Consider the following 57671-nt stretch of genomic DNA (forward strand, 5'->3'; position numbering starts at 1 on the left):
CAAATACGTTGGTAAAAGATCAGCGAGATTTCTTGTCCTCTTTTGCCCAACAGGAACCAAGTGGACTTATTGGACCCATTCAGTTGAATAGGCCTGATGTTTCCTAGAGACGTCGGAACGTCTGTTGTAATCTAAAACCACACCAATACCAAGATCCACAGACAACAGATGTTTAATATTTCGGCTGAAGGCAATCAGGTAGCGAAGGACATTAAAAGGGATGACACCAAGCTAAGATAGGAATAAACCTCAAATAGAAAACAATGCCCGAAATAGGAGAGAGCCGATAACCGCATAATTGGGTTGTTGGCTCTGTGTCTGTACGGCTAGTTCTTAGACATGCATTTATAGCAGCCTCTCGGGTATGTCACTTGCTGCTGGTCTTCTTGACCAAGTCCACGCCAACGTATGCCAGACTTTCCACACTTGCTGCCTTCTGTAGTATGTAATGATCAAAAAAGTTCTTCGTATAGTCTGTTACAAGACTTCGCATTTCCATAGCATCCCGTTCGCCTCTGAGTTCCTCATTAACATTGGTAAACACGATGTCACAGTAATCTAAATGAGCAGCACCATCAACAGAGAAATAATAGGTTTCCATGCTATTGTTTGTGCCAATTATCGCATTCATATTATAGTTAGGTTCACTAAATAGTAGCAAGAAGGGTTTCTTAAGGTCGCTGCCCTGAAGTCCGAACGCACCGCTATCCAAGCCAATCCCGCAGGCGAACCGTTCGTCGTCCCGGCAAACAATCGCCGCCGTAGGCCCTCCATAAGAATGTCCGACTATGCCCATGCCGATGTTAAGCCATAATCTGCTCTTAAAGATGGAATTCAGTTCTCCAGAGTCCAGTTTGAAAAGATAATCGGCTACATACCTTATATCTTCTGTCTGTAATTCGCTATGCTCTGTTAACTTGGCAAGTATCGGCAGTGTAAGCACGTTTTGGCACATCTCAATGGCAGTTTCTTCGTCAGGCCGCATCTCCATCTTACCAGCCAGCTTTAACATTTCCGGATCTTCAGAAAACGCCATAATAACATCCGAAAAATCCTTTGATACATTAAACAGGCGTCCATCTTTACACTTATACATGGTGCTATTCTGGTGGCCGACGCTTACCACTACATATCCCATGCTTGCCAAGTCTGTACAGATGACGGTACCCCATTCTGGAGAACCTCCCCCGCCGCAAACATAGAATAATACCGGATAGCGCTTTTCCTTCCCGGAGAGAGCAAGGTCGTCGTAACACTGGGTCTTGATATCGATAGAGTAAGCATCCTTCAACGCAGTGAGAAGTGGCTGCTCATTCAACATCTCGTATACTTCAGGAAACATGTACGTTGATGTCGTCTTCCCTTCGTTACTGTCGGACGGATAGTACACAAACGCCGTCAGTTCTCTTTTTGAGTGGTCTGATGCCGTGTACTCAAAATCCATCTGGGTTCGACCGACCGTATAGCCGCCAATGGGTTCTGGAAATGCGTCATACGTTTTCATTTTCATATCCCCCCTATATTCATTTGAATCGAATCTACTCCTTGGCTTTCTTGAGATCGCTAACCATTTCAGAATATTTATGATCTTCGAGCAGCCCGTGACCCATAAAGTCAGCAAAGTACTTGCTAATCTTAAGTTGCAGCTTAGAGTCCTTGATATCGAATTCTCGAAAAAACATGACAAGATTAAACTGCATGGACTCAAACATAAAAGAAATCAGGTCGTCATCAATATCAGGTCGGAGAGATCCATCAACCCTCATTCGGCGTAAAATGTTCTTGATTATGGGGAATGACTCCCCCTTTAGCACATCCAGATAGATTTTAAGTAAAATGTCCTCAGGAATGTATAGTACTGTTTCAGTAAGTTTGATTTCCAACTCATTCAATGGCTCGGTCATCATGCCATTAACATTACCAAATAAGCCAGTAAGGAAAAACCGGTAAAGGGAATCTTCATTCGTGTTATTAAAATACGAAGCTCTTTTCTTGGTCACATTACGTATTAAGTGACAATAAAGGTCATCTTTGTCTTCAAAATACCGATAAAATGTTCCAGGGTGCATGGACAAACAATCCAAAACCATCTTCATCGATATATCCTCATAAAGATTATTAACAAAAAGATGCATAGCGTTATTAGATATTTCCTCGCGCCTTGCTTCATCTAAACGAAAGAAAGTTTTTTTTGGCATAGATTACTCCTTAATATGAAGTGTGAACTCATTCACACCATATCGATAATTGATTCACATGTCAAGTAGTACTGAAATACTAAATATCAATAATGTAGGCAGGCAAATCAAAAGGCACCCGCCTATAGGCAGGTGCCTTCTCTATAGAGATCAAGTATAGATTATCTGTGGGGAAGTTCATTTTGCGAGTTCTTGTTCCTCCAGTAATCGTTTCAGTTTTTGGCGCTGCCGTTTTTCCTTCTGACGGCGTTCTCTGTCCTCAGCCTGCAGAGCTTTAAGTAGGGAGACACACATGCCGATAAGGACAACAGCGAACGGCAGTGCCGCCACAATGGAGGCTGTCTGGAGGCCGTTCAATCCCCCGCTGATCAGCAGTACTACCGCGATGGCGGACTGCAAGATTCCCCAGGTTAATTTTACTCTTGTACTCGGGTCCAACTTGCCATCTGACGTCAGCATGCCCAGCACAAAGGTAGCCGAATCCGCCGACGTAATAAAGAAGATCATGATCAGAAGAGTAGCAACGAATGCTGTAATCGTGCCTAGAGGCAGCTGCTCCAGCATAAGGAATAAAGCGGTTGTTGTATCTTCTTTGACGGCTTCCGCCAGATGAGCGCCATTGAACAATTCCAACTGAAGTCCTGTTCCCCCAAAGACGGAGAACCAGATAAATCCGAAAAGGCTTGGAATAACCATGACGTAAATTACAAATTCCTTAATGGTTCTTCCTTTGGATACCCTTGCGATAAACGTGCCAACAAAAGGAGCCCACGAGATCCACCATGCCCAGTAAAATAACGTCCAGGTTCCAATCCAGGTTTCTCTAGAAAACGGCGTCAGTCTCAAACTCATGTTAATAATATTCTGCAGGTAACTTCCCAAGGTGGTCGTGAATGTGTCAAATATAAAAGAAGTCGGCCCAGTCACCAAAACAAACAACATTAATAGCACAGCTATAACGAGGTTGGTGTTGCTCAAAATCTTTATCCCTTTATCCAGACCGGAGGTTGCCGAGATTAAAAACAATACAGTTACAATGGCGATGATGACAACCTGGGACAGCGTTGAGTTGGGAATACCGAATAGGTAATTCAGCCCCCCACCGATCTGAAGTGCACCCAATCCAAGCGAGGTCGCAACTCCGAAGATGGTGGAAATGACGGCAAGAATATCAATGACCTTGCCAAGCCAGCCTGCAGCAAGACGTTCACCGATCAAAGGAATAAAGGTGGAACTGATCAGCCCCTTGTGGCCTTTCCGAAACTGGAAATAAGCAAGCGCTAAGCCGATAACGGTGTAGATGGCCCAAGGATGCAGACCCCAGTGGAAAAAGGAATAACGCATTGAAAGTCTTGCGGCTTGCGTAGTTTCGGGTACCGCTCCCTCCGGTGCAGATAAATAGTGGGACAGCGGTTCTGCAACTCCCCAGAAAACCAGACCTATTCCCATACCAGCGCTAAACAGCATGGACAGCCAGGAAACCGTAGAATATTCAGGTTCATCATCGTCATCCCCCAGCCTGATACCGCCAAATCGACTGAATGCCAGATAGAAAGCGAAGATCAGGAAGAACAGTGTTGCTAGCAAATAAAACCAGCCAAAATTCTGAATAGAGAAGTTGTAGGCTACGTCAGCCGCATCAGCCAGCTGATCAGGAGCGACAGCTCCCCATATTGCAAATAGTGCAACGATGATAATTGTGATTGTAAATACCATGAAGAGAACCCCCGTTATGTAAGCTTCATCCAACTTTTCCTTAGTATGTACTAGTCCAGCGTGTAATATTTCGGAAAGCCAGCTGTTGATAAAATAAAACAAACCGCCTTGTATTGAAACACCCGTCGGTTTGTTTTGATCTCTCCAGAATAGTAAATTATCTATAATCGCCTGTTAAACTGAGATGGTGGATTGAGAATTTCGGATTTTAGTTATATAGAAATAACTTGAAAAATCTAAGAGGGAATCATCACTTTTAGGAGCAGCATTTGAAAGTATAGTGTATTTTTAATGATAAGAGATTCTGAAGAAAGAAATGAAAGGGTGAGAAGGATGAGAAGACTCGAGTCTGGTATATCAATAGACAACGAATTATTTTCTGATATTGTCAGGTATGAGCACATAACGATAAGCGGAACGACTATAAAAAACTCGAATGTTGGTTCACCTATATTTTGGAACTGTAATCTGAATCAACTTGAGTTTGATACCTGCGATCTTACCAATGCGAGATTTTTTGCCGATAGTACGATTGATCATTGTACATTTATCCGTTCCGACTTGCGCTCAGTTGGCATTGCCAAGGGTGAAGCTGTTTTACCAATTGTGAGTTTACTTCCTGCGATATGAGAGGCATGACATTGGAGAATGCAACCTTCATCGATTGTACTTTTGTTAAATGCAGATTCAATGACCGGATTTTACAAGCGGCGAATATCGTTAATTGTTCCTTTACCGGCAAGCTGGTTGATATTACGTTTGAGGGAAATGGCAAACAAAAGCTAATCGCCAATTTTGAAAACTGCATCCTTGAAGGTGTTCGTTTTGTGAACTGTGACCTGACGCAATGTATCCCGCCAAAATCCAAAAATCATCTGTATGTTGAACAGGTATCCTCACGTGTGAAAAATGCGATGACGAAGATTGACCATGATCCTAATCTATCTGACGATGAACGGAAAGTACTGGTACGCAGTCTGCGCAGGCTTGAGCAAATGGATCAATATATTTTTAACACAGTACATATGAAGAAAATATATGGTGATGTTTTTGTTGAACGATTTTTCAGTAGTCTGGACGTTCAGTGAGAATCATCCTAGCTCGGGACTGTTATGAAAAAGACGCATCGAAGTTTCAAACCAAGGATTGTCCCAGTAGTTGTTCGTTGAAGGTTCTAGATACAGCCTCCGAATATGACATGCTGTCATATTGAGTACCTAGCCATGCATATATATCCCCGAGAATGTAGGTATAGGGGGCGGAACAATGGACGGTAACAATGCTAATAATCAGGGAAACAGTCGAAGCAGGAAGGGAGGCAATGTGCAATCCGAGTGGCATGCCAAGCAGTCGCCAGAACACCATTCACAGACAGTAGGGGAACGGGGGCCGATTCTGGAGCAGGACAGCATGCTGCATGAAACACTCGAAACCTTTGTCCACGAAAAAATTTTAGAGCGCCCGGTCCACGTAAAGGGATTCGGAGCATTGGGTTATTTTGAAACCCTACACTCGATGGCCGCTTATACGAACCTGTGCTTCTTGCAAAAACCAGGACAACAGGTTGCTGTTACCGTTCGTTTCTCACTTGCGGTCAGCAACAAAGGAACACCCGATACATCCCGCAACGTTCGTGGATTTTCGACGAAATTTTATACCGAGCAAGGCGTTTTCGACCTGCTTTGTAATCATATCCCCGTGTTTCTCGTACGAGACCCGATCCGGTTTCCTGAGTCAATTCATGCTTTCCTGCCATCACCCGTTAACAATCTCATTGATCCGAATCGATTCTGGGGGTTCATTGCTAGAGCACCAGAGGCAACTCATTTCGTTGTACGACTGTACTCGGACGAAGGGACGATCAAGAGCCTCCGCCATACGCCAGGACACAGTGTTAACACCTATGTTTGGAAAAATGCAAAGAACGAACGCTTCTACGTCAAATATCGCTGGATTCCATTAGCTGGAGAGCAATATATCGATGCGGAAGAAGCAGCCCGTTTGGCTAGCGAGAACCCCGATTATTCGGGTAAAGATTTATATGACACGATTGCACAAGGTACACCTGTCCAGTATGGGCTGTATGTGCAGTTGATGAACCCACAGGATGAGGCAATGCTGGCGTTCGATCCGTTGGATGACACGAAAGTGTGGGATGTGCGTCAATTCCCGCTTCTGCCCGTTGGTCGACTCGTCTTGGATAAGAACCCTACGAATTATCAGGAGCAGATCGAGAAGCTGGCATTCTCCCCGTCCAATCTTCTGGATGGTGCTGAGCTGTCCGATGATAAAATGCTGCAAGGCCGCAGTAATATTTATTGGGATTCACAGCGCCATCGCCTTGGATCGGACTTTCGCAAAATTCCGATTAACCATCAAGCCAACTGGTCACCGACGGATCAGGTAACGAGCGGAGAAGGGCGTTATGTAGCTGGCCGGCTCGTTCGATCCGATATTCCGAAGGCTGATAATTTCACCCAAGCGGGACAATTCTACCAGTCGCTAACAGGAGTTCAACAGGATCATCTTGTTCAGAACCTCGCTGATGACTTATCGGCAGTTTCTCAAGAGATACAGACGATTGTGTTAGGCTATTTTTTCGAGGCTGATGCAACATTAGCCGAAAGGGTAGCACGCCAGATCGATGCACTGAAGAAGGGATAATCCTGTAGAAAAAAAGGACCGTAAGTGTTCATCTTTCATCGATGAATGCTTTCGGTCCTTTTGTGTTTATCCTGTACCTATATGCCGTGGCAGCAACTTAATAAAATTCTAATAAACGACGGTATCGGAGTCCGCCTCTGTTGTTAACGTCTTCGGAAGGCTCCGCCGCGTGCCAGAGCGAAGAAGATGAGCAGGGCAATAATCGAGCCAACGATGGCTGGAATAATATGAAATCCGCCAATCACCGGACCCCTTGGTCCCAGCAATTCTGTTCCTAACCAGGAACCGATAAAACCCGCAATGATATTACCAAGTACACCGCCCGGTACGTCACGCCCAATCAAGTTGCCGCTTAACCAGCCTATAAGTCCACCAACAATGAGTACCCAGAGCAGATCCATTGAATTGTTTCTCCTTTCTTCGGGTTTATTACAAGTTATGTTGGGCTCAGTGGAATATACCTCAGCTTCCAGTTGGTGGAGGAATCTAAAGGGTCTGTGCTAAGATTGGGTTAAATATAATTGAAGCTGGAGAACAAGGCTAGATAGGGGTGTACATTGAAGAAAATCCTAGTCATTGATGATGAAGCTGCCATCAGAGATTTAATCGAGCTCGTACTAAGGAGAGAAAACTACGTTGTTCAAACGGCTGAAAACGGTAAAATAGCCCTGCAGCTGCTGGATGCTTTTGGGCCGGACCTGGTGGTGCTTGACTTGATGCTGCCTGACTGCTCCGGATATGACCTGTGCAAGGAAATCACCGGGAAACGTGCCGTTCCAGTGATCATGCTCTCTGCCAAAAATGAGGTTATCGACAAGGTGCTCGGACTTGAGCTGGGGGCGGAAGATTACATGACCAAGCCCTTTGACAATCGTGAATTGCTTACTCGGATCAAGGTGATTCTGAGAAGAAACGAGAGCAAGGAGGAATCCAGTGAAGGTACTGAGGTGAAATCTACACGCATCATTCATGAAGAGCTGACATTTGATCTGGAAAGCCGAAGGGTGCTGAAGAACGGTGTGCCCGTGTCTTTAACAGCCAAAGAGTTTAAAATTCTGGAAACGTTACTCAGAAGGCCGGACAAAATCTTTACCCGGGATGAGCTGCTGCAGATCGGATGGGGATATGACTTCATGGGAGACAGTCGCAGTGTGGATATGACCATCATGCGATTGCGGAAGAAGCTGGAGGATAACGCGGACGAACCGAAGTATGTCAGGACGATCTATGGATTCGGCTATCAACTTGGAGGTGGCGAGGCCTGAAGTATGCAACCCGGTTACTGCTGAATTATTTATTTTTCTCCGTGCTATCCTTTGGCATCATCATTTTTGCGGTGAATAAAGCCATTGATTACTACAGCTTTATTACCATTGAAAAACAGATGATGGAGAAGGCGGATCTGTCCGAGTTGTCCTTCCGTGAGGTGTTGGCACAGCATAGATCATCGTCAGGAGAGCCGCAGGCACAGGAAATCGTCAGACTTGCTCTGGAGAAGCTGAAAGCTTCAGGGAAGGAAGTACGAATTTATGACAGCTCCAAGCAGCTGCTGGGCCTCGCTGTGGATGGCATCATCATTAATGATGGCAAACCTCTTATTTTTGACAAAAATATTGAGAAAGCCCTGAGCGGCAGTTATGCCTACACCGTAACGGAAGATCATCTGCTTTATTTTGCGACTCCCATTCAGAATCAATTTTACGAGAACGCTTATGTGTATGAGTTCGTGGACGACATTTCGTACTTTTATGTGATGATGGATCAAATCCGTTATATCCTGTTTGCGGGTGCGGGCGGTTTCATTGTACTGATTACGTTAGCCAGTCTGTGGATTGCCCGCAACACAACCAAGCCGATTAAGGTGCTGCTTGACGCAGTGCAAAGTTTCTCTAGACAAGAGTTTCAAAGAGTTCATCTTAACCGGAAGGATGAGCTGGGCATGCTGGCAGATGGGCTGGATTCCATGGGGCGTCAGCTACATGATTACATTCAGTACCAGAAACAATTTGTCTCCAACGTATCTCACGAGTTAAAAACACCCTTGGCAGCGATTCGTGGTTTCTCTCAATACTTGGTTGAAGGGGAGACTGAGAACAAGGAGCTGCAAAAAATCTATGCTCATCTGCTGCAGGAATCGGATCGGCTGACGCGCTTGATTAATGAACTGTTGCTGCTCTCCCGATTCGACAAGGCTGGTTCTAACGAACTGGAAGCCCGGAAAACGGAAATGAACGAACTGATTCAGCAGGTGGCAATGAATATGGAAGCGAAGGCTAAGGATAAAGGGATCAAGATTATGGTTAGTAAAGCACAGGGAGAACCGGATGATGAGGGTACAACAAGAGTTTACGCCAACATCAATCCAATGTTAATGTCCCATGCAATCGCAAATCTTGTGGACAACGCCATCAAATATTCAGGCAATAATTCACAGATTAAGGTAGAGATGGAACATACGCCAAGCGAGATCGTTATTCGGATACGTGATCAAGGTATCGGGATCGCGAGCGATGAACTGGAGAGAGTGCAGGAACGCTTTTACCGGGCAAAAAATGCAAGTACAGCGAACGGTTCAGGTCTTGGACTTTCGATTTGCAAGGAGATTGTAGAGCGCTTTAATGGATATATCGACATGGAAAGTCAGATTGGGGAAGGAACGGGCGTTACGATTGTTTTGCCTCGTGTGTAGACCGCATTCTAAACCCAAGCCTAATTAGGTAACGTTACAAGATTGGTACATTTCTGTTATGAGACTAACAAATGCTTTTTTTATAATCACTTCATAAGAAGAAATCACACATTTATGGAGGGATCATGATGAAGTTAACAAAGAAAGCTGCAAGTTTTATCGTACTAGGTGCTTTACTAGCGGTGGCATTAACGGGCTGTCAGTCCAGTGATGCTACATCTCCAGAAACCGGACAGAGCACAGCGAATGAACAAAGCAAAGGCGAAGGAGCATCGAATTCCACAGCGCCTGCTTCAGAAAATTCGGAAGAAAAGGGTACTGAAGCTATTAAGGAAGGTTCGATGGAGAAGGAAGGCAATGTGGTGCTGAAGGAGCTTGCTTTTGTCTATAATGAGCACACCATTGCGATTTCCGATACAGCGAATGAAGATCAGATGGAACAGATGCTGGGCAAACCGGATAACCTGAAATCTCATACGTACAGTGCCGGCGATGGAACAAACATGGATACATTAATCGGTTTTACAGAAAAAGTGTACACGTATCCTGGTCTGGAGATTAAAACCATCAGTATACCGGAGGGGAAACAAGACTCCATCTTTCATATCGAAATTACAGATCCTAAGTATGCAACAGTACGAAACATTAAAGCAGGAGATAGTCTGGATACACTCAAAAACGCCTACCCTGAGGGGAAACTGCTTGGTGATGGAGCCCCTGATGAGGAGGATGACTTCCGTTACGAGCCGTCCAACTATGTAGATGTGATGTCGTTTCATATTAAGGATGCCAAGGTGGAGAGCATTCAGATCTACAGCCTTCTGGACTAATATATAGTGATCGACGTTGGTAAGCCATTCATACGATTCACCTTTAATACCTGCCCGGAAGAGGGCAGGTATTTTTTCGTTTGTAGACTCGTCAGCAAGTGAAAAAAACATGAACTTCTCTATTCATTGGGTGCTGATCAAGTCATTCATTACAGAAAGGAAAAATTTGAAGAGATTCTAAAAGATATCGATTTAGTATTTGACACGATGGGTGGAGTAGTAGCTGAGAACAGCTATAAAGTACTTAAGCCAAATACCGGAAGACTGATTACCAAATTACCAATAAGTAGGCATTGAAACTTTGGGAGTTTTCATTTCCGCAAGAGGGCAAAAGGGAATGGTGGATAAATGATACCTCAGTACATATTACTGGGGAAAGTAAAATAGATTGAACTAGTTGGTAAACAGTGTTACTCTGAAAGTCTATGTTCAATAATATATTTAATAATAGTCACCATTTAGGTTATAAAGAAAGGTAACACGATGATAAAAGTTGATAACTTATCCTTCTCATTTCCGCAAAAAGAACTATATAACAACATTTCATTTACGTTAGAAGAGGCACAACATTGCGCTTTTATAGGAACAAGTGGCAGTGGGAAAAGTACACTGGTCGATATACTGATAGATCCGGAAAGATATTTGTTCGAGGGCAAGTTAGAGATAGACCCGGAATGCAGAATAGGGTATGTCAGTCAGTTCTCGCAAGTCGACAAAACGAAAGAAACAACCGTATTTGAATATATCGGAGAAGAATTTATTAAGATACAAGATGAAATCACTGCACTGTATGCGGAGATGTCCACCACGTCTGACATGGATTCGCTGATGGAGAAGGTTCAATCGGCTTTGGATGCATTCGAATCGATGGATGGGGATAATTTCGAAAACACCATCAATAAGCAGCTAAACCTGGCCAACCTCATGAAGCTCAAAGATCTTAATATATCCGACGTGAGTGGTGGGGAATTCAAACTTATTCAAGTGATGAAGGAAATGCTCAATCGTCCAGACTTATTGATTATGGATGAACCCGATGTATTTTTGGACTTTGAAAACCTAAATTCGCTTAAAAAATTAATTAATTCCCACAAGGGAATGCTGCTCGTTGTTACGCACAACCGTTATCTATTGAATCATTGTTTCAACAAAATTATTCACCTTGAAAATACGGAAATCCAAGAGTTTGACGGGCGATATATCGAGTACAACTTCTCGCTGCTTCAGACTAAGATCGAGCTGCAAGAAATCGCGGTTGCTGAAGCTGAAGAAATAGAGAGATACGATCACATCATCGACAATCTTAGAGAGATCGCCACGTATAATTCGGAAGCCTCAAGAGGCAGAGCGTTAAAAGCCAGAGTCAAGTTTCAAGAGAGATTGGAAGCACGTCGAATAAAAGAGCCGTTTGTCGATATTAAGCAGCCGAATATCCGTTTTGGTATCGATAAGGAAATCGAAGACACCGTTGTCCTTAAAGTCAATAATTATAGCGTTTCCTTTGACGAGTTGCTTTTGGAAAATGTGAACTTCGAGATCAAATCAACAGATAAAGTAGCCCTGATCGGTCCAAATGGTACCGGGAAAACCACATTACTCCGTGAAATTTATAAAAACAATCAGGCTTCCATTGAAATAAATGATGATGTGAATGTGGCTTATTTATCTCAGCTTCAAGGTGAAATGCTAAATGATTCGAATACTATCCTACATGATTTCATAGATGCTGGGTTTAAAACGTATGATGAGATTAGATCGCATCTTACCGATTATGGATTTGAAGGAGAAATCCTTGATCAAAAGATTAAATCATTATCTGGTGGAGAAAAAAACATGCTTCAACTGGCTAAAGTTTCTGGTAGTCAAGCGGGCGTGTTGCTTCTTGATGAACCGACAAGCCATCTAGACACTTACTCACAAATTGCACTGGAGAAAGCTATTGAAGACTATAAAGGTGCGATTCTCATGATTTCTCATGATTTTTATTCTGTTGTAAATGGTATGGATTATGTTTTAATCATTGACGATAAAACGATTAGCAAAATGAGTATGCAGGAATTTAGACAGATGATTTATGCTAGTCATTTTAATAAAGATTATTTAGAAGCTGAACAACAGAAAAAATCAATTGAAATGAAAATAGAATTGGCTTTAAAAGATACTAATTTTGAACTTGCCAAAGTATTGGTTGATGAGTTAGAAGAGTTAATTAAGTTGCTCTAAAATGGAATTGTGCCCGCTAGTATCGCGAGGAATATCAAAGGAAAACTGGCGAAGGAAAAGGGACGAAACGCTTATTTAAGTTTTGTATAGTGACGCAGCAGAAACAAGGGCGGAGTGTATCCGCCCTTGTTTCATTGCTGGATTATGGACACAGTACACTATGCACTCTGAAGTCTCCGGTAGTGGTTAAGGTGTCAGGACGGAATGTTCATAGCCGTTTGAATGTTTTTCAGATCAAGCTGAATTTGTTCTGAAATATGGTAAGGGTGGTATAAACCTTGCTGTACCATGTAATTTGATATCTTTTCATGAGAGACTATAGCTTCATCGAGCTGTTTCATCAAAATTTGCTTGATTTCGGGGGTGGCACATTCAGTCACAGCCATGGCGTAATTTCTGACTCCGCTCTTGGCGTTTATCAACAAATCCATTGCGATCACGTCATCAGTAAGCGTATGAAGGCCTGACATGTGTTCTAATATTGGGTTCATTATTTTATCTCCTATACAGTCGCTTTAGACAGCACTTCACCGAGTTCCTGAAGCTGCTGCTGTGATAATGTCACATCTTGCTGCAAAATTTGCATGAGTGCCGGATCGGTTACCAGAGCTTGCATGGTCTGGGATTTAGTCAAGCAAACTGTCTTGAATGCAGCTATTTCATGTACCTCAAGCACCTCATGCAATGCGTATTTGGAATTCATTCGGATTGTCCTCCCAAGTATCTATCCATATTTAAGGCTTTAAGATGACTTTAATACAATTGTCTGTTTTTGTATCGAACACTTCATAGCCCCGCTTGGCATCGCTGAGCGGAATGACGTGAGTAACAATGTCGCCGGGGTCCACTTTGCCAGACGTAACCAACTCGTACATATACGGCATATAGTGAATAACTGGAGCTTGTCCGGATCGGATATTCACGTTTCTCTGCATGATGTCACCGAGCGGGAAGCCGTTATAACGACCACCGTATACCCCAGTGACTTGGATGGTGCCGCCTTTGCGGACAGCCTGAGAAGCAATGATAAATGCGCTCATGGTGCCGCCTTGCAGTTTCAAACCGCTGGCTAAATATTCAAGATCACTCATCTTGCCGTCCATTCCTACTGCATCAATGACAACATCCGCGCCGCCTTTGGTCATTTCCTTGAGCGTATTGCCAATGTTCTTATCTTGTTCGAAGTTTACGATTTCGACGTTGTTCGTTCGTTTCGCATGCTGCAAGCGGTAATCGACATAGTCAACGGCTATGACCCGCTTTGCTCCTTTCAGCCAGCAGAATTTCTGGGCCAGGAGTCCGACTGGGCCGCATCCGAGAACGATGACTGTATCTCCATTTTTTACGCCGGCATTATCTACGCTCCAGAATGCCGTGGTCATGGCATCAGCTATCAAGCTTAGCTTTTCGTCCGGTTGTTCACAGTTCTCAGGAATTTTGAAGTGGGTAAAATTGGCAAACGGAACCCGTAAATACTCAGCTTGCCCGCCAGAATATCCGCCGGTCGTTCCCGAGTAGCCGAAATATGCGCCCATATCTCCGTTCTCGTTGGAATTGTCACATTGGCTTTCCAGCTGATTTTTGCAAAAAAAGCATTCTCCGCATGCGATGTTGAAAGGGATGATTACACGGTCGCCTTTTTTTACCTTTGTCACGCCAGGGCCTACTTCTTCTACGATCCCCATCGGCTCATGTCCGATGACATAGTTCTCCTGAAGGTTAGGGATCATCCCGTGAATAAGATGAAGGTCAGAACCGCAAATGGCGGTACTGGTGATCTTTACGATCATATCGTCCGGTTTCTCAATCTTCGCATCCGGAACCTCTTTGACCACGACATTTTTAACCCCTTGATACGTTACCGCCTTCATGCATTATGTCCTCCAATATGTTCATCTGGGGTCCGATCAAACATCCCTTTACGCGACGTATCTCCCGGGAACAGATTCATCTGCCCGATCATTACCGTATTATTGGCCGATAGCTGGTCGAGTTGGTACTGTTCATTCAGCTCGTAAGGATGGAACCACTTTTTGCGAATCATGAGCTCCGAGATTTCCTGGTGCATTGCAATCCCTTGTTTAAGCTGAGTGTGCAGAAGGGCTCTTACATCTGGTGAAGCCGTTTCCGTCAGGGCGATAGACAGATTACGTACACCTTCCTTGGCACGAATAAGGAAGTCCATGGCAAAAGTCATATCTGCCATTTCCGGCATATTTAATGAGTTAATCGGGTCTAAATAATCGGTATTCATTTGAGCTCCCCTTAATGTGTTATAGGTGTCGGACTACTCGGAACAGGTGCTTGGAAAGGAGCTTTCGCGTAGATTGCTTGCAGCTCGGCGATCTGTTGTATGGACTCAGTGACGTCTTTCTGCATTAAAGCTTTTAGCTCTTGGTCAAAGACCAGGCCTTGCATCAGTTTTGACTTAGCGATGCATAGCGTTTTAAAGTTTAAAGCTTCATGCAGTTCCATCGATTCGTGCGGCGCTAGTGTTGGTTTGTTCATGGAGAAATGATCACCTCCTTTTTCATTAGCGTTAGATTTTCCAACGAATCGGATCTTATACTAAAATGGATTGCGGGAGATGGGAGATCCGAATATTCCCATACAGTTGCAGGAATATAAACAAAATCATAATCCGATACTTATTTCTGTTTTAAATGATTTTGAAATAGGGAGGAGGACTCACTGTGCCCAATAAAAACAAAATTGATCTAGCCACCGAAAATGCAAGAAAACCGGCAGAAGGTGCCCTTAACTCGAGTGGAAATACACTGGAGCAGCATGCATCTAATGCGGTTTCTGAGGTGCAGACGGCTTTAAATCAGGCAATAAGCTCGTTAAATGAATCTAATGCAACAAATTCACAAGCGCTGGAAAAAGCCCGGCAGCAATTGACCCGAGCAGATGAATTTTTAGATCAAGCGCAAACTTCCGCAAACGCATTACGTCTCCCGGACCAACAATAAAACGGTGCTGGTACTGATAAGCTTGGCAGCGTTTTTCTTTCTATTCCGTATTTTCTCCGATACTCTCTGCATGGGGATTTACTCTGCGTTGACGATCGGAGGAAGCAAATTTTCCTAGAACACATATAGTTACGGTCAACATGCTTCGGCTTACGCCGAAGTTTTTTGTATTTTTAGATGTATCGGACAATTTCAAAATCACGGTTGATAAAGAATGATTAAGGGCCAGGCATTAGAAAAAGTCTTGAACATAATTATAGGTAATATCTATCCAACTATGTTGAGGAGGACATCATACAGCCTATGTTACCTATGGAAGAATATTTTGGTAAGCTAGAACTCGTTCATTCCTTTTACGGGGCTATGCCTACAGGCGTTAGTGTATCCGAAACCGGGCGAATCTTTATTTGCTTTCCGAAATGGGGAGATGACGTTAGATTTACGGTAGCGGAAATTGTTGAGGGACAGCTGCAGCCTTATCCTAATGTAGAAACGAATTTGATCAACCCATTGAATCTCGCGATGTCCTTCATTAGTGTCCAAAGTGTTGTTGCAGATGGAAGGGGAGCCCTGTGGGTACTGGACACGGCTGCACCAAATTTTTCTGAGCCAATTATAGGAGGGGCAAAATTAGTCGCGGTAGATTTAGAAACAAACACAATAAGAAAAGTTTATACATTTGCAGATGATGTGGTCCTGCCGACAACGTATCTGAATGATGTCCGATTTGACTTTCGTGTAGGTAACGCAGGTTACGCCTATATAACGGATTCTTCTTCCAATGGTCCCGGCGCTATTATCGTCGTAAATCTAGAAAACGGCAATGCGTATAGACGGTTGCATGGAGCAAGCTCAACCTCACCCGATCCGTATTTTGTACCGAAAGTGGAAGGTAAAATTTTGATGAATCGAAACGCGGATGGTTCCACATCTCCCTTTCGCTTGGCCTCTGATGGGATAGCCATTTCCCCTGATGGAAAAATGTTATTCTATTGTCCATTAACCAGTCGCCAGCTATACTCGATCTCAACAGAATCGTTAAGAGACAGAACGATACCGGATTTCAAGTTAAGTGATCTTGTGCAGTATTGGGGAGAGAAGGGTGCATCGGATGGGATGATCACGGACGCAAAAGGAAACGTGTATGCTGGAGATTATGAAAACGATAGTATTCGAAAGATATTGCCGAATGGAATCATGGAAACCATCGCCCATGATCCCCGAATTTTATGGCCAGATACGTTTTCTATTGGACCGGATCAATACTTATATGTAATTGTGAACCAATTACATAGACAGGCAAGATTTCATTATGGAAAAGACCTGCGAATAAAACCGTATAGTTTACTGCGTTTGAAAATTGATGAATTACCCGCACCTACTTTTTGATAAATAGAACCCATTAAAACGAAATGAGGCAGTGTTTCACCATGTTGTGATCTCGAACGGGATGATCATGGTCATAGGAGTACAGCCTTGTCATGGACATACGTGTATAGCACTGCTATAATAGAGGTTATGAACACATATGACAAAATATTAGCAGCTGCTCTTAAGGTACTCGAAGAAGAGGGCGGAGCCCAATTTTCGACGCGAGCTGTCACTTCGATCGCGCAGGTTACGGCACCTACACTCTACCACCATTTCGGTAATGCAGATGGACTCCTGAGTGCAGCTATAGTGGAAGCGTTCAAACAGTTATTCGAAAGCAAAATTGCCGCAGTGGAGTCCCCAATTCCAGAGATGGCGCTTCGTCAGGGGTGGGATGACTATGTCCGCTTCGCGGCAGCCCGTCCTCGGATATATGCGGCAATGATGGGGCGGCTGCTTGAGGGCGCCCATATCGAAGCGGCAGATCAGTCGTACCAAGCACTGGTGCAAAATGTTCAAAGAGTTGCTGCCGCAGGAAAACTGGCTGTTTCAGCCGAAGCTGCGGCAGATCTGGTCTGGGCTTCAGCCAATACGGCCTCTTGGCTGTATGTGACGTCCCAAATACGCAAGGCACCCCCACCCCAGCCTCACGTCGTTGATCTCATTCGAGAAAGCGTGATGCAGATCATCTTGATCCCAATGCCGGACTCCGGTTCAAAATGAGGGATCGATGACAGAGCCTGGAGACTCCAGACAAAGCCCCAATGTGGGCTTTGTTTTGTTTCATGGTAAATGATGAAGGACCACAAATAGAGGCACATAAGAGATCGCCTATCCAAGCAGGATGGCGATCTTTTTCAATTCAGAGGGATTCGATGATCTCTTTCCTCACGCCACGGTATCTCGTAAGCATCGAAGTAACTCACGCTGCGCCCGTCATTAATGATGTTCAGGTCGCAGGAGGATCACAATATAAAAAAAATATATATAGCACCGCTATAGACAGCTCTGTATAGCGGTGCTATAATATCCGTATAACAGTGCTATACAGTGGTTCATAACTTATTAAACTCAGGAGGTTTACAATGCCATATAAAACTCAAGAAATGGTTGTCGTCACAGGTACTTCAAGTGGAATCGGCAGGGCTACCGCGGAGCAGCTCGCCGCTGAAGGATTTCACGTTTTAGCTGGGGTTCGCCGTCAGGAAGATGCCGACAAAATCAAACAAAAAAATATCGAACCGGTGATTCTCGATATTACTGCTATCGACACACTAAGGGCGCTGGCCGAACGAGTGGAGCAAGATCCGCTTGGTCGCCCGCTCTGCGCCGTGGTCAACAATGCCGGCATTGCCGTTAATGCACCTCTTGAGATGGTTCCGCTGGATGAATTACGCCGTCAGATCGAAGTCAGCGTGATCGGGCAAGTTGCGGTTATTCAGGCGCTTACTCCCGCCTTGCTGAAGAGCAGCGGACGCGTAGTGAATATCGGATCCGTTGGCGGCAAAATCTCCATGCCCGGTTTCGGAATTTATTCAGCTGCAAAATACGCGATGGAAGCGATCAATGACAGCCTCCGCAGAGAGATGTCCTCGTTCGGACTCAAAGTTATCATGATTACTCCGGGCGGTGTCAGCACCAGCCTGTCGGAGAAAGGGGTTACGACAGCCAATCGGCTGTCCAAGTTGATGACTCCCGATCAGCACAGACGCCATGATCGTCTTTTTGACGCCGTGAAGGCGCAGGCTGAATCGTGGGCAACGAGCGGTATTCCTACTAAGAAAGTGGCAGAAGTGGTTTCACGAGCCATCCACGCAAGTAATCCGCGCACCCGCTATACGGCTGGCCGAGATTCGGCTCTGCTGACCCGACTGGTTCGTATTCTCCCGGATAAACTTCTCGACCGGATGCTCCGCAGCCAGATGAAGCTGCAGTAACGGGAGTATGACTGATGTCACAACAACCGTTTGAACATGCATTATTAATAACTTAGGAGGAATCAACATGAACGATACCAATAACCGTTACGTTACTGTACTCTGGGAGGCGAGAGCCAAGGCAGGGAGAGAAGCTGAGATGAAGGCGTTTATGACTGCAGCTGTCAACCCGTCACGGAACGACCAGGGTAACATTGACTATGAAGCTCACGAGGTAGAAGGCCTGCCTGGTACATTTATCATCTACGAGCGCTGGGAAAACCGGGATGCTCTCGATCGACACCTGAACGCCCCGCGGATGCAGGAACTGGTGCCTCAGCTCTTAGAACTGATGGAGGGATCCATTGAGGAAGGGATTCGACTCCTGAAACCGTTTCGTCCAGCGCATTAAACTAGAACATTCGGGAGGTCAAACATTGGCAACAATTGATGAGTTTGCAGCACTAGATGTTCGTGTCGGAACGATTAAGGAAGCGGAGTTTTTTGAAGAAGCAAAGATCCCTGCGATTAAGCTTAAGATTGATTTTGGACCGGAGATCGGGATGAAATCCTCAAGTGCACAAATAACGAAGCGTTAGAAGGCTGAGGACGTTATAGGAAGACAAATTGTTGGAATCGTCAATTTTCCTCCTCGGCGCATTGCTGGATTCAAATCGGAGGTATTAGTTTTGGGCGGAGTCCCGGAAAAAGGAGATGTTATTCTATTAACGCCGGATACTGAAATCCCTAACGGTACTCCTATTGCATAAGTTAGACGACGAGAACGTTAACTGAATACAAATAAGAAAGCAAGCTGACCAATGTGTGAACTGCACCCAATTGTTAGACACCATCTAACAGATTGGAGGTGCAGTTTTTTTGTCAAATTGTAATATGGACTCACTCTATTCGTTTAATCTTTGGAGTAATCATGAATTGGTTTATGAAGCAGAAATAAGGTTAGCACTTACGGAGTTCACACATTATAAATAAGATATTATTTTTCCAAAAAGAAAACGATCTTACCATATATTCAGGGTCATTTGCTCTACTCTTATGAAGTAACCGATTACATTATTAACGTTTACCAACGGAGGAGAGCGAATGAATCCTAATTTGAAAGAAATGATCAAGCAAATGACATTAGAAGAAAAAGCAGAACTCTGCTCAGGTAGAGATTTCACGAATACCAATGCCATTGACCGTCTTGGGGTTCCCTCTATTATGATGTCAGATGGGCCTCACGGACTTAGAAAACAAGACGGGACTGCGGACCACCTAGGTATAAACAAAAGTTTACCAGCTACCTGCTTCCCATCCGGAAGTGGAGTTGCCTCATCGTGGAATCGTGAACTCGCCCATACGATGGGGACAGCACTCGGACAAGAAGCACAAGCAGCGGATATTTCGATTATTTTGGGGCCTGCTGTGAATATCAAGCGTTCCCCGCTGTGTGGCCGAAATTTTGAATATTTTTCTGAAGACCCTTATTTATCGGGGACTTTGGCAGCTAGCTATATTTCAGGCGTACAAAGCCAAGGCGTGGGTACTTCTATCAAACATTTTGCTGTAAACAACCAGGAATATAAGCGTATGTCTGTCGATGCAGTGGTGGATGAACGGACTCTACGGGAAATTTATCTTGCAAGCTTTGAACATGCAGTGAAAGAGGCAGAGCCATGGACCGTCATGGCCGCTTATAACAAAGTAAATGGTGAATTTTGTTCCGAAAACAGCCGGTTACTGACTGAAATTCTCCGGGATGAATGGGGATTTTCAGGCGTAGTGGTCTCGGATTGGGGAGCTGTCAATGAACGGGATCAGGGGCTAGCTGCCGGTCTGGAACTGGAAATGCCCTCCAGTCATGGTGCGGGAAGCAAGAAAATTATTGAAGCTGTTCAATCGGGAAAGCTGAGCGAAGAGGTGCTGGATCAGTCTGTTGAGAGATTGTTGTCACTTGTATTCAAAGCTGTAGATAGCCAGCGGAAGTCAGTATCGGTTAATGTAGAGGCACAGCACCAATTGGCCAGAAAAATGGCAAGCGAATGCATGGTCCTGCTCAAGAATGAGGAGAGCATTCTACCTCTAAACACCAAAGATTCCATTGCAGTTATCGGAGCATTTGCGCAGCACCCGCGCTACCAGGGCGGCGGTAGTTCACATGTTATACCAACGAAGCTGGATAACATCTATGAAGAAATCCTTAAAACAGCCACTGACAGTGCAAACATCTCGTATGCGGCCGGTTATACATTGGACGAAGATGTTGTAAACGAAGAACTGATCCAAGAAGCAGTAGCTGCCGCAAAGAATGCACAGGTTGCAGTTATTTTTGCCGGGCTGCCTGAACGTTATGAGTCCGAAGGTTTCGACCGGAAACATCTTCAATTGCCCGAAAGTCACAGAACTTTAATTGAAGCAGTCGCGGAGGTTCAAGAGAACATTGTTGTTGTATTGAGCAATGGAGGTCCCATTGAAATGCCTTGGCTGGATAAAGTTAAGGGTGTATTGGAGGCATACCTTGGAGGTCAGGCTTTGGGCGGTGCAATCGCTGATATTCTCTTTGGAAGCGTAAATCCAAGCGGGAAACTGGCTGAGACATTTCCTAAAAAACTGATCCACAATCCGTCGTACTTGAATTTCCCCGGAGACGGCGAGACTGTCGAATATCGAGAAGGTGTTTTTACTGGCTACCGTCATTACGATACAAGAGATGTTGAGCCTTTGTTTCCATTTGGCTTCGGTTTAAGCTACACCCAATTTGAATATAGTGATCTACAGGTCAGTCATAAACAGATCAAAGATACCGACAGTGTAGCGGTTTCAGTAACAATTAAAAACACGGGTGAAACAGAGGGAAAAGAGGCCGTTCAGCTATATGTACGTGATGTGGAATCAACGGTCCCACGTCCACTTCAGGAATTGAAGGGGTACGCCAAAGTTTCACTTCAGCCTGGTGAAGAGACCACTGTACATTTTGAACTGGGCAAAAGAGCCTTTGCTTACTACGATGTTAAGCTGAAAGACTGGCATGTGGAGACGGGGAAATTCGACATTATGGTCGGAAAATCTTCAAGAGAGATTGAACTCACTGAAACGATCGAGGTAGAATCGAGCGTAATAGTTACCAAACCAATTACTAGGCATTCCACATTCGGTGAATTACTGCAGCATCCCGTCGGAGCTGAAATTATGGCTGCGATGGGGCAATATGACGGGAATGGAGCAGGATTGGGTGAGGGAATGCAGGAATTAATTATGGGTACCACATTGCACAATGCAGCACTTATGAGCAACGGTCTGTTCACAGAAGAAACACTTCAAAGTATCTTATCCGCTGTTAGCCGTTGAATGAATGCATCGTTAGAATAAGCCCGCCATCGGGCTTATTCCTCTAACATATGATGCGTTTGTTGATACTGCTTAGGGGTTCTACCTGTGTGTTTTTTAAAAATCTTGGTGAAATAACTCTGATCCGTAAAACTCAAAAGAGACCCGATCTCAGAAAGTGGAGTGCTCGTAAAGTGAATCATATGTTTAGCTTCCTCAATTTTAATCTGTTGAATATATTTATTAACGGGAACTCCAACTTCTTTTTTAAAGAGTACCGATAGATAGTTTGGGCTAATACCGGCATGTTCAGCAATTTTTTCATGTGTCATTTTGGAATAACGGTGGTTATATATATAATTTTTGCAAAGTGTTACGATTTTAGAATGCTGCGATTCTTTAACCTGAGAGACTTTCTCGGTTAACGAAAAAAATGCTTCCAAGCAGCATTGATCGATCTCTTTATCGGTCCGTAGATCCTCAAGGCGCTGTATGTAAACATCACTTACCGAAAAAGCAATCTCCGAATAGAGACCCCCGTCAATTGCTGCTCTGGCTGCAAGAGCTATACCGATGATGCCAAGATTCTTTTTAGAACGGATATGACTTGATTTGGACAGGACTCCTGTATTTTCACGACCAAGTTGTGTAAAGTGTTTGAGCATATCCAATTTACCGTCCTTAACAATCGTTAACAATTTCTTTTCATTTAGCGGGTTGTGATGGAGCATCTCATCATAGCCTTTTGATGAATTTATGGAACTTTGTATTTCTTTTTCCTTGATATGAATACCGCGCAAATAGTCCTGTACTACATCCTCAGCTTCGATCAATTCGTGATTAAACATTTGATTAACCAAGATCGTGATGTTGATTAGCCTCTCATGGGTTATCACAGGAACAGACTGATAATAATGATATACTTGTTCCCGGTTCGCAAAGAGATGTGTGTCATTAATGAGCCCATTTATTTTATGTTCAATCAAGCTAAATGGAAGGGAAGGTCCTAAAATGATGGTTCCTTCATCGTTCAGATCGTTACCAATACGAATTAAAATGTAGTTCTCAAAAAACATCGTTCTTACAACTGAAGGATCTTCTTTACACACGGATGGATCAAACCCCAACACTGAAAAAAAGAATTGTTTATCATTTTTATACAGCGGATTAAGTATTCGATTACCCATCAGTTCGAATTGAACCTCTCCGGTGGAGCTTACAAAGAAGATGGACATATCAAAAAGTTCTGCAATAAGTTTACATTGACGTTTTAGGTCCATTTTGTGTGTGACTCCTTTTTTTAATCATTTTATCACATCAAAATTATAAAATTACAATGATATTACCATATTGTATGAGGAAAATTCTTTATGATATTTTAGTAAGCGTTAACATTTAGGTGTGTGAGATCTATGTTGAAGGGTGGTCATCTCATGGAATTAAAAGATTTCCGGATTGAATACATGCATAATCCGATTGGACTGGACACAGTAAACCCAAGATTCTCATGGAAATTAGGTTCTACTGAACAGGACGTAATGCAATCCGCTTACCGAATAAGTGTCACACAAGATTTGCAGAAAATCTGGGATTCTGAAAAGAGGGATGAAGACGTCTCCGTTTTAGTGGAATATGCTGGTCCTCGTTTACAGGCCTCGACTTTGTATCAGGTTCAAGTCGAAGTTTGGGATAACAAAGGTAATCACGCAGTCATGGAAGGACATTTTGAGACCGGGTTGCTGAATGGCAGCAACTTTCAGGCAGAGTGGATTACACATCCATTCCCGAGCGAAGAAAGTGCTCCACCCGTTTTCTACAAAGAATTCTCTGTCGAAAAGGAAATTCAGCAAGCCCGAATCTATACCACTTCCCACGGTGTTTATGAAATTGCGATCAATGGGTCAAGAGTAGGAGAAGACTACTTTGCACCTGGATGGACGAATTACAACGAGCGATTGCAGTATCAGACTTACCGTTTGGACGGGATGCTGGAGAGCCAGAATAAAATAGAGATTACGGTGGGGAATGGCTGGTATAAAGGCATATTTGGTTTTACTTGCACTCCGAACCATTACGGGGATAGAGTTGCTGCACTTGCTGAAATCCATATTGTCTATACGGATGGAACAAAAGAGATCATTGCAACCGACAAAACCTGGCAGGTGACTATTGGACCCATCCGTTCAAGTGAAATTTACATGGGCGAGACTTATGATTCATGTTTTCATGAAAGTCAGTCCTTTCATGTGGAAACGGCTTCTTTCGATAAAAATCGCCTTGTCGCTCAGGAAAGTGAACCTGTCAAAATCACAAAAAGGCTCCCTGCCCTTCAGTTGATTACAACCCCTAAAGGAGAACGTGTCATTGATTTTGGGCAAATCCTTACGGGGTTCGTAGAGCTTCGAACAAAAGGGCGGAAAGGTCAAACAATAACCATACGGCATGCTGAGGTTCTTGATAAGGAAGGAAATTTCTATCCGGATACGTTAAGGCAGGCAGTATCCATTGATCGATTGATCTTTAACGGTAAAGATCAAATTTTCCGTCCTCATTTCACTTTCCATGGATTTCGGTATATCGCCATTGAAGGGGTAGATGAGATCCAGCTCGATCAATTCACAGCTTGCGTGCTGCATTCAAGTCTGGAGGAAACAGGCCGTTTCGTGACCTCCAATGCGATGGTGAACCAGCTGCAAAGCAACATTCGGTGGAGCCAAAGAGGTAACTTTCTGGATATACCGACGGACTGCCCTCAAAGAGACGAGCGTCTAGGGTGGACAGGAGATGCACAAGTATTTGCCGGGACCGCTGCGTTCAATATGAATGTTGCCTCCTTCTTCAAGAAATGGCTGCGCGACCTTGCCTCTGAGCAGACGGAGGAATATGGGGTTCCCCATGTCATTCCTAACATTCTTGGAAATCAGGAAGGTGCTGCTGCCTGGAGCGATGCCGCTGTTATTGTCCCTTGGGTCATGTACCAAACCTATGGAGATCTTCGATTGCTGCGAGAACAATATGACAGCATGAAGGGGTGGATTGATTATATTACTGCACGTTGTGGAGCGAATGGATTATGGCAGACTGGTTATCAATATGGGGACTGGTTAGGGTTGGACAAAGAGGAGATTAGTAACGATAGAACAGGGGCTACAGATGTTTATCTGGTAGCAAACGCTTATTATGCATATTCGACCGAACTGGTTGCAAACACAGCCAAGCTTCTGGACAAAACCGAAGATGCCGTCCGTTACGAAGAATTGCACAGCCAGATCAAACAGGCTTTCAATGCAGAATATATCTCTTCAACTGGCAGACTGGTCAGCGAAACTCAAACGGCCTGCGTGTTAGCGCTACACTTCAACCTTGCCGAGGAGAGATACAAGGATCGGATTCGCAAGACGCTTGAAAACAATATAGCGAAACATAAAAACCATCTCACGACAGGATTTGTTGGTACTCCATATCTGTGCCATGCCTTATCGGACAATGACCTGCATGACCTTGCTGGTACCTTGTTTCTGAAAGAGGATTTCCCATCTTGGTTGTACGCCGTAAAAAAAGGGGCTACCACGATATGGGAACGGTGGAATTCCATTCTGCCTAATGGTGATTTCGATACATCAGGTATGAATTCCTTGAATCATTACGCCTATGGATCCATTGGGGAATGGATGTATAGAAAACTCGCGGGAATTAATCCAATTGAGGCAGGTTATAAGAAGATTCTGATAAAACCTCAATTCATCCGAGGAATCAGTTCGGTAGATGCTGCTTTTGATTCGGTCTACGGAGAGATAAAAAGCTCTTGGTCATGCAGGGCGGGTAACATTATTGTAAATGTAACGATACCAGCAAATACAACCGCAATTATTGTACTGCCTGAGAAACCTGTGCCTGTGGAGGTTGGTTCCGGATCTTACAGCTTCGAATATGCGACGCAAACCAGTCTCGAAAGAGAACGGTTTACCATGGATTCGACACTCAAAGAGATTGTGGAAGAGCCCACAGCAGTTCGAATGTTAAACGAGCACGCTCCCGGTATGCTGGATCACCCGATGATTCAATATGCTTATGATTTATCTGTAAGTGAATTGCTCGCCAATACGCCAGAGGAGACCGAACAGTTATTTAGAAGAGTCATCCAAATGCTCAATGCATCTTAGGTATGAAGGGGAGAGGGTTGATTATGAAGGCGCTGCAGGAAACGAGCAGCGCCATTTTGTATTACAGAAATTCGTTTTTGAATAACGAAATTATAGCGCATAAAAAAAGCGAAGCTCCAACACAAAATTACTAAAAAAATAATGAAGTTACCATATTTATGATTTGTGGAGGACTAAAATAATGTTTGAAAGCGGTACCATGAAGCGAATGAAATAAGGGGGAACAGCAATGAAAGCAGAGCGAGAAATCCTTAATCCATCAGTTGTAAAGGGAAGCAAGAAGTCCAAGGCATTAGGTCTTGATGTCCAAGGCATTCAGAAAACAATGCGCCCTTACCATTACTTAGGTGACGGAGCAGCGCAAGTTGCCTTAAACTCCATCAGCGGACTGATTGGGATGTTAACTTATTTTTATACAGACAAGGTAGGGATTGCTGCTGCCACAGTAGGCACGATTATGCTCATCACCAAATTTATCAATGCAATAACAGACTTGCTGATGGGTAGGATCGTTGATGCGACAAAATCCAAATATGGAAAGGCTAGACCTTGGATTCTATGGATGGCTCTCCCCGCAATGGCATCTATCATATTACTGTTCACAGTGCCCGCCGAGGCATCATCAACGGTAAAAACCTTCTATGCGTTAGCTACAGTTGCCTTTGCTTCAGCTATTGTGTATACGGGAATTGCGATCCCTTTCGGAAGCTTGATGGCGATCCGTACCAGAAGTGTAGAAGAACGCGGTAAAATGGGCCTTACCCGAACCATCTTTGGATATATTATCGGGATGATTATCGCTATCGCATTAATTCCATTAACCAATATGCTTGGTGGGGATCAAAAAGCATGGATTATCGTTGCGGTTGTTCTGGGTATTGTATCTTTCATTTCCTTAATCCTGACCTTCTTAGCATCCAAAGAAAACAATGCTGGCGCAAGTATTGTTGAAAGCGATAACATTCCTTTCTGGGAAAGCATCAAGCTCCTATTCCTGAACAAATACTGGGTCATCATGCTGTTTGCTCAGTTATTGATCAACATGCTCTATACGCTTAATGGTTCAACAGGAATCTATTACACCAAGTATATTCTCGGGAATGAGAATCTGATCGGAATCATGGGGGCAGTTGGATTAGTCCCGGTTTTTTTGGGATTTGTTATGGTGGGACCCATGATCAAGAAATTCGGACTTACCAGAACTGCACGGATAGGCATGATTCTTGGCATCGTTTCATCACTTATTCGTTGCTTCATGCCATATAACTTTATTGCAGCTATAGTACTTGGCGGTATCGCGACACTGGCAACCATTCCAATGATGGCTGTCGGCGGAGTGTTGGTGAACAACACCGTGGAATACGGTGAATGGAAGACAGGTAAACGTTTAGTTGGGATGGTCAATAGCGCAAACAGCTTTGGCGTTAAAATTGGTACGGGCCTGGCTGCCGCGATGATCGGCTGGATTCTTGCCATGGGCAGCTACGACGGAGCCTTAGTAACACAGGCGGATTCAGCGATTACCAGCATCCTGGTTCTGACAGTATATCTTCCTTTGGTGATATTCGTTCTTACCTATATCTGCTTGCGCAAGTACGATTTGGATGAGAAGTATCCTCAAATTGTAAAAGAACTGGAAGAACGCTTGAATCCTTAGGAAGATCCAGGTTATCGCGTATTACTGGTCTTAAATGAACTTAATTGAAAGTGAATCGCTAAATATGATAGTCTTTACATCGTAGTGATATTGTAACTATCATTTTAAGGAGTGATGTGATGTTTACCAATGAAAATCAAGGTTGTTCCAAGTCCAAAGTTGATTTCTTGGATCATTCTTTCATTCAGCAGCCTTTCCCAGTCTACGAAAAGCTGCGTGCCGAAGAGCCTGTCCATCGACTATTACTGCCCAGTGGGCATGCTGCGTGGATGGTTACCCGATATGAGGATGCCGTCAACATTTTGCAGGATGGTCGCTTTGTAACCGGAGTTCTCGATAACAGGAACGATGAATCGGAGGAGTCCCTTCCTCCGCATCAGGCGATTATTTCACGGAATCTCATCAGTGTTGGTCCAGAAGATCATCGTCGACTGCGGCGCTTGATTCAGAAGGCATTCACTCCCCGCATGATTGAGAGGCTGCGGGGACGAATTGTGGAGATAAGCGATGAATTGCTGGACAAGATTCAGGCAGGAAACACTCAGGAGTTTGATTTGATCGAAGACTATGCCTTCCCGCTGCCCATTATCGTTATTTGTGAAATGTTAGGCGTTCCGCTGAAGGATCAAGACAAATTCAGAGCCTGGTCCAACACCATTATGGAGAGTGTCAGCAATCCGCAGATGAACCAGGAGAGCGATGAAGTGATGAAGGCGTTTGTAGATTACTTACAAGAACTGATCACGGAGCGTCGTAACCATATTCAACAGGACCTCATCAGCGATCTCATCAGCATAGAGGAAGAAGGCGACAAACTAACAGAGCAGGAATTATATGCACTTGTGTTCGTACTCATCATAGCGGGGCATGAAACAACAGTGAATCTGATCGGGAACGGCATGCTGGCGTTGCTGGAACATCCGCAGCAAAAGCAACTACTTATGGAGCAACCGGATCTGATTCAAGCGGCGGTTGAGGAAGTGCTGCGATTTAATGGGCCGGCAGAAATTAGCAATGTTCGATGGGCTGCGGAAAATGTTGATTTTCAAGGAATACAAATTCGCCAAGGAGACATGATGCTGGTCGCTTTATCCTCAGCGAATCGGGATTCCAGTCGATATGAGAACCCCGATACGTTTGACATTACTCGCAAAGTCAATGACCACATTGCTTTTGGTAAAGGAATTCATTATTGTCTTGGCGCTCCACTTGCGAGACTTGAAGGCGAGATTGCGATCAACGCTCTACTTCACCGGCTGCCGGAGATCCGGTTAAATACGGATGCGGAACTGCTGGAGTGGAGGCCAGGTATGATCATCCGGGGACTTAAAGCTTTTCCGGTCGTATACTAATCGAAATCATAGTTTGAACCTAAATTAATCAATATATTGGAGAGATGAACTTAATGAGTTATGACGAGAATATCCGAATTGGTGAATTGTTGAACAACGCAGAATCGTTTGCTGTACTTGAAAAGCATTTGCCGGAATTCGTGAAGGAACCAACGTTCAAGATGGCCACTAACTTTACGTTGGATCAATTAGCTGCATTGCCTCAGGTAGATATTCCTTTGTCTACTCTTCAGATTTTGAAGCAGGAACTTGCAGCCATTGCGTTTGAAGCAACAGTTCAGAAGCAAGAAATTGGTGCACCGACAGGAAATAAAGAAGGCATTTCTCTGGAAGGTAAAGTGATCGTTGTTACGGGAGCTGGCAGTGGGATTGGAAGAGCCAGCGCGGTGATGATGGGATCTCGCGGAGCGAAGCTTGTACTGGTTGATTTCAATGAGCAGACAGGGGAAGAAACGTTAGCACTGGTTCGCGAAAATGGCGGCGAAGCTACTTTTGTACAGGCTGACGTATCCAAAGAGAGCGATGTTCAAAACTATATTCAAAAAGCAGTAGAAGCCTATGGAAAAATTGACGTGGCATTCAATAACGCGGGCATACTCCAGAAATTCCAACGTTTCCAGGATATCTCCGAGGAAGAATTTACACGGATCATGGATGTGAATGTGAAAGGGATCTTTTTAGGCATGAAATATGCCTTGCAGGTTATGGATAAACAGGGATACGGGCATATCATTAATACGGCGTCCACTACGGCTATTCGTGCTGAACACAGTCTGGCTGCATACACCGCAAGCAAGCATGCGGTTGCAGGTTTGACCAAAGCGGCGGCCCTTGAATATGTACGCAAAGGTATTCGTATCAATGCCATCTGTCCAGGCGGGGTAGCTACAACATTAACGGCTGCGGTTCCCCAATCGCTGCAGGAGAGCGGTTACGTGCCTGAAGAGTTTCCGAATATGCGGATCGGGCGTTATGCAGAGCCAGAAGAGCTCGCCCAGATCGTTGCGTTTCTTGCATCTGATTATTCCAGTTACATGACAGGATCAATCATCCTCGCAGATGGTGGCATCACACTCTAATTATTTGTTCAAATTCACATTCTGAAACGCTACAACAATAGGAACTGTCCAGAGGGAGATCCCATTGTGAAGTTTCGCATAATTATTTGAAATTATCGTCCATAAGTCTAACTTATGGACGATTTTTCATTACAAAAGGGTATGTACGAAAGGGCATGCACGATCGTACATCTTTTTGGTCGTGATTTGGACTATAATGACTTATACAAGAGGTGATCCCATGAAAATAGTACGGAAGAAGGCAAATCCGTCCGGAATAAATGAAGAAACGGACCCGATTGCGTCTTCACGTATTCCCATAATCATCTGGCTTTGGCTTGTTGCCATAGCTACTTTGATCCTGCAAACGATGTCAGCCCCTAAATTAGTACCTAGTATTATCTTTGTAGCCGCAATGTTAATTCATACCATGGTGTACTGGGAAGTAAACAAACTTATACAACGATCCAAATTGCTCTATATACTTCTTCAATCAGGGTTAATTTACGGAAGTGCCATGTTAATGCCAGACGGTATGCCTGCTGTATTGATTGGTTTAATTCCGGTGTTGATTGGACAGACCTTTGCCATATACTATGAGACGGCAAAAATTGTACTGGTTGCATTTTTATTATATTTATTATTCTGCACGATAACCCTGTTTACACGATCTGGTACGGATGTTGCCTTGTTAATCCTATTACTGTTAATGATGATCGTTGTCGTGGTATCCTATGCAGTGCTTTTCTATCGTCAGGTCAATGCCCGTGTTAGAACATTAACGTTTCTGCATGAGCTGGAGAAGGCTCATCAAAAAGTAGAGGAATTGACGCTAACAAGCGAGCGACAACGTATGGCAAGAGATCTGCATGATACATTGGCTCAAGGACTCGCTGGTATTATAATGCAGCTGGAGGCCGTCGATGAGCACATGAATCGAGGGAGCTTTCCGCGCGCCCACGAGATTATTCACAGTTCAATGGGCCAAGCACGCCAAACATTGGCTGATGCACGCAAAGCCATTGATGACCTTCGAACCAAGGCCACACCGGCTATTACCTTTGGAGAGGCAATCCAGGAACAGACGCTACGTTTCCAACAGGCAACCGGAATTGAAGTCGTTTTGGACGGGAATGCTCCGAGTTTCATATCCAAAGTAGGAATGGAGCACGTATTGCACATTTTAAGTGAATCGCTAATGAACATAGCCAGGCATGCTCAGGCAACGAGCGTAACCATTCACATGGCTATGGAGAAAGAAGATTTCCATCTGATTATACGAGATAACGGAAGGGGCTTTAGCGTAGACCGAATCGGAAAACAATCCGGGCACTATGGCTTGATCGGGATGAATGAACGGGCCAGGCTGATAGGTGGCAACATTGAGATTGAAAGCGGAAAACAAGGAACGACTATTTTGTTTCGTGTTCCACTTGAAAAAGGAGAAGTCTGAATGAAATATAACATACTCATCGTAGATGATCATTGGGTGGTGCGTGAAGGACTTAAATTAATATTGGAGACCAGTGACAACTATCTAATTGTCGGAGAGGCTGAGGAAGGAGAAGAAGCTATCCGAATTATGTTAGACAAACAGCCTGATGTCATTCTCCTGGACTTAAATATGCCGGGGGGACTCAGTGGTTTGAATACCTTGAAACGTATGAACGAGCAACACATTCGTATACCTGTCATTATTCTAACGACATACAACGAAGATGACTTGATGATCGAGGGACTTTCCCTTGGAGCCAAAGGGTACTTGCTCAAGGATACGAGCCGAGAACAATTATTTCGAACATTGGATTCTGCCATTCGTGGAGAAACACTGCTTCAACCTGAAATAACGTCAAGAGTCTTTGCGTTTCATGCGAAGTCTTCTCAAGAATCCAAAACACAGCCACAACTTTTAATTGACAAGGAGTCAACCCTGATTAGTGAGAGAGAGTTACTCGTTTTACAAGCCGTGGCTCGTGGTTTACGCAGCAGAGATATTGCTTTTGATATGGGTATTGCCGAGAGAACAGTAAAAGCATACCTCACTAACATTTACAACAAACTTGGAGTGAATTCGCGATCAGAAGCTGTTGCAGTAGCTGTCGAAAAGGGGATTTTACACTTGTAACTTGTAAGGCACTCTTTCGTAATCAAAAGTTAATAGAATGGTATGCCCGTTATGACCTATCCCTTCTATGCCCCATCGTACATGAAAGGCTTGCCCTTTCGTACGATTTTTTTTTGGTTTTATTTCGTTAACATGAGGGTACAGAGCATTTCCTTAGATAGCTCTTGGATTTTTGTAGAAGTGAAAGGGGAAGAAATAAGTTATGGCAAAATGGTTATATCGTCTCGGGGTTTGGTCAACGAGAAAACGGAAAATGGTCATTACGATGGGGCTAGCACTTCTTATTGTGCTTGCATCTTTAGGACTTGGTATGGGTACTTCGTTTACGGGTGAAATGACTATACCAGGAACGAAGTCGGATCAGGCGGCGAAAGTACTAAACTCAGAGTTTCCATCATCAGATGACGGTGGTCAGATCAGGCTCATTTTCAAAGCGAAAAATGATTCATTGACTTCGGAGGCAAACAAAAATTACATTCGGCAAGCCCTGAAAGATGTAAAGACGGATTTATCAGTCAAATCTGTAGCTAGTCCATTTGAGTCAATGACTCTAAGTGCGGATAAAAAGATTGGTTATGCGGACATTACGTATTCTAAACCCGCCAGTGAAGTGGATGAGCACTCGAAAGAACATGTGTTGAACATTGCAGAGTGGCTCGGTAAGGAAGGGATTCAAACAGAGATTGGAGGCAGTGTTGCCTTTTCTGAAATAGAAGTAGGGGGCATATCCGAAGTCATTGGTATCCTAATTGCCTTCATGATTCTAGCGTTTACGTTTACTTCGTTTCTAGCAGCAGGACTACCCATACTTACAGCGGTCATAGGACTCGGAATTGGTCTAATGACTGTAATCATTGGTTCTAATTTCGTATCGATGTCATCATTCTCCATTACGTTAGCAGTCATGCTTGCTTTAGCAGTCGGTATTGATTATGCACTATTTATCATGTCACGATACCGTCAGCAGTTGGCAGAAGGATTTGACAGAGAAACAGCGATCGCTCAGGCTAACGCAACAGCAGGAGGCTCGGTTGTATTTGCAGGGCTGACTGTAATTATCGCGCTAGTGGGGTTATCCGTCGTACAAATTCCCTTCATTACGATGATGGGACTTGCGGCTGCTATTAGCGTATTTGTAGCTGTCCTCATTGCAATCATTCTCGTACCTGCCATATTGGCTGCAGCAGGAGACCGCATCAGTCCGTCCCGCGAAAATCGTTGGCTGAGAAAATGGTCCGGGAGCAAAAAAGAGAAAACAAACGAAAACGCATGGAGTCGAGTTGTCACGAGAAAGCCTTGGCTTACTACCATTCTATGTATTGCCGTCTTAACGATGTGTACCTTGCCTTTTCTGCATATGCAACTTGGCTTGCCCGACAATGGCCTGAAATCGACTGAAACGACAGAGCGTCGTGGATATGATCTCATGGCTGAGGGATTCGGTGAAGGGTTCAATGGCCCACTCGTGATTGTCGCCAAAGCTAATCATAGTGACGATCCTCAAGCAGCAATCGCTCAAGCGACGGCTTACATCAGCGATCTGCCGAATGTCTCTAGTGCAACACCCGCAATACCGAGTCCATCGGGAAATGCAGCCATCATTACAGTGTTACCCAAGACAGGCCCGCACGATATTCGAACGACTGAACTGGTGGAGACTATACGTGAAAAAGCCGATCAACAAAACAATAAACAGGTCGAGATTATGGTTACGGGTGGAACTGCGGTTAACATTGATATTTCCGAGAAATTGCAACAGGCATTACCTAAGTTCGCTTTATTGATTGTTGGTCTTGCTTTTGTACTGCTTATGCTCGTTTTCCGATCTTTGCTTGTACCGATTAAGGCTGTACTTGGTTTTCTGTTTACATTGGGTTCAACACTCGGCTTTATTGTCTGGGTCATTCAAGATGGTTATCTGGCCAATATGTTCGGTATCCCTGAGCCTGGGCCGGTGCTTAGTTTCCTTCCCATTCTCGTCACTGGAATTCTGTTTGGACTTGCCATGGACTACGAGGTGTTCCTTGTCAGCCGAATGCGTGAAGACTTCACTCAGACTAGAGATGCACGACAATCGGTAAAAAGCGGGATAAACCATAGTGGCCCAGTCGTTACTGCTGCAGGCTTAATTATGATTGCCGTGTTCGCCAGCTTTATTTTTGCAGAAGATACCATTATCAAATCCATGGGATTAGCCCTGGCATTTGGCATACTCGTGGATGCTTTCATCGTGCGTATGACACTTGTGCCGGCTATAATGACCCTTCTTGGAAAAAGTGCCTGGTATATCCCGGCATGGCTTGATCGCTTGTTGCCTAACATCGATGTAGAGGGCGAGTCGGTTATGCGAGAAAACCATAAAGCCACCAGTGGTTTTGATCAAACTATTACTGGAAAGAAGCTCTCTGGTGAAAAACATGGCTAAGTTCCGTCTACTCACCGATCGTATCTCGGATATTCCTCAGGAGTGAATCGACGATAGTGATACTCATTAGATGTAAAAAGTAGAGGATGAGGGGGCTGCCCACAACTGCAGCGCCTTCTCCTTAAGATTTTAGGAATCAGTTAGCAGCATTCAAACGTCATTGAAGTCAAGGTTTCAGAGACTCTAGGAAAAGACCTTTCAGTAAGTTGAATTGTTCGGAAGGGTCAACACGAGTGTTGAATGCATCGATACCTTCTAGCATGGACATTTTCTTGGAAAATGTTCCGAATACATTCATCATCGTAAGTAGAATGTTGACGGAATTTGAACCGGCACGGACAGAATGATCCTGTTCTCCCAACGCTGCCAATTCGGTAAAAAGTCCAATGATTTTGTTATATTCGGTTTGATACAATTCCATATGCTCTACAGGCTCTTTCGAAAGCGCCACGTAACATTCAAAGGCTTCAATCAACTTGGAGTTTTGTTGATGCTCAGCTTGCTGAAAGAAAATCAGGGTGTCGAATATTTCGTTTAATTTCTCGTAACATGTTCCTTCTCCATGCACAATCTTTTCAAAGATAACCACTTCGGACTGAACAATATATGAAGCAACAGCAACAATCAAATGCTCTTTCTTGGGAAAATAGCGGAATACAGTAGCTACCCCAAGGCTTGCAGCCGTGGCAATTTCCTGCATGGTAGCCTTTTCGAATCCTTGCTGTGTGAAAATAGATATGGCAGCTTCAATGATGCTTAAACGGCGTTTCTCTCGCAGCTCGCTTCGCTCATTTTCCTGGCGTTGTCGGGGTTGAATAGGGATAACCTCCTTATCTCTGTAACTCAGGTTATGCTAACAATTGCAATTCTATTTGTCAACGAAGCAAGGTATGAAACGATTTTATACTCAAATAACCCTAATCAGATCACTAGCCAAGATAAGCTATAAAGGGAGACGTCATTATAAATGAACAAACTAAAATGGTTATGTATAAAAAAATCGTTACTGCTATTAACAAACAGGCAGGTATTCCTGTATTTATCGCCGAGTTTTCTTATCCTTCAGGTGAGGTGCAAGGTGCATATGCCGGATGGTCAAAAACCGTCAAGGGCTACCCACATAATGAAGAAGGACAAGCTGCTATCTATCATGATGTGATTGAGTGGGGAAAAACACACGGTCTAATAGGGATCCGGTATTGGGCTCCTGATTTCAGTGAGTGGGGGAGTATGTCAATGTTTGATTACTTGGACAATGGCGCTAAAGCCAAGAAAATTTTAATGGATGCTATTCACGAAGAGACCAATTAAAATAACGTATATTCAAACAGAAAAGTCGCTTTTAGCGGCTTTTTGTTCTTTCTACTAAGAGAGGAGCGGTTCAATTATCTTATGTTCAAACCAAGAGCTAATACGACTTTTCTCCTGTTTTTCAACAAAACAAATATCATGAAAAGGTTTTTTTATCCAAAAGAAATTAGAACTTTGTTCTCTTACAGCTCCATGTAAAATTTTATAAAATTTTCTTGTTAACATCATCAGACTTTACAGGAGGATTATTATGTCAACTTATCTCTCAATCTCAGGTGCTAGGAAAACATCCTTGGTACCGAAAACGATCCTGGTATTTGCAACGGGTATATTGTTTTTGCTGGTGTATGCAAATGTCACCTCAGCTCATGGTTACTTAGAGTCACCAGCTAGTCGTGCATACTTATGCCAACAGAATCTCAATAGTAACTGCGGTCAGGTTCAATATGAACCACAGAGTGTCGAAGCAAAAGGAAACTTTCCGGCGGGAGGACCATCAGATGGAGAAATTACAGGAGGAGGTATCTTTCCGGAGTTATATACTCAAACGGCAGAACGTTGGACGAAGCTAGACATGCAAACAGGAAGCCAAACCTTTACCTGGAAATTGACAGCGGCACATGCAACAAAAGAGTGGAAATATTACATAACCAAGAAAGACTGGAACCCTAATTCTCCGATTGAGCGTAAGGATTTAGAACTGTTTTGTACCTACAGTGATGGCGGGAAAATGCCAGAAAAATCGGTCTCACATCAATGTGAAATACCAGCAGACCGTACCGGTTATCATGTTATTCTCGGCGTTTGGGAAATCGCTGACACTGGTAATGCCTTTTATCAAGCGCTTGACGTAAATCTAATGAAATCGGGTAGTGGAAGTGGATCAAACACCGATGAAACAGCGCCAACAGCTCCAATAAATCTAAAAGCAAGCAACATCACGACAAAATCACTTACACTTAGCTGGCATCCTTCGACTGATAATGTGAGTGTAATGAGTTATGAACTTTATCAAAATGGACACAAGATTGCGACTATTCCAGGAACGTCTATATCCTATGATGTAAGTGGATTAAGTCAAGGAACAACTTATATCTATGCGTTAAAAGCGATTGATGCTGCAGGTAATGGATCCCCTCTCAGTTCGGAGATTACAGTGCAGACAACTTCTGCAACCATACCTGACACTTTAGCTCCAACGGCTCCAAGTAATCTTCACGCACATACCGTGAGTGCAGCATCAGTAAGTCTGATGTGGTCCAGTTCAACGGATAATGTGGCCGTTAGCAGCTACGACATTTACCAAGGATCAGAGCGGATCGCTACTGTAAATGGAACCGTGACAAGTTATGAGGTAACCGGTCTGAAATCAAGCTCGACATATACATTTTCAATTAAAGCCAAGGATTCTGCTGGAAATGTATCTGTAGCGAGTAACGTCATTACAGTTACTACACTTGAGTCATCTCCGCCAGTGGTAGAACCGGATGCACCTGAAGCTTGGGCTGAGAATACGTCATACCACATCGGTGATCGTGTCCTTTACAAAGGGGTCGTTTATATTTGTCGTCAAGCTCACACATCAATATATACTTGGACTCCTTCCGAAGTCCTTGCATTGTGGTTGCCAGAATAGCCGAAAGTCACTCAGGATTTGTTCCTGAGTGACTTTTTTTGATGAGCGCTCGCGAGGATTCAGAGACAGTTTCAACATAATCGATGACAAATGTTTATTTTTGCATACTTGGGTGAACATATGAATATAAAACGTTGTTTAGCGGACACATGGCGTGCTGTTTGATTATTGCAAGTGAATTTTTTGTGATTTATTATTGCCAATGTAAGGTTTTTAATTGAGAATTTTATTCTCATCTAAAATAGACGAACATTTCGTTAATTCACTTAATAAAGGAGTATGGATCATGAGTAAACGTTTTGAATCAAAAGTTATTTTAATTACTGGAGCAGGCTCAGGTCTGGGACAAGCAGCGGCACTTGAAATCGCAAAAGATGGTGCCAAGCTTGCTCTCGTTGACCTTAATCAACCTGCACTTGAAGAGACCAAAAAATTGATTCTGGAAGTTGCACCTGAGGCAGAAGTTCTTCTTCTTACTGCGGATGTATCTGATGAGCAAGCTGTTCAAAAATATGTAGATGATACGGTTCAAAAGTTCGGTCGCATCGATGGCTTCTACAACAATGCGGGGATCGAAGGTACTCAGGCTCCTACAGCTGAATATAACAGTAAAGTGTTTGACAAAGTCATTGACATTAACCTTAAAGGTGTCTTTTATGGCATGAAATACGTTCTTCCCGTGATGAAAGAGCAACAATCCGGTTCCATTGTCAATGTTGCATCTGTTGGCGGGATTCGCGGAGTTCTGAATCAGGCGGCGTATGTCGCAAGTAAACATGCTGTATCGGGTATGACGAAAAATGCAGCAATCGAGTACGGACAATATAACCTGAGCATCAACGCTATCGCTCCAGGGGCAATTATGACTGCGATGGTTGTCGGTTCCCTTAAACAAATCGGTGGCGAAGAAGGATGGGAAGAAGCCGGCAAAGAATTTGTTAGCGTAAACCCTAAGAGACGTTTTGGTAAACCTGAAGAAGTAGGTCGTCTTGTTGCCTTCCTGCTATCCGGTGAATCCGAATTTATTAATGGTGCTGTCATTCCTATTGATGGCGGACAATCGAACCAATACTAATAACTTGAAGACCCCTCTTTGGCAAGGTCATTAAGAGGAGGCTCTAAATGAAGAAAAAGAGCAGGTCATCCAAAAGATGGCTCGCTCTTTTTTTGTGCTGAATAAGAAAATGAACTTGATAAGTAATTGGGAATATGAAAGAGGAAGCCATAGCCCAGCATAACATAGAGAAGCAGAGGGACCCGTATTCCGCTGTATGACATTACCATTTCACCTGCAAAAGAACACGAGTTTTTACTCGAACTGTGTCCAACAGCCCATTTTTATTACACCAAAACTACAATATCTGATTGAGCTTGCTTTCAGGCTCTTCACCATTCTCTACACGTTTTATATTCTTTATAAAGAAATCATATCTTTTTTTATGAAACTTCCGACCATCAGGCATTCCTGCTGTATGGGGGGTAAGTATCACATTACCCAGATTCCGGAGCTCACTGTCCATAGGAAGCGGTTCAGATTCAAACACATCCAGACATGCGCCTGCAATATCCCCGTTTTTTAATGCATCAATCAAGTCTCTTTCATTGACAATCCCGCCGCGGGCTGTATTGATAAACAGTGTGGTATTCTTCATTTTCTTGAATACCGCTTTGTTGATCAGTTGTTTGGTTTGCTGATTCAAAGGAATATGTACACTGACGATGTCCGATGTGCTTACAAGCGTATCGAAATCCGTCATTTTCACAAAACCATCCGACTGTACATTGGTATTTCTGGCATAAGCCAGCACATTCATATCAAAAACGTTGCTAAACGCAGCTACCTTTTTTCCGATAGCGCCCAAACCGACAATCCCAATTGTTTTTCCCTTTAATTCACTCCCTGTATAGTTCAATTGATTTTCATCCATCTTGTTTTTCATGAACGAATCAAGAAACGGTATGTTTTTATAAAAAGACATTATCATTGCCATTACGTGCTCGGCCACTGCCTGTGCGTTCACCCCTGCAGCATTAGCGACCCAAATGCCAACCTGTGTGCAGGCAGGAATATCTACATTATCAAATCCTGCACCTGTCTGTACCAATTTTAATTTTTTTGCGGCAGAAAGCAGGCTGTGATCTACTTTAATATGTTCAGGGATGATTACCTGGCAATCTTCAATATGATACAGCATTTCTTGTCCGGGTGGGACAATAACAACGTTCCAGTCTTGCGGAAAATACCTTGAAATAGTTGATTTTGAGGTTTCGCTAAAATAGCCGACGATGAGAATCTTCATTGCTAAACCACCTTTCATAAGTTACATTCTTCGAATAAAACCCGTTAGATAGGTCAATGATCAGGACGAGAACTCTCCGGTGAAAAAGGATTTGATCCCTCGTCTCTATTAAAAATAATTTTAAAACATAAAGTAAAATGTTGTAAATCTCAAATAATTCTGAACTAAATAGTTATTTCTATATATTGAGGAGGGAGGCTTTCCTAACATATTTATTAGCAGAAGCCAGTGACGGAACAAATACTAATCGTATGGAAAAGAATTCAGATAAACAATATACTAGCTATAACAGTTTATGGTTGAGGTGAATATTTAATGGATGAAATCAATGAATCAAAACAAATGGTATTACAATTGGGCGGTGCTTTGAAAAAGTACAGAAAAGAAAAAAATATGAGCTTGGATGACTTAGCGGAATTAACGGGCGTAAGCAAACTTACACTGGGGAATATCGAACGTGGCGAGACCAATCCAACGTTGGCGATTATATGGAAAATATCAAAAGGCATATCTTTACCGCTGTTGGCTTTGTTCAAATCAGAAGACCCTGTTAGTTTGTATCGAGCAGGCGAAGGACTGCGATTTTCTAATGATCAAAAAAATTGGATCATTGAACCCGTCTTTAAAAGCAACGGTATTGAAATGTGTCGGGCTTACTTGCAGCCGAATAGCTCGTATCACCCTGAAGGTCATCATGTCAACACAACTGAAATTGCAACAGTAATGACGGGTTCCATTGAAATTCAAGTCAACGAAGAGATTCACACATTGAATCAATATGATACGATCAGTTTTCGTGCAGATTGTCCTCACTCTTATACCAATCATACGAATAGCGAAACAGTGCTCCATATCTCCTTAACGTATGGTTTCTAAAAATCAAAATTCTACTTATCATACAACTCCGAATTCCATGACGGGAATTCAGAGTTGTATTTTTGTTTTTAAACGATTTAAAATATATTATAGAATATTTATTGTAAAAAATAATATATTATAATATACTTTTGTTGTCCGCGCGGATGTTATTGCCTCTTTTTTCAATCAGCAGGAAACAAACCATACGTATGAATTCAGAAAGGAGAATTGAAGAATGCCGAACCAACAAAATAAAAAAGCCGTACCATCTTCTATAGGGTTTATCATTCTCGGCATTATTGTGATTGCAGCTAATTTACGTACTCCCTTAACCTCAGTTGGGCCTTTGGTGAGTCTTATAAGGGATGACGTTCAAATTTCAAATACATTAGCCGGCCTCATAACAACGCTACCCTTACTTGCCTTTGCTTTATTATCGCCTCTAGTACCCAAATTAGCACGAATGTATGGGGTTGAACGCATCATTTTGATTGCACTCATATTTCTGACTGTTGGTATTGTAATACGTTCTTTATCTGGCGCAGCTAATCTGTATATTGGGACTGCAATTCTTGGGTTCGCAATCGCCGTATGTAATGTATTATTGCCCAGTATTATCAAAAGGGATTTCCCAAATAAAATGGGTTCCGTGACAGGTCTTTACTCCATTTCAATGAGTTTAAGTGGAGCAATCGCATCAGGAATAAGTGTACCGCTAGCCGTGAACGCAGGTCTAAAATGGCAGGGAGCATTAGGAATATGGGGGATTCTAAGCTTCGTTTCGATCCTTTGTTGGTTACCGCAATTAAGAAATCAAACGAGGCAAACAGCCACGACGAGCCAACAGAAGGAGAGCAACGATGTGAATGTTTGGCGTTCCCCTCTTGCATGGCAAGTAACCTTATTTATGGGTATACAATCTATGGTTTTCTATGTGTTGATCGCATGGTTACCTGAAATTTTAAAGCAACAAGGAATTGACTCCAACCAATCCGGGTGGTACCTCTCGATCATGCAGTTAGCCATGCTTCCATTTACATTTGTTGTTCCCGTTATTGCTGGGCGTATGTCTAGCCAACGTTTGTTAGTGGTCATCACATCCACTTTACTATTGACGGGTACCCTCGGACTTCTTAACGGAAGTTCCGATATCATATTGTTGTGGATCATAATACTCGGAATCGGGGGAGGCTTCGCCTTTAGTTTGTCCATGATGTTTTTTGGATTACGTACCGAAAATGCGCATCAAGCAGCTGAACTGTCAGGCATGGCGCAATCGATCGGATATCTTCTTGCGGCAGTCGGTCCTGCCCTTATAGGATATCTGCATGATGCGACAAATAGCTGGAAACTGCCACTTTTCATTCTACTTGGTGCTTCGGTCTTACTCTTTTTAGTTGGTATAGGAGCAGCAAGAAATCGTTTTGTAGGTAACCGATATAGCTACGTGCTGCACGGAAAGGAAGATAAAAATGTTTGAGAACATTATGGTGGCCATTGATCAAGATCAAATAACGAACAAAATCCTCGATGCAACCGGTGAAATAGCCCGCAATAAACCAACTCAAGTTACCTTGATTCATGTCAGCCAGGAATATGTTTCAAATGGCATGACATATGTACCAGAGAATTTCTTGGAAGAAATATTGAACGAAATGGAAAAAGCGAGTTTGGAACAATTACAACAAGCCAAATCCAAATTAGAATTTGCGGGGATTAACCCGAAAACAGTTCATCTTAAGGGAAACCCTGCACATGAAATATTAAAATATGCAAGGGATACTGAGCAGCAACTCATTATTATTGGAAGCCGTGGGCTAAGCGGGATAAAAGAAATCATGCTTGGAAGTGTCAGCCACAAGGTTTCACAGCTATCCATTTGCCCAGTTCTCATTGTACATTAACGCCTCTGTGCTGCAGAGATGATGTATTGATATACGAACGGGGAATGTACAGAGGCATTCTAGGGCTTTGTGTCCTACAATGCCGCTGTTTCGATATCCTTTTAGCTGACCAAATGCTGACGCTGAAGTTGAATGGAGGGAGGACCTGTCGACCATATGGTTTGAGCCTTCCTATGCTACAGAGCTCAGATACATGTTGAAGGATGCAAAAGCAAAGGGTGATGTTTCCAAGAATGAAGAGCTGGCGAGGTAGCTTATAAAGAGGTTACAGCTATGTTCAACCATGAGACGGAGCACATTTACAAAATCTTTGCGAATTGGGTTAGACCTTTAAACTAACGGGCAGGTTAGTTCAGTACAAATTCAATTAGGCAGTATAGTAACGCTAGAGTTAGCTAAACTTGCATGTTCCGATGTTCGAGCATCCAAAAATGTTGTCATGAGATACCCACCTCCTAACGTTGTGGACATAGCAGGTATGATAAACAAGACTCCCATTCATAGTTGATTGAAGCAGGCTTGCCTGTTGGTTGGTGGCCTTTTTTTTAATAAAGCCTTGTCAAAATGGATATACCTGAATAATCTATCCCATACTACAAAGAGGGGGATGGAAGCATGAGTGAAGTTGGATATGGTAATGATAATGTAGGAGGAGTAAGTGGAGGATATGGTGGCTTTACGTCCATTGGTGCAATACTCGTACTATTTATTTTATTGGTCATTATCTCCAAGGCTTTCTTAGTATAAGAGTTCACTTCTTACTTTTCCCGCCAGCCTTACTGGCGGTTTTTTTGATTTGCTTACGTTCGTTGTACGATGATAAAAACTAGAAAGTCACCTCAGGTTGATATGTATTTAAAGAATTACTATAGCACGTTAAGCTAATGGGAAACGATAACTCAATGATATAAAGAAAGCAGTTGATCAAAGCGACCAGCTGCTTTTGTTCAGCTAACGGGCAGTTTAGCGTAGTAATTGAGGGAACGTCCATTCAAATTACCTGTTTCCACCGAATTCTTTACCGAAGTCCTCCATCTTTTCAAGGATTGGAAGTAACTTCATTCCTTTTTCTGTCAAAGAGTACTCGACTCGTGGAGGAACTACCGGATATACATCACGTTGAATAACGCCATCATTCTCTAATTCCTTAAGTTGCTTGGTAAGTGAGCCTTGAGAGAGATCTCCAAGAAATTTTTTGATGTCCGAATAACGACGTGTTTCATTTTTTAGATACCATAATATAAAATACTTCCAGCGTCCGGAAAGAAGATTCTGCGTAAAGGCTATCGCGTACATATCACTATTTTCATTTATAAACTCTTGTTCAAATCCTTCATTACAAACCCGCATTGACATCATTCCTATTCTATAGGTACAGAAAAATGTACTATGTTCATTTAAATTGCCCTCTTTGCAAACGAAACGAATGCACTTATGATTGGGTCAACAACCCAAACAAACCCATTTAATATTGTTTTAAAAGAAGGAAGAAAAATTTTTTTAGTTTTATATTTAGCATGCTAAGTAATTATTATATTTTTTAATGTCATAGTTAGCAAGCTAAAGATTGTATATCCACTAATTGCTATGGAAAATGAAGGTGAAGAAATATATGCAAAAAAATAAGAAAATGCAATTGGCTCTACAGATGGTTTCGGGATACGGAGGTGAATTCAGCGCCTGGAGAATGCCCGGGACTGACCCAGCAGCTTATACGAATATAGATAGTTATGTAGAACGGGCGAAAATAGCCGAAAAAGGGAAGTTTCAAATGATTTTTATTGCCGATACTCCTTCATTAACTGTGAACTTAGGCCCTCAGACGCCTGCGTTCCCAATGGATCCAACGTTGGCACTAATGGCCGTAGCCCGAGAAACGAAACACATTGGACTTGTTGCTACACTCTCTACGACATTCAACTATCCATACAACATCGCGCGTCAGTTCAAAGCACTGGATGTAATCAGTCAAGGACGTGTAGGGTGGAATGCGGTTACTACATCCGACCCCTCAGCTGCAGCCAATTTTGGTGTAAAAGTTGCCAACCGTAAAGAGCGGTATGACAAAGCACATGAAAGTATTCAAATTGTTCAGGCTTTGTGGGGGAGTTGGGAGTACGATGCTTGGACACTTGATGTAGAAGGAGGACAATTCGCTGATATGGACAAAATCAAGCCAATAAACCTTCAAGGTCAATATTATGCATCTCGTGGTCCTTTGCCAATACCTCCTTCTGAACAAGGCCAACCTGTTATTTTTCAGGCGGGAGGAGGGGGTGAGGGATTAGAATTAGCTGGGAGATATGCTTCAGGAGTGTACGCGAATCCATATGATATCGAATCTGCTCGTGAACAAAGACAAGCGATTCGGCAAAGTGCCGCTCGTTTTGGCCGGAAACCTGATGATATCAAAATGTTTGCTGGTTTTATGTTTTCGCTGGCATCTACCGAAGAAGAAGCCTTGAACCGTCGAAAACAGCTTATGAGCTTTAATCCTCAGGAAATTCCTAGTCGGGTAAGTTATCTCGGTTCAATGATCAGTTTACCTTTGTCGGTAAACTCGATAGATATTGATAAACCACTACCTCCTGGCTTGTTGAAAAATGCATATGCTCAGCCAATGGACCCACGTTCACCAAAAGCCTTGAAATTACTGCAGCAAGGGTTATCAGTTCGCGATGTTCTTGCTCATGGTGTCATTAATTATCATCCCGTCGTTGCAGGAACACCCACACAGGTTGCTGATTTTTTGGAAGAATGGTTTTTGGCTGAAGCGTGTGACGGTTTCTCGGTCGTCCCCGATATAGCTTTTGATGGTGTTGCGGATTTTGTAGAGCAGGTTGTACCTATCTTACAGGAACGTGGTTTGTTTCACACCGAATACGAAGGGAATACCCTTCGAGAGAATATGGGCGTTCCGTACGAATATGGGATGCGGGAATTGGAATAAACAAATAAAGGAGAGAATTTAATGAATCACACACTTGAGTTGCTTCATAATCATACATCATTTCGTTCGTACACATCGCAACCCCTGGCTAAGGAACAAGTCGATGAGATCTTTAAGTCCGCCAGTCAAACTTCATCGTTCAGTCTTCTGCAGGCCGTGTCCATTATTCGTATCACTGATCCGGCTCTACGAAAAAAGGTGAGAAAGCTTTGTGTTGACCAACCTTATATTGAAGAAGCGGCAGAGTTTTGGATTTTCTGTGCCGATTTTAACCGAAACCATCAAATTGCTCCGGATGTAGATATCGAATATATTGAATTCCTGTTGATTGGTTCCTTCGATGCCGGGCTCATGGCACAAAACGCATTAACTGCAGCTGAATCTATGGGACTAGGCGGTGTTTTCATTGGCGCGGTTAGAGCTAATATTGAAGAATTAACAGAGTTGTTGGGCTTACCAGAGTATGTGATTCCCTTGGTAGGATTATGCATAGGTACCCCCACGGGGAGTAAACCTGAACTGAAACCTCGTCTGCCTCAATCTATGGTTTTACTTGAAAATCAGTATCAGGCACTCGATCAAGATAAATTGGCTATCTATGACGAAACCATGTTGAAGTACTATGAGAATCGTCCGGTAAGAGCTCCTTTCACAGTGAAAAAAGTAACAGGATGGAGTGATCACATTCAGGATCATCTACAAAGAAGTATCCTACCTCAAATGATGGACTATTTGAACAAACAAGGATTCGCCAAAAAATAACCATTGCTCACGGAAACCTTTCCGATAATCAAAATGACATGTATGAGGTAAAATGACACCATTATTAAATATTAAATAGGAGTGAACAAAATGAGATTCGGAATAATCGGGGCTGGCCCCATTGCTTTATCTATTTCAAAAAAGTTGGTAAATAATAACCATGATGTGAAAATTGCAGATGCTCGTGATATAGAACGATTGAAAGGGAAACCGATTAATGCAACACCTGTAATGGTAGAGGATGTTATTTCCAATATTGATGTTCTCATCATATCTATTCCTCTTCATGCACTACCTCATATTCGCAGTGTAGTTGAAAAAGCGGCGGATGAAGTTATTGTCGTCGACACTTCTAATTATTATCCTCAAATGGGAGTGAAAATTGATGAGATCGAGAACGGGATGGTTGAAAGTGTCTGGGTTACAAAACAATTAGGCAGATCAATTATCAAAGCTTTTAACAATTTGTTAGCCTATACTTTAGAACATGAGGGTACACCGGAAGGCAGCAGTCGTCGCATTGCGGCAGCTATTGCCGGTGATGACGTGCAGCAAAAGCAAACAATTATGAGTATAGTCAGCGAATTAGGTTTCGATACGGTCGATAGCGGGAATTTAAATGATTCATGGAGACAGCAGCCAGGAACACCAGCATATTGCACAGAACTAACCAAAGAGGAATTAACTGAAGCACTTCAAAAGGCAAATAAAGAACAAGCCCCATTTCTGCGGGACAAAGTTATGGAGAAGTTGATCACGGCTTCTGGTGGATATTCACATAAAGAAATCGTCAACCTAAATAGAGAAATGTATAATTCCTAAATCAATAACTCTGATACTAATTTGAAGAAGCGGCAGATGAAGACACGCAATAATGTCTATCTGTCGTTTATTTAAAATTTTGGGCACATACAGTACAATTCTCAGCAGAGAAATTTGCTAAAAATGATGTCCTTAGCACCAGGGTAGTTTAACTTGAAAGTACATTGACTCCTAAAATAACGTCGTGATACATTTAGTTTACTAAATATTAATTAGCATCAAGGGAGGGATACTACATGACAGATGCAGTAGACTGTGACATTCGCCAGTCTTTAGATCGGATTTCCTCCCAAATGCGTCGAAATTATAGTGAATCACTGAGGGAACTTAATCTTTATGTAGGGCAAGATAATTTGCTGTATCGTCTGTGGATGGGTGACGGGGTAACGCAGATGCAGCTATGTGAGCACTTAAAATGTGAGCCTCCAACAGTAACAAACATGGTTAAATCACTGGAGCATAACGGATTTATATATCGTAAACGTGATGTACAAGATGCGCGAGTCATGCGTATTTATCTGACGGAAAAAGGAAAAGAGTTAGAAAAACCAGTTGATCAAAAGTGGAGGCAGCAACAAGAAAAATTGCTTCACTCCATACCTGAGGAAGAACGTCTGATATTAAGAACTCTGATGCAACAAATGGAGAGGAATATATCAGGTATCAACCATTGTTAAGTTATACGAGATTTTTGTCGCGAGACAAGAACATTGTTCATTCCAAGTCGCTATGATAGCGGCTTTTTTTGTTTTAAGGAACCAAGTTCTTGTCCCAAGCTGGGGACAAGAACCGTGTACTATTTTGCCGAAATGAGCAAGAACTTAGTTTTATACGGATTAGATAATCATCTAATTAGTGTCACGCTGGATATCATTTAATTAGATAAAAGTACATGAATATAAGACTTCGCTTGAATAAAGATTTTTTTTATTCCAGAAATAAGGTTTTTTCGACATATAGCTATAGGGTTGAATATGCCTATTAGAGCATGCTGACGGGTTATTTCGGGGAACCGATGCGCCTCGGTTATACTTGGAGACGCCACAAGGAATTTGTCGAAGGATTGTTTTTGATTGACAAAGAATTACAAGTTACTTTGTGCGTGCATCATCTTCTTCCAAATGGATTTTACGCAGAAGTCTTCCTTGTAAAATCATCACTGCTCCCTGTTTTGTAACCATTTAACCGTTCCAAAGAGACCTAGGAGTCCGACTAAGAAAACAAGTAAATAACTGGTACCCAACAAGGGAAATAAAGATACTCCGCTTTCCTGCAAATGCAAAGCAGGAACAGACCATGGCAGATAAGCTCCAAGGGCGGTTGGGCCGAACACTAATGCCAACATTAAAGTTGTAAATGCAAAGCCGATCGGTACCAGATAACCGCGTGATATACAAGCCAATAGGGCAAGAGGAGCACTTAATAATAGGTGGAGAGCACCAATTATAAGTATTAAGAACAAATAATGTTGAACAATTGCAAACGAAAAGCCAGGAAGTCTGATTGCAAAACCAAGTATTAAGGCATAAGCAAAGCTGATCAACATCATTACTAAACACCAGAATATAATTGCGACATATTTGGCAATCGCGATTTTACCACGTGATACAGGCAAAACGAGCAAATCTTTGAGCGTTCGATCGGAATACTCTCGGCCAAAAGTCCAACTTGTTACCAATCCAAACCCCAGCAGCCCAAACACAGATGCATACAAAAATGCAGTCCGTTCAAAAAATGAACGCCAATTGGGCTGTCCTAAGAACAGTGTGGTGACAAACAATATAAACAGAAGCGTGCCCCATAAAACATAGGAACGACGCAATTTGTAAACTTCAACACTACAGGCTGTCAACAATGGTCTCAATCCGTTTTTCCTCCTCGGCTCCGATTACATTGAGAAAATAATGCTCCAAATTCTCTTCTTCAATGTTAAGCATGGTAAGCGGTACTTCATGATGAGCAAGCAATCTCGCAATATGTTCGGGATGTTTAACGGCATGATCGTCCGGTAGCGCAAAGCCGTTCGAAGTCGAATGTACCGCATACCCGGACTCTGTAAGAATAGCTTGAGCCTTTCGATCATCTTTTGTCCCGATTATCAACTGCTTTCGGCGGATAGTTTCAAAGTCTTTTGTTGTCAGTTCTTCAAGCAATACGCCTTTGTGAATAATGCCGATTCGAGAAGCCATTTTGGATATTTCCTCAAGAATATGGCTCGATATAAACACGGTAACCCCTTGTTGAGAAGCTAGAGCTTTCAGCAGCTCCCTTATCTCGACAATTCCGGCTGGATCAAGCGCATTGGTTGGCTCATCAAGAATCAGGACGTCAGGCTTATGAATTAACGCTTTGGCCAATCCAAGTTTCTGCGCGTTACCAAGTGACAAATCTCTTGCCTTACTATCCGTATATTGGGTCAAATTCAATTGCTCCATAATTTCGTTAACTGCCCTCGGAACCGATAATCCTCGCAATTTGGCCATTAAACTCAAGTTTTCCCTAACCGTAAAGGTAGGGTAGGCATAAGGAACTTCCACCATATAACCTACTCGTCTTGACAAATCAGGATTCCCATTCGCCCAGCGCTGACCAAACAAATACACTTCTCCGTAAGAAGGCTTACTCATTCCGAGAAGAGCTCGGATGGTTGTCGTTTTCCCTGCACCGTTCAACCCCAGGAATCCATAGATTTCTCCTTTCTTAACGGAAATCGAAACGCGATCTACAATGACTTTATTCCCGTACTGCTTGGTCAAGTTAACGGTTCGAATAATATCTTCCATAGTAACAGTCCTTCCATAACCTAAATTAAAAGAATAAAAGAGCCGATAGCCATATGAGATGTTGAAAAGAATTCCACTGGCCTTGACCAAATCAATTTGCGCGATAAATGGAATTCAAATAATTCGAAATCGAAGCGGTATCATTAATGGAGGTCCGCAGTGCGATGTAACCGTCGGGACGAATCAATACGAGTTCATTACTTGCTACATCGTAAATTCGATAGGCATTCCCTGCTGTATCTATTATGCCTTCCACTCTCTCCACATGCGATGGAAGGATGCAGTGCACATGGAGTTCGTCGTAGGTGAAGTTCTCCAAAGAAAGATGATCTGTGCGGTTTACAAAAGCCAACAGAGTCCAGTGTGGGCCGCGCAACAGGTCAAATACACTTCCTGCAAACCCTGTACCTTGCAGACCCACAGCATTAGGAGCACGATCCCCGGGCAATGAACGGGTAACATTCCTGCGAGCAGACGGGCGGGTAAGAGAACTTGACCGATAGGAAATGAGAAGCCCACTTGTCAGATCGTCGGATATGGTGCTCAACGATTGGGACAACCCTCCGCCTTCAGTCGCCGTTCCTATGACCCCTTGCATCTTCTTCGTGCTGTCCTCAAGCACGGCTTGAGCCACTGGGCGGCGCTCCTCATCGTATGTGTCGAGCAGTTCGGTGTCTGCTCCGCGTATGACAGCCGCCAGCTTCCAGCCGAGGTTGTACGCGTCCTGCATCCCCGTATTCATGCCTTGACCGCCGGCCGGCGAATGAACGTGAGCAGCATCGCCTGCAAGGAAGACCCGGCCGTTACGGTAACATTCAACCATACGGACATTGACCCGGTAGATGGAAAGCCAGGAAGCATCCGTGAGCTGAACAAGTCCTGTCCCGGCCCGACGCTCAAACATGGCTTGATACGCCTCGAGTGACGGCTGCTCTGGTTCTTCGATGTCTGCCGGAATTGTAGCCTGCAGCTGCCAAATATCGGATTTCGGCAGTGGTGTCACCCCGACCATCCCCTCCGAAGATGTCCAGATATGAATATGATCGCGATCCAACCCTTCCAATCGTACATCGCCAAGATACCATCGCTCCTGATCGTGTGTTTTCCCAACCAGCGGTAAGTGAATAAACTTGCGGATTTTGCTTTTCCCCCCGTCAGCGCCGACGACATAACGAGCGCGAATTTGCTCTTCTCCTTGCGGTGTATTCAAGGTTACCGTCACACCATCCAAATCCTGTTCAAGCCCTACAGCTTCCACGCCCAACTCGACTTGACCGCCAAGCGCCGCATAGCGGTCGCGCAATGCTTTTTCCACATCATACTGAGCAATCCAGACCGGATCACGATAGGGTGTCTCCAGTTCGGCGCTGGCTGCAACGGTAATAGCAGGCTTGTCGACACTCCTGCCATCTGCGGTATAGTAACGAACAGGCAAATCCACAACACCTGTGTCCATAATGTAATTAACGGCCTCCAAATCATCAACAACCTCAAGCGAGCGGGGCTGGATTGCTTTGGCGCGAGACGCTACGTTATATAAGGCGCTTCGTTCAATAATACGATGGTCGACGTTTCGACGGGCTAGGTCGCAGGCAAGTGTAAGCCCTGTTGGGCCGGCCCCGACAATGAGAACATCAACATAAGACTGCGCGGTTTTCATGGATAAATTCCTCCTTGATCATTGATATTCATATGTTGCATTGATTATACTACACCGTGCAGTGTAGTTTGTAAAGTGGAACTCATTTTTGATAGTATACCTATAGGGGGGAAACATAAGGATGGATAATACGGAAAACAAAAAAATCCGCAAAGGCTCTTCAGACAAACGAGCCAAAATTATTGCGGCAGCACGAGACCTGTTTCTTTCAGATGGGTTTGATCGTTCCAGCGTCGATGCAATTGCAGCTAAAGCGGGAGTTTCCAAACGGACCGTTTATGATTATTATGGCGACAAACAGAACTTGCTGCTTGCTGTTGTGGAAGAAACCAGTGAGGCGGTTCTGGACATGATCAAGCAAGGGATATCAGACTACCTCTGGGAATTTGAGGATCTAGAGCAGGCGCTTATCTTATTCTGCGAACAATTCGTAGCTTCTGCGAACGGTTCGTCCGATTACAGCGCTTTGATGCGTCTGGTTACTATGGAAGCCGCCAACCTGCCAGGCTCGTTTTTGGAAAAGCTGGATAACGCAACGGAAGAGGGGATTATCAGGAGGTTTACCGAGTTTGGACAAGCCGGACTGCTCGCTGTGCCAGATCCTGTAATGGCTACAAAGCACTTTGCTGCCTTAACGTTTTTGTTGGTATTTGATCAACCGATAAAAGCAAGCGATTTGGAGGAGGAGCAAACCAAACGTATCATCACAGAAGGCGTACGTGTCTTTCTTTGCGCTTATGGAAAATAGCAGGGAAGAGAAGTGAGGAGATCAGTGTTCCTCTCTTAAAGAAAATCATTGAGATGAGATATCAATCGTTCCCAAAAATAGCTCTCAAGTATAGTTATCAATAAGCAAATAAATTACATCGACTGAAATCTCAAAAAATAGTTGATTCATATGAAAACATATCGAATTTTTTAAAACCGTTAAGTTTAATATTAACGGTTTTTTGTTGTAATATCGTCGTGTTATTGAAAAACCCCATTGAAGAATATACAGCGGATATCGAGAGACTAGAACATGGTCCCATTGCCAGTTAGGCGTATATTTAATCGTATCTTGCCCTTCAATTCATTCAACTAACGGGAGAACTTTACTTCAATGTCGTATAGGAGCCAGTCGGTCATATGAACCGCCTATTTTTTCGGAACTTAAGAATAGATGAACAGATGATAAGATTACCCTGCCGCTGCCGTCATTATACCAACGAGAAAAGTTAATTCAACAAGATATTACGGTAGCCGATTTTCACGATCAGCTGCCGCTTTCTCTTGAGACGAAGGATAATATACATCTGTCAGATGCCTAGGACTCATGCAACTGCCCTGTCTCCATGTGCCGCCAATTTATGAATACCAATGACAATGCAATTAACGTGAGGATCATCCCAAGTACTCTAAATCCTTCGAAGCTGAAGTTATCTCCCATTACAATGCTAATCAGCAAAGAAGAGAGAATGGTTCCCAGGTATCTTGAAGTATTGAATATTCCAGATGCCACACCAATAATTTCTTTTGGTGAACTTCTGAATAAGGCTGCTTGCATGGCGACACTGTTCAACCCGTTGCTAATACCGAATGCAGCTAAAGCCAGACACACACTGATAACCGGTGAAGTCTGATCCAGTGTCACGATCCACACGGACCCCAATGTCATCAGCATTCCGGACATAAGCAATGCTGGCCCGGGTCCTGATTTATCGATCCAGCGTCCTGCTATTGGAGAAGCAATGAGCGAACACAAGCCTAAGCTTAGCATGAGCATCCCTGTATGAAACTCGCTGACATGACGTACGATTTGCAAGTAGGACGGAAGCCCAAAAAAGAGAGAGTAAAAAAGCAAGTTAACGACCATGAATTCGACATTGATCCAAGTCATTGCAGGATATTTAGCGAATGTGCGTAAAGGAATAAAGGGTGCCTTCGCTTTTAGCTCATGTCGCACGAAAGCTCCCAGTCCAACGAAGCCAATCAGCCCGACAATAACGTTATTAAATGAAATCTGACCAGATGATTTTGCGGACAATAATCCAACGAGCAGAGCAACGAGACCCACGGTAAATAGCAGAACTCCTGATGCATCAATCAAATCAAACCATTTGCGAAAGGACATGTTGCGAGCAACGGATATCGTAGACGGATCATCCTCAGGAATATGTTTCCAAGCTAATAAAAAGCTTGTTACCACGAAAGGAATATTAACCAAAAAGATAGCAGGCCAGCCCCACCAGTGAATGATGACTCCGCCAATAAAGGGGCCAATCGCTGCCGCTCCGGACAGAAATATGGACAACACTGACAGTGCAGTTGCTTGTTTCTCCGTAATATGAATTCGCACAATGGCCATTCCAACCGCAACCATCATGCTTGTTCCGATGGATTGCACAATGCGGAACACGATGAGCCATCCAAAGTTTGGGGATAGTGGAGCTAATAATGATGCAGTGAAGGATACAACAAGTCCGCTAAGAAATATCCTCCTCCTACCGAATAAATCGCTGGCTTTTCCCATGATCGGTTGAGCGATAGCACTCGCAATGTAGAACGAAAAAATAATCCAGGATACCACTGTAAAGTCGAGATGGAACACATTTTGCAGCCTTGGAATAGCAACTGAAACCATTGAAGAATTCAAAGGGTTCAATAGAATCCCTAGTCCAACGGAAATCATCAACCACCTACTGCGAATACTCATTTCAATCCTCCACTCTGTATATTAATGTCATCATCGTACTTGAAAACATTTATTTATTCCAATGCATTTCATGTTATGATTTCATTGACTCAAAGGAATGAGTGGAGGGTGTAAAATGGAACTTCTTCAACTGAAATATTTTCTCGAGGTAGCTCGTTTGGAACATATGACCGAAGCAGCACGAAGTCTGCATGTCACTCAATCATCACTAAGCAAAACGATTGGGCGCTTGGAGGAGGATTTGGGAGTCCCGTTATTCGATCGAGTAGGGAGGAAACTGCGATTGAATGAGTTTGGTAGCAGATTCTATCTCCGTGCAGAAAGGGCATTGTTTGAATTGGAACAGGGGAAGCAGGAGATTAGCGATTTGTCCAGCCCAGAACATGGCACACTCGAATTGGCGGTGACCACCGCAAGCACATTGCCTCAGATCCTTCGAGAGTTTCGGAACAAGCGACCCGATATCCAATTTCATGTGCAAATGCTCACCACGCAGGAAATGGTTACGCTTCTTCATAGAGGAGAGGTTGATTTTTGCTTGTCCTCACCACCTATACGAGGGGAAGACATCGAATGTCAAATCATGTTTGTCGACCCGATTCTTGTAGCTGTTCCCAAAGGGCATCGGCTTGCTGACCGAAACAACATATCTTTGACTGAGCTAAGGGATGAATGTTTTGTTGGTGTAAAAAGAGGCTACGGTACTCGCGATCTGGTGGATTCTATATGCAAATCGGCTGGATTTATACCTACATATGTGTATGAAGGTGATGAACCTGCAAGGCTAAGTTCTCTAGTGGAAGCTGGGATTGGCATAGCCTTTATACCAAGTACGGCAAGGTATTCTGGGGCACATATCAAATATCTCAAAGTAGAAAATCATGAATTGGTACGGGAGATCGCTCTGTTATGGCACAGGAGTCGGTACATTTCACGAGCGGCTCACGAATTCCGTGAGGTAGTTATAGAATATTTCAGGACGATATCCAAACAGACCCTTATTGATTGATTTTGATTTGGAGAAAATCAAGGAAGCAGGGTACAACCCGATTACCCCTAAGTTGGCAAATTGATCCGCTTGGATTGAGACTTGCTCTAAATCTTTTGTATGATCGTTACCAGAAACCATTGTTTATCGTGGAAAATGGTCTGGGAGCAGTGGATCACGTAGAAGCAAACGACGTCATTAATGATGATTACCGTATCGATTATCTGCGGGAGCATCTCTCGCAAGTTTCCAAAGCGATTCAGGACGGCGTTGATCTGATGGGACATACTAGCTGGGGAGCCATTGAGTTGATTAGCGCGTCCACCGGGGAATTGAAAAAACGGTACGGATATATTTACGATGATAAAGATAACGCTGGCGAAGAGACGCTAAGAAGAATAAGAAAGTAAAGCTTTGGCTGGTACAAGAAAGTCATTGCATCCAATGGTTCAGACTTGGACTAGGATCATCAGACACGGTATAATTATTAATATGTATCATTACAATAACCTCTTGGATTTTGGATCCAGGAGGTTTTTTAGAAATATTCAGGAGGGATATATCTATGAACCGTCACTATACCCAACTCAGGAATGGAGTGCAGATGCCATGGATCGGACTTGGCGTCTGGACGCCCGAACGTGATGATGCAACGGAAGCTATTAAACAGGCTTTGGAAATGGGTTACAGGAGTATTGACACAGCATCGGCTTATGAAAATGAGACACAGGTGGGCAGGGCTGTAGCTGAGTCAGGAATTCCAAGAGAAGATATATTCATAACCACAAAAGTGGCTAACGGGGACCAAGGGTACGACTCGACACTGCATGCTTTCGAATCCAGCATGGAGAAGTTGCAATTGGACTATTTGGATCTTTACTTGATTCATTGGCCGGTCGAGGGGAAGTCCCTTGATACTTGGAGAGCGCTAGAGCATCTGTACAAACAAAAAAGAGTCAGAGCCATAGGGGTAAGCAATTTTCAAATTAATGATCTGGAAGGTCTGTTGTCTGTGGCGGAAGTTGTTCCCATGGTCAATCAAATCGAATTCCATCCTCATTTAACTCATCTGGAATTAAGAGCTTTCTGCAAACAGCATCAAATTCAGATGGAAGCCTGGTCCCCATTGATGAAGGGTCAGTTGTCTGGCAATGAAGCGCTGGAGAATATCGCAAATAAACACGGCAAAACGGTAGCACAGGTCATTTTGCGCTGGGATATACAGAGTGGTTTTGTGACTATTCCCAAATCATTTAATGCAACCCGACTGTTGGAGAATATTTCGATTTTTGATTTCACGTTGACCGAAGAAGAGATGAGCAGCATTGATTTGTTAAATAAAAATGAGAAGCTTCCCAAGCCTGATATGAGCAAGTTTCGATCCCGATCATAAAGAACATAAATCCTGGTGATGTATAAAGTAGGGTGTAATTTTGCAGTTGTTTTTTTAAAACAACTGCTTTTTCTTTGTAACACAAGCGGACTTTCTGATGCAATTTACTTTTGTCGTACATGCAAAGATTTATCCAAGTATTGCAAGGGGGGCATTGGACGACCCCACAACGTAATTTTTAAAAGTAACTTCCTGTCGATGCGTTGGTACTGCGTCAATATGTGAAATTCCAAGAAAATTGAAATTAAAGAGACGCTATCCAGTCTAAATGATATATCGAATCGATACTGGAAGCGTCTAAATATTTTTAAACTCAAGGCTCTACACCAAGGAGGGCATGAAATTTTGTTAAGTTTTTATTGGTTTTTTCAAGAAAAGTATATGAGAGATGATTCCCAACACAATTGCTGATGGAATGAATAATAATAATAACAATTGCCCCTCAGGGGAAGCTAGTTGTCCACCTGAGGCTAAAAATGGGAAGATAAGTCCTGCACCCACGGAAATACTGAGAGCAAGTAACCATTTTAATGCAGTGTTTAATGATGTTCGGTTAATCACATAAATGCTCAATATTATTACCGGTACAATAATCATCAAATAGAGGAAGAACGATGTAATAACGATACCACTATATTCACTATGATGAATGGTTTGATTGAATAATACTTGACTTCCCTTTTGATAAAGCCAGGCTCCGATGCCATAGGCTAGGACAACGGAAATGCTAAAAAGATATACTTTGTGATTCGGTTCATCTGGCTCACCTCAATCAAGAGTTCAATACGTATTACATAAGACGTTAAAATTTTAAAAAAGGTTTCATTAATGGTATGTCCCACTGTTACTAACATGAGTGAATTAAAGTTTAATACAAACGATAACATTAGAACACAGTAGCTCAGCATATCGTATTATTT

The 57671-nt window shown here is 43.3% G+C and carries 52 protein-coding genes and 2 pseudogenes (1 of these 54 only partly in view); 37 read left to right on the forward strand and 17 right to left on the reverse strand.

What is annotated here, in order from left to right; all coding sequences use genetic code 11:
• Positions 1-107 carry the 3' end of a glycosylhydrolase-like jelly roll fold domain-containing protein gene (locus ABIC22_RS23165; RefSeq protein WP_354484116.1) on the forward strand. The gene continues 2551 nt to the left of window position 1, outside the view, so 107 of the gene's 2658 nt are visible here — the last part of the coding sequence; its start codon lies beyond the left edge, outside the window; its stop codon occupies positions 105-107.
• A gap of 260 nt (positions 108-367) precedes the next feature.
• Here the strand turns inward: ABIC22_RS23165 and ABIC22_RS23170 are convergent, their stop codons facing one another.
• The 3 genes from ABIC22_RS23170 to ABIC22_RS23180 form a co-directional block, all read right to left on the reverse strand.
• Entirely contained in the window at positions 368-1504 is a 1137-nt protein-coding gene (locus ABIC22_RS23170) for an alpha/beta hydrolase (RefSeq protein ID WP_354484118.1), read from the reverse strand.
• A 34-nt stretch (positions 1505-1538) separates the two neighbouring features.
• On the reverse strand, positions 1539-2198 hold the full coding sequence (locus ABIC22_RS23175; RefSeq protein ID WP_354484120.1) for a TetR/AcrR family transcriptional regulator: 660 nt from the start codon (positions 2196-2198) through the stop codon (positions 1539-1541).
• A 177-nt stretch (positions 2199-2375) separates the two neighbouring features.
• Positions 2376-3914, reverse strand: coding sequence for a glycine betaine uptake BCCT transporter (locus ABIC22_RS23180; RefSeq protein WP_354484122.1), 1539 nt, complete (start codon positions 3912-3914; stop codon positions 2376-2378).
• Positions 3915-4549: 635 nt separating this feature from the next.
• On the opposite strand from ABIC22_RS23180, the gene ABIC22_RS23185 reads away from it, so the two are divergent.
• Positions 4550-5002, forward strand: a complete 453-nt coding sequence (locus ABIC22_RS23185; RefSeq protein ID WP_354484124.1) for a pentapeptide repeat-containing protein — start codon at positions 4550-4552, stop codon at positions 5000-5002.
• A 178-nt stretch (positions 5003-5180) separates the two neighbouring features.
• On the forward strand, positions 5181-6578 hold the full coding sequence (locus ABIC22_RS23190; protein WP_354484126.1) for a catalase: 1398 nt from the start codon (positions 5181-5183) through the stop codon (positions 6576-6578).
• A 143-nt stretch (positions 6579-6721) separates the two neighbouring features.
• Here the strand turns inward: ABIC22_RS23190 and ABIC22_RS23195 are convergent, their stop codons facing one another.
• Positions 6722-6979, reverse strand: coding sequence for a GlsB/YeaQ/YmgE family stress response membrane protein (locus tag ABIC22_RS23195; RefSeq protein WP_024630063.1), 258 nt, complete (start codon positions 6977-6979; stop codon positions 6722-6724).
• A 156-nt stretch (positions 6980-7135) separates the two neighbouring features.
• Here ABIC22_RS23195 and ABIC22_RS23200 point away from each other — a divergent pair, with 156 nt between their 5' ends.
• The 5 genes from ABIC22_RS23200 to ABIC22_RS23220 all read left to right on the forward strand — a co-directional run bounded on the left by ABIC22_RS23200 (position 7136) and on the right by ABIC22_RS23220 (position 12320).
• Positions 7136-7843 carry a response regulator transcription factor gene (locus ABIC22_RS23200; protein WP_354484128.1) on the forward strand — a complete coding sequence of 236 codons (708 nt, stop codon included), beginning with the start codon at positions 7136-7138 and terminating at the stop codon, positions 7841-7843.
• A gap of 71 nt (positions 7844-7914) precedes the next feature.
• On the forward strand, positions 7915-9267 hold the full coding sequence (locus ABIC22_RS23205) for a sensor histidine kinase (protein ID WP_354484130.1): 1353 nt from the start codon (positions 7915-7917) through the stop codon (positions 9265-9267).
• A 125-nt stretch (positions 9268-9392) separates the two neighbouring features.
• Positions 9393-10097, forward strand: coding sequence for a hypothetical protein (locus ABIC22_RS23210; protein ID WP_354484132.1), 705 nt, complete (start codon positions 9393-9395; stop codon positions 10095-10097).
• Positions 10098-10223: 126 nt separating this feature from the next.
• Complete coding sequence (locus ABIC22_RS23215) at positions 10224-10394, forward strand: zinc-binding dehydrogenase (RefSeq protein WP_307720981.1); 171 nt, start codon at positions 10224-10226, stop codon at positions 10392-10394.
• A gap of 186 nt (positions 10395-10580) precedes the next feature.
• Positions 10581-12320 carry an ABC-F family ATP-binding cassette domain-containing protein gene (locus ABIC22_RS23220; RefSeq protein ID WP_354484134.1) on the forward strand — a complete coding sequence of 580 codons (1740 nt, stop codon included), beginning with the start codon at positions 10581-10583 and terminating at the stop codon, positions 12318-12320.
• 194 nt (positions 12321-12514) lie between these two features.
• Here ABIC22_RS23220 and ABIC22_RS23225 read toward each other — a convergent pair whose 3' ends face one another.
• Genes ABIC22_RS23225 through ABIC22_RS23245 form a run of 5 tightly spaced genes read right to left on the reverse strand, consistent with a single transcriptional unit; the run spans position 12515 to position 14828 of the window.
• Positions 12515-12811, reverse strand: coding sequence for a spore coat protein (locus ABIC22_RS23225; RefSeq protein ID WP_127537081.1), 297 nt, complete (start codon positions 12809-12811; stop codon positions 12515-12517).
• Positions 12812-12822: 11 nt separating this feature from the next.
• On the reverse strand, positions 12823-13023 hold the full coding sequence (locus tag ABIC22_RS23230; RefSeq protein ID WP_354484136.1) for a hypothetical protein: 201 nt from the start codon (positions 13021-13023) through the stop codon (positions 12823-12825).
• Between the two features lie 31 nt (positions 13024-13054).
• Positions 13055-14191 (reverse strand): zinc-dependent alcohol dehydrogenase, encoded by a 1137-nt coding sequence (locus ABIC22_RS23235; RefSeq protein WP_354484138.1) that lies wholly within the window; start codon positions 14189-14191, stop codon positions 13055-13057.
• A complete protein-coding gene (locus ABIC22_RS23240) occupies positions 14188-14574 on the reverse strand; it encodes a spore coat protein (protein ID WP_354484140.1) in 387 nt (128 codons plus the stop codon). Before ABIC22_RS23240 ends, ABIC22_RS23235 begins: the two co-directional genes overlap by 4 nt.
• 11 nt (positions 14575-14585) lie before the next feature.
• The gene (locus ABIC22_RS23245; RefSeq protein WP_095357839.1) at positions 14586-14828 is read right to left on the reverse strand and encodes a spore gernimation protein GerQ; all 243 of its coding nucleotides are present in this window, start codon (positions 14826-14828) and stop codon (positions 14586-14588) included.
• A gap of 185 nt (positions 14829-15013) precedes the next feature.
• On the opposite strand from ABIC22_RS23245, the gene ABIC22_RS23250 reads away from it, so the two are divergent.
• The 7 genes and pseudogenes from ABIC22_RS23250 (at position 15014) to ABIC22_RS23280 (ending at position 21930) form a co-directional block, all read left to right on the forward strand.
• Positions 15014-15292: a hypothetical protein gene (locus ABIC22_RS23250; RefSeq protein WP_153978672.1), complete on the forward strand. Its 279-nt coding sequence runs from the start codon at positions 15014-15016 to the stop codon at positions 15290-15292.
• A 303-nt stretch (positions 15293-15595) separates the two neighbouring features.
• The gene (locus tag ABIC22_RS23255; RefSeq protein ID WP_354484142.1) at positions 15596-16681 is read left to right on the forward strand and encodes an L-dopachrome tautomerase-related protein; all 1086 of its coding nucleotides are present in this window, start codon (positions 15596-15598) and stop codon (positions 16679-16681) included.
• An 87-nt stretch (positions 16682-16768) separates the two neighbouring features.
• The gene (locus ABIC22_RS23260; protein ID WP_354484144.1) at positions 16769-17386 is read left to right on the forward strand and encodes a TetR/AcrR family transcriptional regulator; all 618 of its coding nucleotides are present in this window, start codon (positions 16769-16771) and stop codon (positions 17384-17386) included.
• 362 nt (positions 17387-17748) lie between these two features.
• Positions 17749-18600: an SDR family NAD(P)-dependent oxidoreductase gene (locus ABIC22_RS23265; protein WP_354484146.1), complete on the forward strand. Its 852-nt coding sequence runs from the start codon at positions 17749-17751 to the stop codon at positions 18598-18600.
• 67 nt (positions 18601-18667) lie between these two features.
• On the forward strand, positions 18668-18991 hold the full coding sequence (locus ABIC22_RS23270; RefSeq protein ID WP_354484148.1) for a putative quinol monooxygenase: 324 nt from the start codon (positions 18668-18670) through the stop codon (positions 18989-18991).
• A gap of 25 nt (positions 18992-19016) precedes the next feature.
• Positions 19017-19349, forward strand: a pseudogene (gene csaA, locus ABIC22_RS23275) (chaperone CsaA).
• A gap of 334 nt (positions 19350-19683) precedes the next feature.
• Positions 19684-21930 (forward strand): glycoside hydrolase family 3 C-terminal domain-containing protein, encoded by a 2247-nt coding sequence (locus ABIC22_RS23280; protein ID WP_354484150.1) that lies wholly within the window; start codon positions 19684-19686, stop codon positions 21928-21930.
• Between the two features lie 35 nt (positions 21931-21965).
• On the opposite strand, the gene ABIC22_RS23285 is transcribed toward ABIC22_RS23280, so the two are convergent.
• Complete coding sequence (locus ABIC22_RS23285) at positions 21966-23189, reverse strand: helix-turn-helix domain-containing protein (RefSeq protein ID WP_127537089.1); 1224 nt, start codon at positions 23187-23189, stop codon at positions 21966-21968.
• A 153-nt stretch (positions 23190-23342) separates the two neighbouring features.
• On the opposite strand from ABIC22_RS23285, the gene ABIC22_RS23290 reads away from it, so the two are divergent.
• The 7 genes from ABIC22_RS23290 (at position 23343) to ABIC22_RS23320 (ending at position 34689) form a co-directional block, all read left to right on the forward strand.
• On the forward strand, positions 23343-26072 hold the full coding sequence (locus tag ABIC22_RS23290; RefSeq protein WP_354484152.1) for a family 78 glycoside hydrolase catalytic domain: 2730 nt from the start codon (positions 23343-23345) through the stop codon (positions 26070-26072).
• Between the two features lie 229 nt (positions 26073-26301).
• Positions 26302-27729 (forward strand): MFS transporter, encoded by a 1428-nt coding sequence (locus ABIC22_RS23295; protein ID WP_354484154.1) that lies wholly within the window; start codon positions 26302-26304, stop codon positions 27727-27729.
• Positions 27730-27848: 119 nt separating this feature from the next.
• Positions 27849-29081: a cytochrome P450 family protein gene (locus ABIC22_RS23300; protein ID WP_354484156.1), complete on the forward strand. Its 1233-nt coding sequence runs from the start codon at positions 27849-27851 to the stop codon at positions 29079-29081.
• Between the two features lie 320 nt (positions 29082-29401).
• A complete protein-coding gene (locus tag ABIC22_RS23305; RefSeq protein ID WP_154894387.1) occupies positions 29402-30160 on the forward strand; it encodes an SDR family NAD(P)-dependent oxidoreductase in 759 nt (252 codons plus the stop codon).
• A gap of 220 nt (positions 30161-30380) precedes the next feature.
• A complete protein-coding gene (locus ABIC22_RS23310; RefSeq protein WP_127537092.1) occupies positions 30381-31592 on the forward strand; it encodes a sensor histidine kinase in 1212 nt (403 codons plus the stop codon).
• Positions 31593-32264: a response regulator gene (locus tag ABIC22_RS23315; protein ID WP_354484158.1), complete on the forward strand. Its 672-nt coding sequence runs from the start codon at positions 31593-31595 to the stop codon at positions 32262-32264. It begins immediately after the preceding gene.
• Positions 32265-32466: 202 nt separating this feature from the next.
• Positions 32467-34689, forward strand: coding sequence for an MMPL family transporter (locus ABIC22_RS23320; RefSeq protein WP_354484160.1), 2223 nt, complete (start codon positions 32467-32469; stop codon positions 34687-34689).
• A gap of 166 nt (positions 34690-34855) precedes the next feature.
• Here the strand turns inward: ABIC22_RS23320 and ABIC22_RS23325 are convergent, their stop codons facing one another.
• Complete coding sequence (locus ABIC22_RS23325) at positions 34856-35536, reverse strand: TetR/AcrR family transcriptional regulator (protein ID WP_354486069.1); 681 nt, start codon at positions 35534-35536, stop codon at positions 34856-34858.
• Positions 35537-35670: 134 nt separating this feature from the next.
• Here ABIC22_RS23325 and ABIC22_RS23330 point away from each other — a divergent pair, with 134 nt between their 5' ends.
• The 3 genes from ABIC22_RS23330 (at position 35671) to ABIC22_RS23340 (ending at position 38711) form a co-directional block, all read left to right on the forward strand.
• Positions 35671-36000, forward strand: a complete 330-nt coding sequence (locus tag ABIC22_RS23330) for a glycoside hydrolase family protein (RefSeq protein WP_354484162.1) — start codon at positions 35671-35673, stop codon at positions 35998-36000.
• Positions 36001-36250: 250 nt separating this feature from the next.
• The gene (locus ABIC22_RS23335; RefSeq protein ID WP_354484164.1) at positions 36251-37636 is read left to right on the forward strand and encodes a lytic polysaccharide monooxygenase; all 1386 of its coding nucleotides are present in this window, start codon (positions 36251-36253) and stop codon (positions 37634-37636) included.
• A 286-nt stretch (positions 37637-37922) separates the two neighbouring features.
• Positions 37923-38711 (forward strand): glucose 1-dehydrogenase, encoded by a 789-nt coding sequence (locus tag ABIC22_RS23340; protein ID WP_154894165.1) that lies wholly within the window; start codon positions 37923-37925, stop codon positions 38709-38711.
• 277 nt (positions 38712-38988) lie between these two features.
• On the opposite strand, the gene ABIC22_RS23345 is transcribed toward ABIC22_RS23340, so the two are convergent.
• On the reverse strand, positions 38989-39936 hold the full coding sequence (locus ABIC22_RS23345) for an NAD(P)-dependent oxidoreductase (protein ID WP_354484166.1): 948 nt from the start codon (positions 39934-39936) through the stop codon (positions 38989-38991).
• Between the two features lie 315 nt (positions 39937-40251).
• On the opposite strand from ABIC22_RS23345, the gene ABIC22_RS23350 reads away from it, so the two are divergent.
• The 4 genes from ABIC22_RS23350 (at position 40252) to ABIC22_RS23365 (ending at position 43445) form a co-directional block, all read left to right on the forward strand.
• The gene (locus ABIC22_RS23350; protein WP_354484168.1) at positions 40252-40812 is read left to right on the forward strand and encodes a helix-turn-helix domain-containing protein; all 561 of its coding nucleotides are present in this window, start codon (positions 40252-40254) and stop codon (positions 40810-40812) included.
• 217 nt (positions 40813-41029) lie between these two features.
• Positions 41030-42274: a CynX/NimT family MFS transporter gene (locus tag ABIC22_RS23355; RefSeq protein WP_354484170.1), complete on the forward strand. Its 1245-nt coding sequence runs from the start codon at positions 41030-41032 to the stop codon at positions 42272-42274.
• A complete protein-coding gene (locus ABIC22_RS23360) occupies positions 42267-42698 on the forward strand; it encodes a universal stress protein (protein ID WP_354484172.1) in 432 nt (143 codons plus the stop codon). The genes ABIC22_RS23355 and ABIC22_RS23360 overlap by 8 nt, the downstream gene beginning before the upstream one ends.
• A gap of 615 nt (positions 42699-43313) precedes the next feature.
• On the forward strand, positions 43314-43445 hold the full coding sequence (locus ABIC22_RS23365; RefSeq protein WP_127537104.1) for a sporulation protein YjcZ: 132 nt from the start codon (positions 43314-43316) through the stop codon (positions 43443-43445).
• Positions 43446-43694: 249 nt separating this feature from the next.
• On the opposite strand, the gene ABIC22_RS23370 is transcribed toward ABIC22_RS23365, so the two are convergent.
• Positions 43695-44048 carry a winged helix-turn-helix transcriptional regulator gene (locus tag ABIC22_RS23370; RefSeq protein WP_110757697.1) on the reverse strand — a complete coding sequence of 118 codons (354 nt, stop codon included), beginning with the start codon at positions 44046-44048 and terminating at the stop codon, positions 43695-43697.
• 262 nt (positions 44049-44310) lie between these two features.
• Between ABIC22_RS23370 and ABIC22_RS23375 the strand changes: the two genes are divergently transcribed.
• The 4 genes from ABIC22_RS23375 (at position 44311) to ABIC22_RS23390 (ending at position 47909) form a co-directional block, all read left to right on the forward strand.
• Complete coding sequence (locus ABIC22_RS23375) at positions 44311-45648, forward strand: NtaA/DmoA family FMN-dependent monooxygenase (protein WP_354484174.1); 1338 nt, start codon at positions 44311-44313, stop codon at positions 45646-45648.
• A 21-nt stretch (positions 45649-45669) separates the two neighbouring features.
• Complete coding sequence (nfsA, locus tag ABIC22_RS23380; RefSeq protein WP_354484176.1) at positions 45670-46410, forward strand: oxygen-insensitive NADPH nitroreductase; 741 nt, start codon at positions 45670-45672, stop codon at positions 46408-46410.
• Positions 46411-46500: 90 nt separating this feature from the next.
• A complete protein-coding gene (locus tag ABIC22_RS23385) occupies positions 46501-47232 on the forward strand; it encodes an NADPH-dependent F420 reductase (protein ID WP_354484178.1) in 732 nt (243 codons plus the stop codon).
• Positions 47233-47468: 236 nt separating this feature from the next.
• Positions 47469-47909 (forward strand): MarR family winged helix-turn-helix transcriptional regulator, encoded by a 441-nt coding sequence (locus ABIC22_RS23390; protein WP_354484180.1) that lies wholly within the window; start codon positions 47469-47471, stop codon positions 47907-47909.
• 479 nt (positions 47910-48388) lie between these two features.
• On the opposite strand, the gene ABIC22_RS23395 is transcribed toward ABIC22_RS23390, so the two are convergent.
• The 3 genes from ABIC22_RS23395 to ABIC22_RS23405 form a co-directional block, all read right to left on the reverse strand.
• Positions 48389-49096 carry an ABC transporter permease gene (locus tag ABIC22_RS23395; protein WP_127537109.1) on the reverse strand — a complete coding sequence of 236 codons (708 nt, stop codon included), beginning with the start codon at positions 49094-49096 and terminating at the stop codon, positions 48389-48391.
• The gene (locus ABIC22_RS23400; RefSeq protein ID WP_354484182.1) at positions 49071-50015 is read right to left on the reverse strand and encodes an ABC transporter ATP-binding protein; all 945 of its coding nucleotides are present in this window, start codon (positions 50013-50015) and stop codon (positions 49071-49073) included. Before ABIC22_RS23400 ends, ABIC22_RS23395 begins: the two co-directional genes overlap by 26 nt.
• 91 nt (positions 50016-50106) lie before the next feature.
• A complete protein-coding gene (locus ABIC22_RS23405; protein WP_354484184.1) occupies positions 50107-51675 on the reverse strand; it encodes an FAD-dependent monooxygenase in 1569 nt (522 codons plus the stop codon).
• A gap of 121 nt (positions 51676-51796) precedes the next feature.
• On the opposite strand from ABIC22_RS23405, the gene ABIC22_RS23410 reads away from it, so the two are divergent.
• The gene (locus ABIC22_RS23410; RefSeq protein WP_127537112.1) at positions 51797-52423 is read left to right on the forward strand and encodes a TetR/AcrR family transcriptional regulator; all 627 of its coding nucleotides are present in this window, start codon (positions 51797-51799) and stop codon (positions 52421-52423) included.
• A 558-nt stretch (positions 52424-52981) separates the two neighbouring features.
• Here ABIC22_RS23410 and ABIC22_RS23415 read toward each other — a convergent pair.
• Positions 52982-54370: an MFS transporter gene (locus ABIC22_RS23415; RefSeq protein WP_354484186.1), complete on the reverse strand. Its 1389-nt coding sequence runs from the start codon at positions 54368-54370 to the stop codon at positions 52982-52984.
• A 115-nt stretch (positions 54371-54485) separates the two neighbouring features.
• Here ABIC22_RS23415 and ABIC22_RS23420 point away from each other — a divergent pair, with 115 nt between their 5' ends.
• The 3 genes and pseudogenes from ABIC22_RS23420 (at position 54486) to ABIC22_RS23430 (ending at position 56751) form a co-directional block, all read left to right on the forward strand.
• Complete coding sequence (locus ABIC22_RS23420) at positions 54486-55379, forward strand: LysR family transcriptional regulator (RefSeq protein ID WP_354484188.1); 894 nt, start codon at positions 54486-54488, stop codon at positions 55377-55379.
• A 53-nt stretch (positions 55380-55432) separates the two neighbouring features.
• Positions 55433-55768, forward strand: a pseudogene (locus tag ABIC22_RS23425) (family 1 glycosylhydrolase); the annotation flags it as partial.
• A 155-nt stretch (positions 55769-55923) separates the two neighbouring features.
• On the forward strand, positions 55924-56751 hold the full coding sequence (locus ABIC22_RS23430; protein ID WP_354484192.1) for an aldo/keto reductase: 828 nt from the start codon (positions 55924-55926) through the stop codon (positions 56749-56751).
• Positions 56752-57671 lie beyond the last annotated feature (920 nt).

This window comes from Paenibacillus sp. PvP094 (assembly GCF_040546835.1).
Taxonomy (GTDB): domain Bacteria; phylum Bacillota; class Bacilli; order Paenibacillales; family Paenibacillaceae; genus Paenibacillus; species Paenibacillus illinoisensis.

What these genes read in the sequence shown, in the direction of transcription:
- ABIC22_RS23235 (WP_354484138.1), bottom strand. Translation starts at nt 14,191, where the DNA reads ATGAAGGCGGTAACGTATCAAGGGGTTAAAAATGTCGTGGTCAAAGAG.
- ABIC22_RS23415 (WP_354484186.1), bottom strand. Translation starts at nt 54,370, where the DNA reads ATGAGTATTCGCAGTAGGTGGTTGATGATTTCCGTTGGACTAGGGATT.
- ABIC22_RS23355 (WP_354484170.1), top strand. Translation starts at nt 41,030, where the DNA reads ATGCCGAACCAACAAAATAAAAAAGCCGTACCATCTTCTATAGGGTTT.
- ABIC22_RS23310 (WP_127537092.1), top strand. Translation starts at nt 30,381, where the DNA reads ATGAAAATAGTACGGAAGAAGGCAAATCCGTCCGGAATAAATGAAGAA.
- ABIC22_RS23230 (WP_354484136.1), bottom strand. Translation starts at nt 13,023, where the DNA reads ATGAATTCCAAATACGCATTGCATGAGGTGCTTGAGGTACATGAAATA.
- ABIC22_RS23330 (WP_354484162.1), top strand. Translation starts at nt 35,671, where the DNA reads ATGGTTATGTATAAAAAAATCGTTACTGCTATTAACAAACAGGCAGGT.
- ABIC22_RS23240 (WP_354484140.1), bottom strand. Translation starts at nt 14,574, where the DNA reads ATGAATACCGATTATTTAGACCCGATTAACTCATTAAATATGCCGGAA.
- ABIC22_RS23370 (WP_110757697.1), bottom strand. Translation starts at nt 44,048, where the DNA reads ATGCGGGTTTGTAATGAAGGATTTGAACAAGAGTTTATAAATGAAAAT.
- ABIC22_RS23350 (WP_354484168.1), top strand. Translation starts at nt 40,252, where the DNA reads ATGGATGAAATCAATGAATCAAAACAAATGGTATTACAATTGGGCGGT.
- ABIC22_RS23210 (WP_354484132.1), top strand. Translation starts at nt 9,393, where the DNA reads ATGATGAAGTTAACAAAGAAAGCTGCAAGTTTTATCGTACTAGGTGCT.
- ABIC22_RS23300 (WP_354484156.1), top strand. Translation starts at nt 27,849, where the DNA reads ATGTTTACCAATGAAAATCAAGGTTGTTCCAAGTCCAAAGTTGATTTC.
- ABIC22_RS23225 (WP_127537081.1), bottom strand. Translation starts at nt 12,811, where the DNA reads ATGAACCCAATATTAGAACACATGTCAGGCCTTCATACGCTTACTGAT.
- ABIC22_RS23170 (WP_354484118.1), bottom strand. Translation starts at nt 1,504, where the DNA reads ATGAAAACGTATGACGCATTTCCAGAACCCATTGGCGGCTATACGGTC.
- ABIC22_RS23295 (WP_354484154.1), top strand. Translation starts at nt 26,302, where the DNA reads ATGAAAGCAGAGCGAGAAATCCTTAATCCATCAGTTGTAAAGGGAAGC.
- ABIC22_RS23390 (WP_354484180.1), top strand. Translation starts at nt 47,469, where the DNA reads ATGACAGATGCAGTAGACTGTGACATTCGCCAGTCTTTAGATCGGATT.
- ABIC22_RS23290 (WP_354484152.1), top strand. Translation starts at nt 23,343, where the DNA reads ATGGAATTAAAAGATTTCCGGATTGAATACATGCATAATCCGATTGGA.
- ABIC22_RS23360 (WP_354484172.1), top strand. Translation starts at nt 42,267, where the DNA reads ATGTTTGAGAACATTATGGTGGCCATTGATCAAGATCAAATAACGAAC.
- ABIC22_RS23320 (WP_354484160.1), top strand. Translation starts at nt 32,467, where the DNA reads ATGGCAAAATGGTTATATCGTCTCGGGGTTTGGTCAACGAGAAAACGG.
- ABIC22_RS23245 (WP_095357839.1), bottom strand. Translation starts at nt 14,828, where the DNA reads ATGAACAAACCAACACTAGCGCCGCACGAATCGATGGAACTGCATGAA.
- ABIC22_RS23430 (WP_354484192.1), top strand. Translation starts at nt 55,924, where the DNA reads ATGAACCGTCACTATACCCAACTCAGGAATGGAGTGCAGATGCCATGG.
- ABIC22_RS23280 (WP_354484150.1), top strand. Translation starts at nt 19,684, where the DNA reads ATGAATCCTAATTTGAAAGAAATGATCAAGCAAATGACATTAGAAGAA.
- ABIC22_RS23405 (WP_354484184.1), bottom strand. Translation starts at nt 51,675, where the DNA reads ATGAAAACCGCGCAGTCTTATGTTGATGTTCTCATTGTCGGGGCCGGC.
- ABIC22_RS23255 (WP_354484142.1), top strand. Translation starts at nt 15,596, where the DNA reads ATGTTACCTATGGAAGAATATTTTGGTAAGCTAGAACTCGTTCATTCC.
- nfsA (WP_354484176.1), top strand. Translation starts at nt 45,670, where the DNA reads ATGAATCACACACTTGAGTTGCTTCATAATCATACATCATTTCGTTCG.
- ABIC22_RS23185 (WP_354484124.1), top strand. Translation starts at nt 4,550, where the DNA reads ATGACATTGGAGAATGCAACCTTCATCGATTGTACTTTTGTTAAATGC.
- ABIC22_RS23385 (WP_354484178.1), top strand. Translation starts at nt 46,501, where the DNA reads ATGAGATTCGGAATAATCGGGGCTGGCCCCATTGCTTTATCTATTTCA.
- ABIC22_RS23375 (WP_354484174.1), top strand. Translation starts at nt 44,311, where the DNA reads ATGCAAAAAAATAAGAAAATGCAATTGGCTCTACAGATGGTTTCGGGA.
- ABIC22_RS23265 (WP_354484146.1), top strand. Translation starts at nt 17,749, where the DNA reads ATGCCATATAAAACTCAAGAAATGGTTGTCGTCACAGGTACTTCAAGT.
- ABIC22_RS23345 (WP_354484166.1), bottom strand. Translation starts at nt 39,936, where the DNA reads ATGAAGATTCTCATCGTCGGCTATTTTAGCGAAACCTCAAAATCAACT.
- ABIC22_RS23285 (WP_127537089.1), bottom strand. Translation starts at nt 23,189, where the DNA reads ATGGACCTAAAACGTCAATGTAAACTTATTGCAGAACTTTTTGATATG.
- ABIC22_RS23335 (WP_354484164.1), top strand. Translation starts at nt 36,251, where the DNA reads ATGTCAACTTATCTCTCAATCTCAGGTGCTAGGAAAACATCCTTGGTA.
- ABIC22_RS23400 (WP_354484182.1), bottom strand. Translation starts at nt 50,015, where the DNA reads ATGGAAGATATTATTCGAACCGTTAACTTGACCAAGCAGTACGGGAAT.
- ABIC22_RS23195 (WP_024630063.1), bottom strand. Translation starts at nt 6,979, where the DNA reads ATGGATCTGCTCTGGGTACTCATTGTTGGTGGACTTATAGGCTGGTTA.
- ABIC22_RS23315 (WP_354484158.1), top strand. Translation starts at nt 31,593, where the DNA reads ATGAAATATAACATACTCATCGTAGATGATCATTGGGTGGTGCGTGAA.
- ABIC22_RS23340 (WP_154894165.1), top strand. Translation starts at nt 37,923, where the DNA reads ATGAGTAAACGTTTTGAATCAAAAGTTATTTTAATTACTGGAGCAGGC.
- ABIC22_RS23190 (WP_354484126.1), top strand. Translation starts at nt 5,181, where the DNA reads ATGGACGGTAACAATGCTAATAATCAGGGAAACAGTCGAAGCAGGAAG.
- ABIC22_RS23180 (WP_354484122.1), bottom strand. Translation starts at nt 3,914, where the DNA reads ATGGTATTTACAATCACAATTATCATCGTTGCACTATTTGCAATATGG.
- ABIC22_RS23220 (WP_354484134.1), top strand. Translation starts at nt 10,581, where the DNA reads ATGATAAAAGTTGATAACTTATCCTTCTCATTTCCGCAAAAAGAACTA.
- ABIC22_RS23365 (WP_127537104.1), top strand. Translation starts at nt 43,314, where the DNA reads ATGAGTGAAGTTGGATATGGTAATGATAATGTAGGAGGAGTAAGTGGA.
- ABIC22_RS23410 (WP_127537112.1), top strand. Translation starts at nt 51,797, where the DNA reads ATGGATAATACGGAAAACAAAAAAATCCGCAAAGGCTCTTCAGACAAA.
- ABIC22_RS23270 (WP_354484148.1), top strand. Translation starts at nt 18,668, where the DNA reads ATGAACGATACCAATAACCGTTACGTTACTGTACTCTGGGAGGCGAGA.
- ABIC22_RS23420 (WP_354484188.1), top strand. Translation starts at nt 54,486, where the DNA reads ATGGAACTTCTTCAACTGAAATATTTTCTCGAGGTAGCTCGTTTGGAA.
- ABIC22_RS23175 (WP_354484120.1), bottom strand. Translation starts at nt 2,198, where the DNA reads ATGCCAAAAAAAACTTTCTTTCGTTTAGATGAAGCAAGGCGCGAGGAA.